Below are 45,091 nucleotides of genomic sequence, written 5' to 3'. Positions count from 1 at the left end.
CCGAGCACGTCGACGCGCTGCCGCAACGCCTGGCCGAGATGAGGCTGTTGCGGGTGCAGTAGCTTCGCACGCCCACGCGGGGCGGCGTTGCACTCTGAGCTTCTGAAATCCAATGTGCTCAAAGACTTCTACGACCTGTGGCCAGAGCGGTTCAGCGACAAGACCAACGGTGTCACGCCGCGGCGTTTTTTGGCGGTGGCCAACCCGGACCTCAGGGGACCGTCGCAGAGTACTGCGATGACATCTGCTCAGCCGCGACGAAACTGCGCTCCCGAGTAGCCAATCCACGGGCTGTAGTCGGCGATCAGCGGCTCCTGTGGCGGCCGCTGCTCGGCGGGCACATGTTGCAGATTGACCCGGATCCGATACCAGATGGAGCTTGGACCGCGCATTCCATCGACCAGGATGTCGGCGGGCTGCAGCCGCTCGGCGGCTTCGGGATGGCGACTGCGCCAGGTGTCGAGCGCCGCCATCGCCTCTTCCTTGGTCTTCGTACGGGCGATTTCGATCAGCGGCATCTTGGATTGACGGCGCCCGTCGCCTCCTTCCCGTGCGCCCTTCGGCGCCTTCTCCGCGGGACCGAGCCGCTCGGCCAACTCCAGCAGCTCGTCGAGCTTTCCGGCGCTGTCATCCATGCCCGCCCACGGGTCGCCGATCTCGGCGAACCGCTGCGGCACCGTCGTCAACGTGAACTGCTCCGGACGGCACTGCGCCACTTCGTCCCAGTGCAGCGGCGTCGACACACGCGCATCGGCGGTCGCACGAACCGAATACGCCGACGCGACGGTGCGATCCTTGGCGTTCTGGTTGAAGTCGACGAATACGCCCTGGCGTTCTTCCTTCCACCACCGCGCGGTCGCCAATTCCGGTGCGCGGCGCTCGACCTCGCGCGCGACCGACTCAGCGGCCAGCCGCACTTGCTTGAACGGCCAGCGCGGCTGGATGCGCGCATAAACATGAAACCCGCGCGATCCGGACGTCTTCGGCCAGCCGGTCAGGCCGTGGTCGGCGAGCACATCGCGGGCCACCAGCGCGACGTCGAGGATCTGCTGCCACGGCACGCCGGGCATCGGGTCGAGGTCGATGCGTAGTTCGTCGGGGTGGTCGAGATCCTCCGCCCGCACCGCGTGCGGGTTGAGGTCGATGCAGCCGAGGTTGTTTACCCACGCCAGCCCCGCCGCGTCGCGAATCACGGCCTCCTTGGCCGACGTCCCGGAGGCGTACCGCAGCTCGGCCACCTCGATCCAGTCAGGTCGCTTTTCCGGTGCCCGCTTCTGGAAGATCGCCTCCTCCGAGAGGCCCTTGACGAAGCGTTTCAGGATCATCGGCCGGCCCGCGACACCGCGCAGCGCGCCCTCGGCAACCGAGAGGTAATAACGAATCAGGTCGAGTTTCGTGTGGCCGTCGTCGGGGAAAACGACCTTGTCGGGATGGGTGATCCTGACCTCGCGGCCGTCCACATCCAGCGACAGAGGAGAGGCCATATCGCCATCCTAAGAACTTATCCGCAGTGAGACCCTCGTCACATAAGGTAGTAATATGCCCTCCCTTCCCTTTGCTGAGATTGCATCGCAGGTCACCTCCATGGCGCGGCAGTACGCCGATCGCGGATCATCCGAGTTCCACTATCTGCGCAAGCTGGTCGAGTCGGGCGCACTGAAGTTGGAGGCACCCCACAATGTCGCGGCGATGGCGGCCGACCTGGTGAAGTGGGGCGAATTCGGCTTCCTGCCCGCCGTCAACGCACGCCGAACACCGCATCGTACCGCGATCATCGACGACGAGGGCACGTTTACCTTCCGCGAGCTCGACGACGCGGCGAACGCGGTGGCGAACTGCCTAATCGAGCTGGGCGTCCGCGGTGGTGACGGCGTCGCGATCCTGGCCCGCAACCATCGCTGGTTCTGCATCGCGCACTATGCCTGCGCGCGCGCGGGAGCCCGGGTGATCTTGCTCAACACCGAGTTTTCCCCGCGTCAGATCGCCGAGGTCGCCGACCGCGAGGGCGCCCGGCTGCTGATCTACGACGACGAATACAGCGACGGGGTAAAGCAGGCGAACTTCGAGCTCGGCCGACTGCGGGCGTTGGGCATCAACCCGGACACCGACAAGGAATCCGGCAGCGGCGACGACACGCTGGCCGACGTCATCAAGCGCAGCAGCAAGGAGCCGGCGCCCAAGCCGTCGAAGCATTCCTCGATCGTGATTCTCACCAGCGGCACCACCGGTACGCCAAAGGGTGCCACCCGTAAGACGCCGCCCAGCCTGCAACCCATCGGCGGGATCTTGTCGGCGGTGCCGTTCCGTTCCGGTGAGGTCACCTCCCTGCCGGCGCCGATGTTCCACGCGCTCGGCTTCCTGCACGCGACGGTCGCGATGGCTTTGGGCTCCACGCTGGTGCTGCACCGCAAATTCCGACCGCCGGTGATACTGGAGGACATCGAAAAGCACCGTGTCACAGCGCTTATCGTGGTACCGGTCATGCTGTCTCGAATACTCGACGCGCTCGAGCAGATAGACCGGCCGCCGGATCTGTCGTCGCTGCGGATCGTGTTCGTCTCCGGGTCGAATCTGGGCCCGGATTTGGCCAGCCGCGCGCTCAAGACGCTCGGACCGGTTGTCTACAACATGTACGGCTCAACGGAAATCGCGTTGGCGACGATCGCGCGCCCGGAAGACCTGGAGAAGAATGCGGCGACGGTCGGCCCCGTGGTCAAGGGCGTGAAGGTCAAGATCCTCGACGAGCATGCAAAGGAAGTGCCCCAGGGCGAAGTCGGCCGCATCTTCGTTGGCAACGCCTTCCCGTTCGAGGGCTACACCGGCGGAGGCGGCAAGCAGATCATCGACGGCCTGCTGTCATCCGGCGACGTCGGGTACTTCGACGATGACGGATTGCTCTACGTCAGCGGTCGCGACGACGAGATGATCGTCTCCGGCGGGGAGAACGTCTTTCCCGCCGAGGTCGAAGACCTGATCAACGAACACCCCGACGTCGTCGAAGTCGCCGCATTGGGCGTCGACGACCAGGAGTGGGGCGCTCGTCTGCGCGCATTCGTCGTGAAGCAGAAGGAATCCAACCTCGACGAGGATGCGGTGAAGAAATACGTGAAGGAGCACCTCGCCCGCTACAAGGTCCCGCGCGAGGTCGTCTTCCTCGACGAGCTTCCGCGCAATCCGACCGGCAAGATCCTCAAGCGCGAACTGCGCAAGATGGACGTCTAACCCAAGCCCCTTGCGCCGCAAAAAGTCTACGGATCGCGCGGCAGGCCCAGTAGCCGCTCGGCGATGATGTTGAGTTGCACCTCCGAGGTGCCGCCGTAGATCGTCGTTGCCCGGCTGGCAAGCAGCTTCTCGGCCCAAAGCCCTTGCAGGTGTTCGGGATCGCCGATCGCGCCGTCGGTGCCGAATGACGCCACGGCGAACTCGGCGTAACCCTGCGCGGTGCGCATCGACAGCAGCTTCGAAACCGCAGCCGAGGGCATCGGGTCGTAACCGGCGAGCGTCAACAGCGTGGACCGCATGTTGAGCACCTTGACCGCGTGGCCCTCGGCGATCAGTCGCCCGGCCCGGTTCTGCGCGACCTGGTCGAACTGGCCGTCACGGACGAACTCGACGAGCTGGTCGAGCGTTGCGAGGAACGGGGGCTCACCGCTGCCGATCGAAACCCGTTCGTAAGTCAGCGTGTTGCGGCTGACCTCCCATCCGCGATTGACCTCGCCCAGCACCAGGTCATCAGGCACAAATACGTCGTCGATGAAGACCGTGTTGAACATCGCGCCGCCGGTCAGCTCGCGCAGCGGTCGGACCTCGACGCCCTCGCTGTTCATGTCGAGCAGGAAGTACGTGATGCCATTATGTTTCGGGGCGCTCGGGTCCGTTCTCGCCAGCAGCGCGCCCCACTGCGAGAACTGCGCGGCGGTGGTCCAGATCTTCTGGCCGGTGATCCGCCAGCCACCGTCGACCTTCGTCGCCTTGGTGGTCAGGCTCGCCAGGTCCGAGCCGGCGCCCGGCTCGGAAAACAACTGGCACCAAATCATTTCGCCGCGGAAGGTTGGCGGCAGGAAGCGCTCCTTCTGCTCCATGGTGCCGTACGCGACGATCGACGGCACCAGCCACGCCGCAATACCCAGCTGTGGCCGCCTGACCCGGCCAGAGGTGAACTCCTGCTGGATGATGATCTGCTCGACGGGGCTCGAGCCACGACCCCACGGCCGCGGCAGGTGTGGTGCCACCCAGCCGCCTTCCGCGATCGCCGCAACGCGCTCTTCACGCGGAATCGCTTTCAGCGCAGCAACCTCCGCGCGGATCTCGTCGCGCAGCTTTTTGGTCTCCGGGTCCAGGTCAATGTCGAGTTTACGTAGCCCCTTGGTCGCGGTGTCGAGCACGGACTGCGGATAGTCCGCCGCGCGGCCGAACGCGGCATTAATGCCCAGCGCCCGCCGGTAGTACACGTTGGTGTCGTGTTCCCAAGTGAAGCCGATGCCCCCGTGCACCTGGATGCAGTCCTGCGCGCACCGCTGCGCCGCAGCCGGCGCCAGCGTTGCGGCGACGGCCGCGGCGAACTCGGCATTGATATCCGCCGTTCCCCAACCCTTTTCCAGCGCATCGTCGACTGCGCGGGCAGCGTCCCACACCGCGGCGGTGGCCCGTTCGGTGTCGGCGGCCATCTCGGCGCACTTGTGCTTGATGCCCTGGAATTGCCCGATCGGCCGGCCGAACTGCTCGCGAATCTTCGCGTACGCCGACGCGGTGTCGGTGGCCCACCGCGCGACACCGACGGCCTCCGCCGAGAGCAGCGTTGACACCAGCGCCCGGGCCGACGTGACGCCCAGATTGCTCAGCACCCGCTCGGTGCCGACCTCGACGGCGTTTGCGCGGACGTGGGCGACCGGCCGCAGCGGGTCGACGCTCGTCACCGGCTCGATCTCGAGCTGGTCGGCCTCGAGCACCACCCATTCGGTCCCGCTGGTCTCCGGATCCAGCCCGGCCACCGGCAGCACCAGCACCGAAGCCTGCGCGGCCGAGGGCACCGAGCGCGCCTCGCCACGGACGACCAGGGTGCCGTCCTGCCGGGTGGCCGTCAGCGACGATTCCAGCGCAAACGCGGCGATCGTCGCGCCCGACGCCAGGTCGCCCAGCAGCTTGGCCTGGGGGTCATGTGCGGCGATGAGCGCGCTGGCGATCACCGATGGGACGAACGGGCCGGGCACCGCGCCGCGGCCGAATTCGGCGACGACGATCGCCAGCTCGAGGATGCCGAAACCCTGGCCGCCAACCGATTCGGCCAGGTGTACGCCCTGCAAGCCCTGTTCGGCGGCGGCCCGCCAGTACGGCGGGGGAATCTCGATCGGGGTTTCCAGCGCCTGATGTAGCACCTCCGACGGCGCTACCCGCTCGACCAGGGCGTGCACAGAATCGGCCAGGTCGGTGTGCTCGGGAGTGATCGCGATCGGCATGACGTTGCCCTTCCCTCAAATAACCGGTCGGTTGGCTACGAGGTTACCCGTTGGTCAGGTTTGCCCATGCGGGGCCGTCATCGTCGGCGCCATCGTCCGCCGGTCCGATCGAGGCGGTCGGCATTCACCACGTTTCCCGGTTCGCGCCCGTCCCGCAGCCGCTCGCAATTGTCGACGGCCTCGGCGAGATAGCGGCGCATGGTGTCGACGGTGTACCAGGTCACGTGCGGCGTGAGCACGACATTGTCGAGGGCCAGCACGGGGTTGTCGGTCCGCACCGGCTCCACCGCGAAGACGTCCAGCCCCGCGGCGGCCAGCCGCCGGTCGCGAAGCGCATCGACAAGCGCGGCCTCGTCGATGATCGGCCCGCGCGACGTGTTGACCAGCACCGCTTCGGGTTTCATCGCGGCGAGCGCGGCGGCGTCGAGCAGATTCGACGTGGCGTCCGTCAGCGGCAGGTGCAGCGACACGATGTCACTGGCGGCCAGCAGCTCGGCCAGCGACCGCCAGCGCGGTGTGCCGTCGTCGGCGGTGCTGGTGTGTAGCACCGTCGCGCCCATCGCGGCGACGATGGTCTCGACGCGCTGCGCAACGTTGCCGTAACCGACCAGCCCCACCGTGCAGCCGCCGATGTCGCGCACGGTTTCGCCGAGCGACGGGTCGGCCGGCCACCCCCTGCCCCGGCGGGTGGCGTGGTCGAGCTCGACCACCCGCCGCAGCGCGGCCAGCATCAGCAGCACGGTGCCCTCCGCGACCGACGGCGCATTGGCACCCGGCATGTTGGCCACCGCGATGCCCAGCGCCGTCGCGGCCTCGACGTCAATCGTGTTGACCCCAGCGCCGAGCTTGTGCACCAGCCTCAGCCGCGGCGCCTTTTCCAGGTCGGACGCCGACAACGGCCGCAGCACATGCCAGATCACCTCGGCCTCCGGCAGCTCCCGGTAGAAGGTGTCGTCATCATCTTCGGCGCAATACCGGATATCGAGCCAATCAGTCTGCGGTGCAACGTAATCCAGCACCTTCGGGGTGGCGACGAAGTGGGCCAGAACTCTTAGCGCCACCGCTTCGCGATCCACTTGGCGATCGTATCGGCCTGCTCGCTGCGCGCTCCGGGTGTGGTGAAGTAGTGGTCGGTGTTGATCGACGTCTGTGACTTGTCGTCGCTGGTCACGGCGTCGAAGATGCGTTGGGCGTCGCTGGGGAAGACGCCGGTGTCGGCCTCGGCGTTGATGACCAGCGCCGGACAGCTGACCCGGGCCAGGTGCGGTTCGGCGCGGGTTTGGGCGTGGCGCAGGCTCCACATGCCCAGCCAATTTCGCAGCGTGCAGGCGGCGGCGATGCCGTGCGGCGACCGGTTGGCCTTCGCCGGGACACCCATGTAACACGTGTTCGGCGGGCGCTTGGTGGGCTCGAGGTTCGGGTCGACCATCCGCGGATCGGCCCAGGTTCGCATCACCGAGAACGGCCGGTCGGAGAAGCCGGCCGCGCGCACCCGCTTCATCTCGGTCTCCGCCCAGTCGGTGATCGCGTTATTGCGCGCGATCTGTGCCGAGCGGTAGCGCTTGACGAATTCCGACGGGTACGGCGGGCCGTTGCGCTCGTCGAACAGGTCGAGTTCCGGATCGGTGGGCACCGGGTCGTTCTCGTCGATGACCGACGCGTCCATCCACGCGGTCAGCACGTCCGGACGCCCGGGATGCGCGGCGCTGGCCACGTAGCCGTCGGCGGGCAGCAACTCGTTAAGGCCGGCGGCCGGCCGCATGCCGGGCAGCGGGACGACATTGGGTTCGACCGCTTGTGACTGGTATGCCGCCATCAGGGATCCGCCACCGGAGTTACCGAGCAGCACAACGGTTTCCACGCCCTGGATTTCGCGCAACCAGCGCACCCCGACGCCGATGTCGACGAGCGCGTGGTCGAGCAGAAAGCTGCTTTCAAAGCCGCGGAACCGGGTGTTCCAGCCGAGGAAGCCGATGCCACGCGTGGCCAGGTAATCGGCGAGGTAGTGCTCGGAGAAGTCGATCTGATAGTGGGTGGCGATGATCGCCACCTTCGGCTTGCGCCCGACGCCGCGGTAATAGAGCCCCTGGCACGGGTGACCTCCGGCGCCGGCGCGCCGGGCCGTCGACGACGGCAGCCCGACGAACTCGCGGATGACTCCCGGCGTGGTGTTCATCTCAGGCGGCCTTCCTGCAATAGATCGCTCGATAGAAGATATTCGCCAGCGTGGTTATGCATGCCTGATCGTCGACATCCGGATTGTCGCCACCCAGCTGCGCGTAGCAAAACTGGTTGAGCATCGACACGATCGCCACCGCAATCAGGTGCGGATCATCGTCGGCGCAGTAACCCTCGGCCTGCGCCCGCCGCACCATCTTCGTGATGAACGAGATCGGGATCGCACAGATGTCTGACCAGTATTCGGCGAAGTCGGCGTTCACCATGGCCAGCTGCGACACACCGATCATCTCGGCGAGCCGGTGCCGATAGGTGTGCCAGTGCGCGGCGGCCGACTCATATACCCGTTCCCGATTGGTAAGCCCGTGTCGGGTCACCGATTTCGCGCGTTCATTCGCCTCATTGCGAAACCGCAGGGCCCATTCGCGGACCATCGCCTCCTTGGAGTCGTAGTAGTTGTAGAACGACGCCGTCGAGCGGTTCGCCTCCGCGGCGATGTCAGCGATCGTGGTCGCCAGAATGCCCTTGCGGGCTATCACCGTGCGGGCGGCCGCGTCGATAGCGGCCTGGGTCTGGCGGCCGCGCGCGGTCGGCAACGGGTCGCGGTGGCCCATCGAGTTGGGCTGTGCCGACACAGTGCTCCTGCGGGTTCGAGCGGCTCATTGATCCGAATCTGAACCTGATGTTAGATTCAGATCTGGTCGTTGGCCAGCGGTTCCAGGAGATGACGATGATCAAACCCCGCAACACCAATAACGAATTCCAACTCAGCGGGATCAATCACGTTGCGCTGGTCTGCTCCGACATGGCCCGCACCGTCGATTTCTACAGCAACGTGCTCGGGATGCCGTTGATCAAGGCGTTGGACCTGCCCGATGGGACCGGTCAGCACTTCTTCTTCGACGCCGGCAACGGCGACTGCGTCGCGTTCTTCTGGTTCCGCGACGCGCCCGATGCGGTGCCGGGCATCTCGTCGCCGGCCCAGCTTCCGGGCATCGGCGACATCACCAGCGCGGTGAGCTCGATGAATCATGTGTCCTTCCATGTGCCGGCCGAGAAGTTCGATGAGTACCGGCGCCGGCTCAAGGACAAGGGGGTGCGTGTCGGCCCGGTGCTCAACCACGACGAGAGCGAGACGCAGGTCGCGCGCGAGCTGCATCCCGGCGTGTACGTGCGCTCCTTCTACTTCCATGACCCCGACGGCATCACCCTTGAATTTGCCTGCTGGACCAAGGAATTCACCGACGCCGATACGAAGGTGGCGCCGAAGACCGCGGCCGACCGCCGCCCGCCGGTGGTGGCCGAAACCTAACCGCCGACGATGAACAAGAGCGTGGTGTCGGACGCGCAGATCGCCGCGATGTCGGCGGCCGAGCGCCGCGATCTGATTCATCGCCTGGAACGGCCCATCGGCGAGCTGGTGCCGGCGCCCACATTCAGCAGAATTCACCGAACGCGGCTGACGCTGATGATCGGCGCAACAATCAGCTTGATCCCGTGGATCGTCTACCTTGCCTTGACGCTTCCGGAGAAGTACGTCGCCAATAATTGGCCCGCGACCTGGGTGGGCTTCGACAGCTTGCTGGTGCTGTTCATGGCCACTACCGCATTGCTCGGCTTTCTGCGCCGGCAGCTGCTGATCCTCGCCGCGTTCACCACCGGCGTATTGCTGATTTGCGACGCCTGGTTCGATGTCATGACGGCCGGGCCCGACGACAGGTGGGTTTCGGTCCTGACCGCTGTGCTCGGGGAGCTGCCGCTGGCAATCCTGCTGATCAGTGGCGCGCTGCGAATTCTGCGCCTGACCGCGACGCGGCTGTGGTTTCTGGATCCGGGGATGCCGCTATGGCAGGTGCCGCTGCTGCCGTGAGCCGCTACGTCTTTGTCGCCTCGACGAAATAGCCGCGCGGTACCCCGGGCACATCGAGCGGGACGGCGGGATGCGGCCACCGATTCCACCGACGACCTGGCTCGGCCGCATCGGTCACCACGGCGGTCCAACCCAGAGGTTCGATGAGTGCGGCCGGTGTGTCCGTCGCGAAAAGCCAAGGCGCCCCGAGTTGATCCATGAATTGCAGGGTCGGCCGCAGGAACGGCGCGGCCCTCAGTGTCTCGCCGACGACGTCGTAGAGCAGCCCGGAACCCGGCGTCGACAGCGAGTCGATGCGGGCGAACAGTATCTCGACGGCCGACGCATCGAGGTACTGGAGCAGTCCCTCGACCAGCCACACTGTTTTGGCCGTGGTCGTAAAACCCTGGGATTGCAACACCTTCGGCCAGTCGTTGGCCAGGTCAATGCCGATCGTCACCCGCCGGCATCGAGGTCGCTCGCCGGCCAACAGCTCGTCCTTGACCGCTATCACATTGGCCTGGTCGACCTCATACACCGTCGTGTCGGCGTGCCATGGCAGTCGATACGCACGCGCATCCATGCCCGCCGCGAGGATCACGAACTGCCTCGCGCCGTCGGCCTGGGCCCGCAACAGCGCCTCGTCCCAGAACCGCGTACGGACGACGATCTGTGCGGAGGGCGTCCCGGTCGCGGCCACGGCTTCCGCGAGCAGCCTCCGGCCCTCCTCGCCGGCCAGTCGTTCCGCGAACGGGTCGGTGAAGAGCCGGTCGTCGCGTTGGGTTTCCTCGGCGCGCATGGCCGCCACGAGCCGTCCGGTGCTCGCTACCGCCCGCTTGGTGTTGTCCATACCGCAATCATGCGCACTCGGCCGCAGCGGCGTTAACTCCGATACAGCGCCGGATCGCCCAGCTCGTTGAGGATGGCTGCCAACTGGTCGACGAGCTCTTCGGGGGTCAGGCTCACTACACCGGCCAGCCAGGCGCTGATTGCCTGCGCCATTCCGCCGACCACGAAGTGCCCGGTGGCCCTGATCCGGTCGTTCTCCTCGAGATTCAGGGTGGTGCCGACGTACTGGCCGGACAGCATCGCGAACACCGCCCCCGACTCCGCCCGCCGGCGCAGCAAGACGGCGTTGGCCACATCCGGACTGAACAGCAGCCGGCCGATTCGTGGATCGCCCGAAATCGTCCGCACGATGTTGGCCACGCCGGCGCGTGTCTGCTCGTCCGGCGGCGCCGCCGCCATCGCGGCCTGCGTGGTAGTCGCGATCTCGGCACTCACCGCGTCGAAGACTGCGGCCACGAATTCGTCCTTGTCCGAAAAGCTTTCGTAAAAATACCGCGCAGCCACACCCGCACGCGCGCAGATACCGCGAACCGTGAGCGCGGCCGGGTCCGAACTGAGGATGTCCAGGCCCGCGTCGAGCAGTCGCCGGCGCCGCTGCGCCAACCGGTCGGCCGGCTGAACGCCGCGGTAGGGCCGCACACTCATGCCACCATCTTGACAGCACGGGCCGCCGCCGCGAGAATCAGGAAACATACGTTCGCAGAATTGGGCAATCACGCGAAACGGGGATGGGAGGGCCGATGACCGTCACCGGGCCGGTCCGGAGCGTCGAGCGATCGGTCGGCAAGTCGGATGCCGCGGTCGCCTTGCCGAGGCGGTCGTTCTTCGGCTCCCGCAAGCCAGGACTGTCCGCAGGGTTGATCGGCATGGCGCTGTTGGCGGGCCCCGCAAACGTGATCATGCAGCTGGCGCGGCCCGGTGTCGGATACGGCGTCATCGAGAGCAGAGTGGAAAGCGGACGGATCGATCTACACCCGATCAAGCGGGCACGTACGACCTTCACCTATCTGGCGGTTGCCACCATGGGCACTGACGAGCAGAAGGCGGCCTTTCGCCGTGCCGTGAACCAGGCGCACGCGCAGGTGTATTCGACGCCGGATAGCCCGGTGTCCTACAACGCGTTCGATCCCGAACTGCAGCTGTGGGTCGCTGCGTGCCTCTACAAGGGCGCGGTCGACGTGTATCGCATGTTTGTCGGGGAGATGGACGAGGAACTGGCGGACCAGCACTATCGGCAGGGCATGACGCTGGGTACGACGCTGCAGGTGCCTCCGGAGATTTGGCCGGCGAACCGCGCCGCATTCGACAAGTATTGGCAGGCATCCCTTCAGCGCGTGCGCATTGACGACACGGTGCGGGCCTACTTGTATCCGATTGCGGCCGCCAGGCCCGCGTTTCCGGTGCCCCGGCTCATGCGCAAGCCGTTGGAGAGCTTTTCCATCCTGATCACGACCGGCTTTCTGCCGCAACGCTTTCGCGACGAGATGAGGTTACCCTGGACTGCGCGGCGGCAAAAGCTGTTTGACCGCGTGATCGCGGTGCTACGGGTGGTCACGATGCTCTCGCCGCGGCCGCTGCGGGAATTTCCGTTCAACGTGCTGCTGCGCGACCTGGACTGGCGGATCAGGACCGGACGGCCGTTGGTGTAGCGACCCGGAAGACCTCCGTTCGCGCGTAACCTCGGTCGCGTGCGTAGCGAGAATGACACCTGGGACATCACCACAAGCGTCGGATCGACCGCGTTGTTTGTCGCCGCGGCGCGCGCGCTGGAGGCACAAAAGCCCGAGCCGCTGGCCGTGGACCCGTACGCGGACGTGTTCTGCAGAGCCGTCGGCGGCGAATGGGCCGACCTGCTCGACGGCAAGGCCCCTGACCACCGGCTGAAGACCGAATTCGGCGAACACTTCGTCGACTATCTGGGCGCGCGCACCAAGTACTTCGATGAGTACTTCGGTGCAGCTTCCGAAGACGGTGTGCGGCAGGTGGTCATCCTGGCCGCCGGGCTGGATTCGCGCGCCTACCGGCTCCCGTGGCCGGACGGCACCGTGATCTACGAACTCGATCGACCGCAGATACTGGAATTCAAGCGCAAGGTGCTCGCCAGTCACGGCGACACTCCGAAAGCAGAGCGTCGCGAAATCGCCGTCGACCTACGCGAGGATTGGCCAGAAGCACTGGCAGACAGAGGGTTCGATGCTTTAGAGCCGTCGGCATGGATAGCGGAGGGGTTGCTGATTTACTTACCGTCCGCCGCGCAGCACAAGCTTTTCGGCGGTATCCACTCGCTGGCCGCCTCCGGCAGCCATCTCGCCCTCGAGGAGGGGGCGCCCTTGGACGCTGACGAATTCCGGGCCAGGGTTGAGGCAGCACGCGCCGATGACGACGGCCGAGGCGAATGGTTCCAGCTCGTCTACAACGAACAGCACGCACCAGCCGCACAGTGGTTCCGCGAGCGCGGCTGGACGACGTCCGCCACACCGCTGACCGAGCACCTGCGTTCGCTGGGGCGTCCTCTGCCCGGGCCAGAGTCCGAATCGGCCACGATGGTGGACAGGATCTGTCTCGTCAATGCGAGACGCGGCTGATGCGTAACGACGATAGCTGGGACGTCACGACGAGCGTCGGAGCTACCGCGTTGTTCGTGGCTGCGGCGCGCGCGTTGGAATCGCAGAAGCCGCAACCCGTGGCCGTGGATCCGTACGCGGCCGATCTCTGCCGGGCGGCTGGCGGGTTATGGGCAGATCTGATCGACGGTAAGTCGCCCGACCACCGCCTGCACACACCGTTCGGTCAGCTCTTCCAGAGCTTTCAAGGCGCTCGGACCAAGTTCTTTGATGAGTTTTTTGCCTCCGCCCTCGGCGCCGGCGTGCGCCAAGCGGTCATCCTCGCCGCCGGGCTCGACTCGCGCGGCTATCGGCTACCGTGGCCGGCCGGCACAGTCGTTTTCGAATTGGATCAGCCGAAAGTGTTGGAATTCAAACGCACGGTACTCGTGGATCATGGCCACGCGCCGACCGCGGAGCTCAGGGACGTCGGCATCGACCTGCGCGATGACTGGCCGCAGGCGTTAGCCGACAATGGCTTTGACACTGCCACGCCGTCAGCGTGGATCGCCGAGGGCCTGCTGATGTATCTGCCGGCGATGACTCGGGATCAGCTGTTCACCGCGATCAACGGCCTGGCCGGCCGCGGCAGTCAAGTTGCGCTCGAGCAGCTTGCTCCAGCGGACCCAGACCTGGTCGAGGCGGCGCGCAATCGCGAGCTGGAAACCCAGGACCCGCACCCGTTCTGGTCACTGGTCTACAACGAGCAACACAGCGATCCTGTGGAGTGGTTTCGGAAGCACGACTGGGACGTGGTTGCCGTCACGCTGCATGACTATCTCGGTTCCTTGGGCGTGGCGGTGCCCCCGCCGAAATCCCAAGGACGCCACTTGATCAGTACCATCAGCCTGATCACCGCAAACCGCAGTTAGCGGATCCAGTCCGCCGCGAGCAGCTCGACCGCCAACATGACCTCGATCTTCCTGCACCCTAGGACCATTGCGGCCCTGACACGCAGGACTACCCGTCCAACATGAATTTGCGCAGGAACCGCGACATTCGCCGCAGATAGTCCGGCTGGCTGACGTGCAAGATGTGGTTGCCCGGAAACCAGTGCAGGTCGCAGCGATCCCAGTGACGCCACAGCAGCTCGGCCTGCTCGGGCGGCGCGAGCCGGTCACCGAGCCCGGTGATGATGAGCCGGCGTTCCTTCGGAATCAGCGGCTCATAGTTCAACGGCGAGTGGTACGCAGATGCGGCGGAAAACTCCTCCCGGCCGATGCCCGCGATTCGGCGGCCGACACCGAACAACTTGTTCGCCGGGAACCAGGTTTCCATCTCCGCCTCGACCGACACCACAGGCACATTCGCTATGACGGCCGCCAACCGGCGCTCGACCGCGGCGATCAGCGACGTGGTGTATCCGCCGAGTGAGATGCCCGTGAGAGCAATCCTCTCGACGCCGGTGTACTCCAGATAGTCGACGATCGAACGGAAGTCGTGCACGGCTTGGGCCATGGCCTCGGCGAACCCGGTCAACCCGTGCGAAAAGTAGCCGTATCCGCTGAACGGTGAGTACTTTTCGGCACGTCGGCCGTGGAACGGCAGCATGTAAAGCAGCACATCGTAGCCCGACCGGTAGAACCACGGCAGCGACATCCACAGCCCGTTGAGCAGATACGGCGACCCCATGAAGCCGTGTATCAGACACAGCGTCGGATGCGGTCCGTCGTCGTGGCGCCAATGCTGCGCGCACACAACGTTGTTGCGCGACAGGCGGCGCCAAGAGTGCCGCATCGCCGGGTTGACGGGCTCGAAGCTGCTGGCGAATTTGATGTTGTGGACGTGGCCGTTGGCCATCCATTCGGCCACCGGGTTGGCCGGCCGGGAGTAAATGCGTGGGGCGGACTTCGGCGCCGGAAACGATTTGATCGGATCGTGCCCCGCGGCCAGTTCGGCGTAGAACGCCAGGTTTTCGCGTTCGCGCGTGGTTGCCGAGCCACGGATCATCTCCGCGGCGATCGGCGGCAGCATCGCAGCCCCGACTATTGAGGCGACGAAGGTGCGCAGCCCGATGTCGGCCATCGCCGAGGCGTCGACGATGAACCGCTGGCGTGCGGTCAACTCGCTGCGGTCCGGCAGGCCGCGGGCATCGGCGTCGGCACCAGGAACATTCGGAACTGGTACCGGCGGATCGACGGGGTCAGCGCTTGACGTCATTGTCGGCTGGCCTTTCTCTGCCAGTTGTAACCGCCCGATGGGGGCGCCGAACGGATGCTAGCTCAGCCTCTCGGTCCGGGCGCCGCTGGCGCGAGTGAGCCGCAGGCCCGCATCGCGCTGTCCCAGGTGGCTTGATCGACGCCGGGCGGGGCCTGCGCCGTTCCGCCGGGCGGGGCCTGCGGCGTTCCGCCGGGCCCCGGCGGCTGCGCGACGCCCGACGGCGGACCAACCGGGCTGTGCGGCGGGTCCGGGATACCGTGGGCACGCATGCAGTCGCCGAATGCACCGTGTGAGGTTTGCGGCGTGCTCGTGGTCGACGCCGGACCGCTCGACGATCCAGCGCATGCGGTCAGCGTCGCGAGCGACGCGACGGCGGCCAGCGCCGCCAGCGGTGCCCCGCCGGGTAGGCCCAATGTGCTCTCCTGCTCAGCTCAGGCGGTAGACGGTCGTTTCGCCGACGGTCGTGGCGGTGTAGTTGTGTGCCACCCAGTCCGCGATCTGTTGCGCGTTCGAGGAGCGCGGCGGGCCCGGTGGCCTGCCGTGGCCGTCACCGGCCGCCACGTAGTAGCCGATCTTGCCTGCATGAACGTAGTCGACGAACTGCTGCAGGGTCGGCACCGGGTCGCCGCTGCTGAAGCCGCCGATGGCCATCACCGATGTGCCGGACGCAATTTCCAGCGTGGAGGCCGTTTGCGCACCGTTCGTCGCCGCCGACCACGTGGTGTTGGTGGCCGCAAGCAACTCGGCCAGTTGCGCGTTGTCCTGCTGCCTGTCGAAGCCGGAGCCTCCGCCGGGCGGGCCGCCCATCGCGTGTGCGTCGGCGGTGTTTACCGCGGCCGGGATACCGCCGTGATGCGGCGTGGCCGCGGTGGCGATCGCGAATGCCGCCGTACCCGCCGAGCCGGCGACGATGCCCGCGGCAATGGCCGTGGTGACCGCGCGTTCCCATCCCACCGCGCCGGCCGCGATCAGCACCAGCGCCGCCGCGAGCGCGACGCCCGTCATCAGCCAGTGCAGCCATTCCGGGCCGAAGTGCGCGCGATGCAGCAGCACCAGCGACCACACCGCGGCCAGCGCAATCATCACCGCGATTGCGACCCGCCCGTCCCAGTCTCGGCGCCGCCGCCATGCCCACACCGTGGCCAGCCCGGTCAACGCGGCGACGGCCGGCGCCAGCGCGACCGTGTAGTACGGGTGCACGACGCCGCTCATGTAGCTGAACACCACCGCGGTGACGATCAGCCATCCGCCCCACAGCACCAGCGCGGCCCGCTCCCCGCGGCTGAGCCTGCCTCGAGCGGCGAGGTAGCTGCCGAACACGATCGCGAATAGTGCGACCGGTAGCAGCCAGGAGATCTCGTAGCCCATTTCCGAACCGAACAGCCGATGCCAGCCGGTGGGGCCGCCGAAAGCCGAACCGGCGGCGCCGTTGCCGGGGCCGAACCCGCCGCGGGGACCGCCCGGTGGGGCGCCGTAGCCGCCAGGCACCGGCGCAGGTCCGTGTTGACCGCCCGGGTCTGGTCCGCCGCCGCGGTGGCCGAAGATCCGGCCCAAGCCGTTGTAGCCAAGCGCCAGGTTGAGCACCGAATTGTCGGTCGATCCGCCAACGTAGGGCCGTGCGGTGGACGGGGTGAGCTGCACCGCCAGCACCCACCATCCGGCCGACACCACCAACGCCACCGCAGCCGTCGCGAGATGAGCGACGCGCCTCAGCCAGCCGGTGTTCGCGAACAGCAGGTATGTCACGGCGAACGCCGGGAGCACCAGCAGGCCCTGCAGCATCTTGGTCAAGAAAGCAAAGCCCAGCGCGACGCCGACCAGCGCCAACCACCGCCACGATGCGGCCTGGACCGCCCGCGTGGCGCAATACGCGCCAATAGTCATCAGCATCACGAGCAGCGCGTCGGGGTTGTTGAACCGGAACATCAGTGCGGCCGCCGGGGTGAGCGCCAGCACCGCCCCGGCCGCCAGCCCGGCCACCGCGCCGAGGGTGCGATCCGGAATCGCCCGGCGCACCGTCGCGTACAGCACCGCGACGGTCGCGACGCCCATCAGAGCCTGCGGCGCCAACACCGCCCAGCTGTTCATGCCGAACAGCCGCACGGACAGCCCGGTCACCCACAGCGACGCGGCCGGCTTGTCGACGGTGATGAAGTTCTGCGCGTCGAACGATCCGAAGAACCACGCCGACCAGCTTTGCGAGCCGGCCTGCGCGGCCGCCGCGTAGAAGGTGTTGCCGTATCCGCTTGCCGACAGGTTCCACAGGTACAGCACTGCGGTGGCGGCCAGCAGGCCGGCCAGCGCCAACCGCGGCCAGCGGTCGCGCGGCGCGGTCGGTGTCGCCTCGGTCGGGGCGGCCTTGCGGCTGTGGACAAGCGCGGTCATGGGTGTCACGGTGCCTGCTCATCCTGACGTCGGGGCTGGATGCCCGCTGCGAACTCCCTGTGAGCGTCGGTGACGTCGATACGCTGGGCCGATGCGATGGGATCCCGCTCAATACGGCCGGTTCGCCAACGAACGCAACCGCGCATTCCTTGACTTGACCGCGCGGATCGAGACCAGCGCGCCGAAACACGTCGTCGACGTCGGCTGCGGGCCGGGGAATCTGACCGGGCTGTTGGCGCAGCGGTGGCCGCACGCCACCGTCGAGGGCATCGACTCATCACCGGAAATGATCGCCGCCTCGACCAAAGTGCCGGGCGTCAAATTCTCGATGGGCGATGCCGCCGACTGGCGGCCCGGCGGCGACGTCGACGTGATCGTCAGCAATGCTGCGCTGCAATGGGTCCCGCGGCATCAGCAGCTAATGGCGCAGTGGGCGTCCGCGCTGCCGAGCGGCGGGTGGCTCGCGGTGCAGGTGCCGGGCAACTTCAACTCGCCGTCGCACACCCTGCTGCGGTCGCTCGCCGACGAGCAGCGCTGGGCCCCGGAACTGCGAAACGTGGTGCACCACGGCGACGCGGTCGGCACACCGGAGTCGTATGCACAGGTGCTGCTGAACGCCGGCATGGTGGCCGATGTCTGGGAGACGACGTATCTCCACGTGCTGCACGGCGACGACCCGGTGCTGGAATGGATGCGCGGCACCGGGCTACGCCCGCTGCTGGCGGCGCTGTCGCCGCACGACGCCGATGAATTCTGCGCGCAGTTCGCCGCACGGCTGCGCGAGGCGTACCCGCGCGGACCGCACGGCACGGTGTTTGCGTTCCGCCGGGTCTTCGCGGTCGGTCATCAGCCCTCCACCCCGAACAGCTGAGCGGCATTGCGGTACAGCACGTTCCGCAGCCATTCGTCGCCAAGGTCGAGATCGATCAGGGCGCGTAACGCGTCGGCGTACGGGTAGGGGATGTTCGGGAAGTCGCTGCCGAACAAGATGCGCTGCCCGAGCTGATGCAGCCGACGCAGCTGTCCGGGCGGAAACGGCATGGTGTCGTGCGTGAAGGGGGTGAACGCCATCGTGGTGTCCAGCCGGACGTTCGCGAACTCCAGGCAGACGTCTAGGAAGTCGGCATATTCCGGCATGCCCATGTGCGCGACGATGAGCCGCAGGCCGGGGTAGCGCCGCAGCAGTCGCCGGACCGGATCAGGCCCGGTGTGGCTGCCCGGTACCGGGCCCGAGCCACAATGGATGACGACCGGCACGCCGGCGGCTTCGATCATCCCCCACACCGCGTCGAGCAGCGGATCGTTCGGATCATAGTCGCCCACTTGGATATGCGCCTTGAACACCCGTGTTCCGGCGTGGCGCGGGCGAACTCGTCGGCCCATTGATTCAGCCAGGCGGCCATGTCCGGTTTGTGCGGATAGACAAGCGACGTGAACCGCCGCACTCCGAACTCCCTGAGGGTGTCAACGCGGCGGCTTTCACTGATCCGGTAGCTGACCGGCCAGGTGCGGCCGAGCAGCGGTCCCGCGGAATCGAAATAGGCCCACACCTTGTCCATCACCCGCTTCGGCATGAAATGCGTGTGGACATCGATGATTCCGGGCAGTCCGAGCTCGGTCCAGACGCGCCGGACCGCCTCCGCATCTGCCGTCATGTCGTCAGACCGTGGCCGATCGGCGCGCGAACGGCGGAGCGTGCTCGGGCCGGACTCCGACGCCGACCAGGTAAGCCGGCACGACGGAGAGCCACGGTGCACGTTCGACCAAGCCCAGCACAGCCATCGGTGGGCGGGCGCTCTCGCCGCGCAGGATCGGCGCAAGCAGCTGGCGGTGCAGGAACCGTTGCAGCGTCTGCGTCACCAGGGTGGGCAAGATGCGGCGCCGGCGAACCGCGGCCAAGTCGCGAGTCGTCACACTGTGCCGCCGCAGCGGTTCGGCCAACAGCGTCGCGGCGGCGACAGCGTCCTGCACCGCCACGTTGATGCCGACTCCGCCCACCGGCGACATGGCATGGGCGGCGTCACCGATGCACAGCATGCCATCGGTGTGCCAGCGGCGCAGCCGATTCACCCGCACGTCGAGGTGCTTGACGTCGTCCAGTGACTTCAGCGAATCGACCGACCCGGCCGCCTCGGGCAGCAGCTCGGCGACGTCACGGCGGAACGCCTCCAGGCCCCGGGCCCGCAGCTGCCCGTCGGTGCCCTTCGGTCCGAGGTAGGCGATCTGGAAGTAATCCTGGCGCGGGATGACGACGATGGCCTTCCCCTGCGCGGTGCGCGGGAGCAGGGCGAATTCCGCCCCGCGGGCGTGCGGCAGCCGGAACCACCACACGTCGAAATCCACCGGGTATTCCCGCGTCTCGAACCCGGACTCGCGACGGGCCAGCGACCACCGACCGTCGCAGGCCACGGTCAGCTCGGCTCGCAGTTCGCCCGGCCCGCCCGGGCTCTGGAACCGCACACCTGTGACCTTGCCGTCCTCGCGCAGCAGCCCCGTGACTTCGTGGCGCATGCGCAGCGCGAACGTGGGCTCCGACTCGCCGGCTGCGGCGATGAGATTCAACAGGTCCCACTGCGGCACCATCGCGATGTACGGGTGAGGCTGGTGCAGACGCCGGAAGTCGACCACGGTGACCGGGCGTCCCGGGCGGACCTCGAACGTCGCCTGCTCGACCTTGCTGTGCGGCAGGGCCTCGAAGCGCTGCCACAATCCGAGCTCGTCGAGAAGCCGCATCGTCGTGGGATGTACTGTGTCGCCACGGAAGTCACGCAGAAAGTCGGCGTGCTTCTCCAGCACCGTGACTTCTACACCGGCTCGAGCCAGCAGCAGCCCGAGCACCATCCCGGCCGGGCCGCCGCCGATGATCACGCACGTCGTGGCGTCGGCCATTTTAGTCTCGCGGGCTGCGGTCGTTGAGCACCGCGATCACCCGCGCGACCAGTTCGTCGATGTCTGTCCCGGTTGTGTCGAGCACAAGATCAGGATTCTCCGGCGGTTCATAAGGCGCGTCAACACCGGTCAGCCCCTTCATTTCGCCACGCCGGGCCCGCGCGTACAGTCCTTTCGGATCGCGCTTCTCGCATTCGGTCAGCGCCGTCGCGACGTAGACCTCGATGAACGGCAGCTTGGCGGCGTCGTTGAGGGTGCGCGCGATCTCACGGTCGGACCGCAGCGGCGACACCAGCGACGCCAGCGCGACCACCCCGGCATCGGCCAGTAACCGGGTCAGATGGCCGACGCGGCGGATGTTTTCGGCCCGGTCGCCGGGGGAGAAGCCAAGATCGTCCGACAGCCCGTGACGCAGGTTGTCGCCGTCGAGCAGGTAGGCCACCCGGCCGGATTCAACGAGTGCCCGCTCCACCGCAACCGCGATCGTCGACTTGCCGGATGCCGGCAGCCCGGTGAACCATATGGTGGCCCCGGGTTGGCCGGTGGCCCGCCATCGGTAGGCCCGGTCCAGCGACGAGGGATGCCAACGGATGTCGGTGCGGGTGTGCGCGCCCGGTTTGAGTTCCCGTGGCTCCAGAATCGTTCCGGCGCCGACGGTGTCGTTGGTGGCCTCGTCGATCAGGATGAACGCGCCGCTGTCGCGGTTGTCGGCATACGCGTCGGCGGCCAGCACCGAGCTCGTTCGCAGCGTGACGGTGCCGATGTCGTTGAGCGCCAACTCGACCGGTCCGTCCAGCTCGTCGAGCGTCTCGGGGTCGAGCCTGGTGTGCATCTCCTGCACGGTCGCTCGAACCGTCGTCGTGGCCTGTTTGAGCGCGAGCCGATCCCCGGCGCGTAGCGGCCGGTCGGCAAACCAGCACACCGTCGCGTCGAGTTCGCGCGCCAGCACCGGCAGCACCGCATCGTCGGCGCCGCTGACCAACACATCGCCCCGGCCGATGTCGATGTCGTCGGCGAGCTCGATCGAAACCGACAGCGGCACAACAGCAACCGTGCGACCCTCGTCCAGGGTGTCCACAGCGGTGACTGTTGAGCGGGTGCCCGCCGGCAGCGACATCACCGGGTCTCCGACGGAAAGCGTTCCGGACGACAGCCTGCCCGTGTAGCGTCGGCGCCGGTTGTCGGCCGGCCGCGATACCCACTGAATCGGCAGCCGCAGCCGTGACGCCTCGGCGTGCGGGGCCGCCAACTCCACGCTTTCCAGATACTCCAGCAGCGTCGGTCCGTTGTACCAGGGTGTGCGATCGGAGCGGTGTACGACGTTGTCGCCGTGCACCGCTGCGATCGGGATCACGGTCAGGTCAGGCACGCCACCCAGCCGCGCGGCCATCTGCCGGAGTTGATCCTCGACTTCGGTGAACCGGACCTGGTCGAAGTCGATAAGGTCGATCTTGTTGACCGTCGCGACAAAGTGCTTGATGCCGAGCAACTTTGCAATGCGCGCATGCCGGCGGGTTTGCCGCAGCACGCCGGCACGGGCGTCGACGAGCATGATTGCGACGTGGGCGTTGGACGCACCGGTGAACATGTTGCGCGTGTAGCGCTCGTGTCCCGGCGTGTCCGCCAGGATGTAGCTGCGGGTGTCGGTGGAAAAGAACCGGTACGCGACATCGATCGTGATGCCCTGCTCCCGCTCGGCCCGCAGCCCGTCGGACAGCGCGGCGAGGTCCGCGACGCCATGTTCGTCGGTGACCGATTCGAGGTGGTCGAGCGGCAGGCTGTCGGTGTCGTGCAGCAGCCTGCCGATCAGTGTGCTCTTGCCGTCGTCCACCGAACCAGCCGTGGCGATCCGCAGCAGCTGGCGTGTCACCGCCGCCGGCGGCGGCGCTTTCGGGGCGGCCTTCGGCGCGGCCATCAAAAGTACCCCTCGCGCTTGCGGTCCTCCATCGCCGCAGCCGACGTGCGGTCGTCGGCGCGGGTCTCCCCGCGCTCCGAAACAGTGGCAGCGGAGATTTCGCGGATGACGCGGGTGATGTCGGTGGCCCTGGACCTCACCGCACCGGTGATGGTCAGATCACCTACCGTTCGGTAGCGCACCCATTCCACCGCTGACGCCTCCGCGCCTTCGGGTTTGGCGTATTCGGACACGGCGAGCAGGATGCCGTCGCGTTCGAACACCTCGCGCTCGTGCGCGTAGTAGATCGACGGCAGCTCCAGATTCTCCAGCTGGATGTAGCGCCAGATGTCCAACTCGGTCCAGTTGCTCAACGGAAAAACCCGGACCTGCTCGCCCTTCTTGATCCGCCCGTTGTACAACGACCACGGCTCGGGCCGCTGCGCGCGGGGGTCCCACTGGCCGAATTCGTCGCGAAAGCTCAGGATGCGCTCCTTGGCGCGGGCGCGTTCCTCGTCCCGCCGGGCCCCGCCGAATGCGGCGTCGAAGCCGCCCGCGTCCAAAGCGTCGAGCAGAGTTCGGGTCTGTTGCCGGTTGCGCGAGGCGCCCGGGCCCGGATCGGGTATCCGGCCGCGGTCGATCGACTCCTGCACCGACGCCACGATCAACTTGTGGCCGCGGCCGGTGACCCTGCGGTCGCGGAACTCGATGACCTCGGGGAAGTTGTGCCCGGTGTCGACGTGCATCACCGGGAACGGCAGCGGCGATGGCCGAAAAGCCTTCTCCGCCAAGCGCAACAGAACGATGGAATCCTTGCCCGCCGAGAACAGCAGCACCGGGCGCGCGAGCTCGGCCACTACTTCACGGATGATGTATACCGACTCGGCTTCCAGCAGCCGCAGTTCGTCGACGCGTCGCGCGTCGACGGCGGGTGCCAAGGCGGTCATGTCGGCAGTCCCGCCTTCTTCGCGTCCGCGCGATAGCGTTCCACCCACTCGTCGGAGCGCTGGTCGGCCTGGCGCTCCACGGCGGGCGCCGGCGCCAGCCCCGGGTCGAGGCCGAGTGCCTCGAGCACGGTGCCGACGACCTCGGTCAGGTTGCGCCACAGCACCGGGTATGCCACTTCTATCGGGTCGATGTTCTCCTCGTCAAACCAAGTGCGCCAACCCTTTTCCTGGTCACGCAGCATCGTGATGATGTGGGCGATGGCACCGGCGTGATACTCGGCGCGCGCGTCGCGTCTGGGATCCGAGCGTCCCCGCCATACTTGGGTCTGCACGGCCCGCCAGAACGAGACCGCCTGCGACACCACGTCGGGGCGGTAGACGTGCACCAGCACAGGGTGGGAGCCGAGCACGTCCCGGATTGCCGCGAGCAGGCCGTCGCCGGAGCGGTCCGGCAGATTCTTGGCGCGGTTCATCAAAAGCGACGTCTGGTTCCACATCAGCTTGCCGCCCCACACGCCGTTCGGTGTCCGGCCCACCGTGCGGACGTAGTCGCGCCAGACCTCCGCGGGCGCGAGATCGGGGGTGCCGGGGTCGAGCGGGTCGAGGAGACGCAGGATCGATTCGTCCTCCACGCCGGCGAACCATTCGCGGGGTTGTGGCGCCCGGCTGGTGCGAGGCAGATATTGAAAGAATTCCTGGGGTTCACCCGCCACACCGGTCGCACGCAGGGACTCCACCAGCAGCGTGCTGCCGCTTCGCTGCGAGGCAAGTACCAGGTAGGACGACGGTCTATCGGCCACGGGGAAAGCCTAACGGGGAAAGCTCTTTCATCGCGAATAAGCCAATCAATTCACGCTGAACCGAACTATTGCAGCGACGTGGTTTGATCCTCGATCCCGCGGTCGGCGGCGATCGCGGACCGCGACGTCGGTATCCGGCCGTGAATCAGCGCATACGTTTCGGTGTAGCGGTCGGAAATGCGGGCTCCGGCGAATTCCGACGGGACCACATCGCCGGTCTTTTGCCGCCAGTCGTTCAGCAGGACCGCGAGGTCCTTGGCGATCGTGAGAAGTCGCTCGCTGCCTTCATCGGCGAGCAGGTTATGCGTTTCGGTCGGGTCCTCGAGCAGGTCATAGAGTTCACGCTCGGGTCGGGGGGCGCGGACAAGTGGTGAAACCACTCGCCCGGACGGGCTTCTTTGAATATCCCATGGCAAATCCAATAGCGGTCTGCGCGCGTAATTCTCGATGTAGCTGTATTCCTTGGTGCGGATCGCCCGAATCGGATCGAACGAATCGTGATAGGTCTTCGAGGTGTAAACGTGCTCACGAATCGTCGACGTTTCCATCGGCGGCGACAGCAGGTTCCTGGCGTGCGACATGCCTTCGATGTCGGGCGGCTCGTCGACGCCGAGCAGGCCGAGCAGCGTCGGGACCAGGTCCACCCCGCTGAACAGCTCGTCGTACACCCTCGGCGCAATGTTCAACGCCCGCGGCGGCCGCACGATCATCGCGATGCCGGTGCCGGCGTCGTAAAGGGTCGACTTTGCACGCGGGAAGGCGGGCCCGTGGTCGGTGAAGAACACCACCCACGTGGTGTCGTCCAGGCCGGTTTCGGCCAGCGTGTCCAGCAATTCGCCGACGGCTTCGTCCGCTACCGCGATCGAGCCGTAGAACTCGGCCAGGTCGGCGCGAATCTCGGCGGTGTCCGGCAGGTAATCCGGAATCTCCACCGCGGTGACGTCGGCGGGCTCGTATCGCTCGTGCGGATATGGCCGGTGCGTCTCGAAGAACCCCGCCGTCAGGAAAAACGGCTCATCCGCCGACACGGCGCGGCGGCGCAGCCAGTCCTTCGACTCGGCCACCACGTATTCGCAGTACGAGTTGGCCACGTCGTATTCGTCGAATCCCAGCCTCGAGGGATACGACGTTTCGTGTTGCATACCGAAAAGCACAGAGTGCCAACCTGATGCGGAGAGTATTTGCGGTAGCGTGCGCACCCCGGCGCGATACTCCCAGCCGTGGTGCGCCAGGCCGACCAGGCCATTGCTGTGCGGATAGCGGCCGGTGAACAGCGACCCGCGCGACGGGGAGCACAGCGGGGCAGTGGCGTGCGCGCGGGTGAACAGGATGCCCTCGGCCGCCAGCCGGTCCAGTCGCGGGCTGGACACTCCCGGGTGGCCGTACACGCTGAGGCAGCGGCCCAGGTCGTGCCAGTGCACCAGCAGCACGTTGTCGCGTCGCCTCGGCATGGCCTACCTCCTTTCGCCGCCCATCGGGCTAACACCGTTGCTAAACGCAGCCGCGCCGGCAATTGTTTCAATCACCCTGGTGATTAGGGCTTGGCCCGCACGCCGAGGACGTGGAACGCGATCATCGTCCCGCGATCGGCACCCGGATCGAATTTTGCAAGGTGTCGATGAAAGCGTCCGCACTCTTACTCTGGACAAAGGTCGCTACTGCGTCATAGAGCGCCTGTTGGAAGTTCGACGGCATCAGCTCGCCATGCGTGATCGACAGCAAGATCTTGTCGTGCCACAGCGCCGCCGAGGCCCGGCGCTGATACGGCGGTAACGATGACACGTCGACGTCATTGCGGACCGGTACCGATCCCTTGACCTTGTTGAACTCGAGCTGGACCTTCGGATCGGCGACGATCTCGAGAAACTTGTTGGCGTTTACCCCGTCTTTGGCCGCGGATGACACCACAAAGGTGTCGACGATCGCCAGATAAGCTCCCTCGGTGCCGGGATACGGCACGTAGCCGAAGTCGCGTCCTTCGGCGGCGCCGTCGGCAATCAGCTCCCCATAGACCGAGTCGTTCATGGACAGGAAGGCGCAATCACCGGTTGCCAACTTCTTCACCGCTTGGTCCCACGTCAGACCGCCCGCACTCGGATCTGCTTGTGACACAATCTGTCCGAGCCGCGACAGTGCCTCCTTAACCTGTGAGCCCCGCCAGTCGAACGAGTCGTCGCCGATCTTGGCCCATCCGTCGGCGCCGATCACCCCCAGCAGTGTGTTTTCGAAAAGCTCTGTGGCCGTGAACCTGTCCTTGCTGCCGAGGCACAGCGGTGTCTTTCCGTGTGTCGCCACCCTGGCGAGGTCGTCGGCGAAGGTCTGCCAGGTGTAGCCTGGGCCGGGAACCGCGACGCCCGCGTCACCAAGCACGTGCTGGTTGAACCACAGGTTGTTTCCTCGGTGTGAGCCCGTCGGTACTCCCCACTGCCTGTCCTTGTAGGTTGCCGCGTTGAGCAGTATCGGCGGCAGCCTGGAGCCCAGGCTTTCTCGCTGGTAGACGGCGGTTACATCTTCGATGCGGCCCGCGTCGACCCATGCGCGAAGCGAACTTCCGAGGAACGTCTGCCACACATCCGGAGGATCCCCGGCCCGCAGGCGTGCGGCCAGTGCTACTTGGACATTGCTTCCGCCTCCACCGGCGATGGCACCGTCGATCACATTGACCTTCGGGTTCTCCGCCCGGAAAACATTGAGCAGTACCTCGAATGCCGGATGTTCGGAAGGCGACACCCACCACGAAACAACCTCGAGGCGATCAGTTTGGTCTTTGAAGTTCGACGACTGGCCGCCACCGCATGCGGCGAGGGCCAATGCCAGCATGACGATTCCGAATCGCTTCATGCTCGTTCTCCATTCGACTGCGGTGTCGCCCTCAGATCGAAGACGGCGTAGCTCGTCACGATTGCAAAGCAGGCGGCGGGCACGACAAACGAGATGGCAGGAGTGGTGGCGTCGAGGAGACGGCCCTGAACCAGTGGCATGATGGCCCCGCCCACGATTGCCATCACCAATCCGGCAGCACCGAATTTCGTCGCCGGCCCCAGCCCTTTGAGGGCGACGCCGTAAATCGTGGGGAACATCAGTGACAAGCAGAAGGAGAGCGCGACGACCGCGGCCACTCCGGCGACATTGGGTGAAAACATCGCGAAAATGCACAAGCCGACCGCAAGCGCCCCGAGAGCACTCATCACCGCCGTTGCGCGGAGTCGTCCGATGACCCAGGTCATGATGAACCGCGAGATGAGGAACACCAGCAGGCTGACCTGCAGCAGGTAGCCGCCCAACTTGAGCGAGCCATTCAGCGCCTGTTGTGAGTACTGGATCAGATAGGTCCAGGTGCACACCTGGGCGGCGACATTGAAGAACTGTGCCACCACACCGAAGACGTAGTGCTTGTTCGACAGCAGAATCCTCACTGGCGATTGGCCTTCGAGGTCGGCCGACGGATATTCCTCGACGATCGGAGGTGCCTTCTTGAACGCGAGCATGAGTCCGATCGCAATGAGCACAAACCCAAGACCGAGATACGGACCCATCACCGCGCCGAGCTGGCCGGCGCGGATCGTGTGAACCTCGGCGGGTGACAGAGCCGCAATGTTCACCGGCTCGTCCAGCTTGGGCAGGATGAGTGTGGCTGCCAACAACACACCGATGTTCGTCCCTAGCGGGTTGAACGCCTGCGCAAAGTTGAGTCGCCGCGTTGCCGTCTCTTCCGGGCCCAGAGACAAGACGAACGGATTGGCGGACGTCTCCAGTATCGAGCAGCCGGCGGCGATCGCGAACAACGCAACCAGGAACGCTTCGTAGGTCATGATCTTGCTCGCCGGATAAAACCCGATAGCGCCTGCCGCGGCAAGAAAGAGTCCCGATAGCAGACCGGCCTTATAGCCGAATCGCTGATTGATGAAAGCGGCGGGAAGCGCCAGCAAGAAGTACGCGCCGAAGTATGCCAACTGAACCAGCGACGCCTGGAACGTGTTCATGTCGAAGATGCGTTTGAAACCGGCCACCATCGGAGTCGTCAGGTCGGCTGCCACGCCCCAAGCCGTGAAGCAGCAGACCAGCAGGAAGAAGAGCAACCACATGCCCTTGCCCACGAGCGGACGTTTGGACTCCTCCGGCGCTTCCGGGGATTGTTCGGCGTGCTCGGTCGTGGCCATACCCGGCGCCTCTTTCAGAGAGAATGGAGTCGTGTACACCTGACTGTGATCTGGGCCACACTACTCAGCTCAACCGAGCGATGTATCAAAATCACGCAGCCAGGAAATGCCGACTGAGCAGCGGTTCTTTACTCCACGCCGAGGCGGTTTGCCGCGCGATCGCGGGTGGTGCGGTCAGGCAGGTCGGCACCGGGTCGTGCCACCGTGAGGGCCGCGGACAGCGCGGCGACGTCGAGCACTCGATGCAATGCGTCGGAGCTGATGGCCTGCAAGACATCTCGGTTGTCAGCGCCCAGCAGATCGCGACTCCACAGTGCGTCGATCAGCCCGGCCATGAACGCATCGCCGGCGCCGACCGTATCGACGACGTCGGCGGGATGCGCAGGGATGCGGACGGTGCCGCTTCTGCTGACCGCAAACGCACCGTGCCGGCCCTGTGTGATCGCGACGATCGCTGGGCCCATCGCCAGCCAGCGCGCCACCACCTCTTCGGGTTGGCTGCCGGGTTCGAGCCACCGCAGATCCTCGTCGCTCGCCTTGACGACATCGGCGCGGGCCACCACCGATTCGATGCGGGCCCGCGTGGCATTGGGGTCGTCGATCAACGGCGGCCGCACATTGGGGTCGAAGGTGATGGTGGTGCGCGGGGAGTAGTCGTCGATCATCGCTGCCACGTCGACGCAACCCGGCTCGAGCACGGTGGCGATCGACCCGGTGTGCATGACGAGCGGGGCGTTGTTGGCCGGTGCAGGCAGCGGCGGCAACCGCCATTCGATGTCGAACAGGTAACTGGCCGAGCCGGTGTCGTCCAGCGTGGCCAGCGCGGTGGCGGTCCGGGCGGCGGCGACGCTGCCTTCGGCCAGCCGCGCACCGGACGCCTGCACGTGCCGGGCGATGCGGTGCCCGCGCTCGTCGTCGCCGATCCAGGTCAGAAAGTCGACCTGGCGACCGAGCCGGGCCAGCCCGACCGCCACGTTGAGCGGGCTGCCGCCGACGTGTTCGCCGACGGTCTGGCCATTGCGCATCACGACGTCGATCAACGCTTCACCGACGACGAGGGCGGTATCGGTCATCGGGCTCCCTCCGTAAGGTCGCGAACTTCGGCATAACGCCGTCGGACCAACGGCGCGGGTTCCGCCGCGTATTGGTCGGTGGGCGTCGGTTTCCATTCGGGCGGACCGGCCGACCCGCTGATCGCCCACGCCGCCTGTCGGGCCGCACCAAGCGCGACGTATTCGCCGGGGCTCGGTGCCAACACCGGAACACCCAGCACCGTCGGGGCCAGTTCACGCAGCGCCTTCGACCTGGCGCCGCCGCCGATCAACAGCACTCGCCGCGCCACCACCCCGAGAGCGGTCAGGTAATCGATGCCATCGGCGAGCGCACACAGCAGCCCCTCGATCGCCGCGCGGGCGAAGTTGGCCGCCGTCGAGTTCGACACCCGCAGACCATGCACGGCGCCGGTTGCGTCGGGACGGTTCGGCGTTCGCTCGCCTTCCAGGTACGGCACCAGCACCACACCTTCGCTGCCCGCCGGCGCAGACAGCGCCAGCTCGGAAAGCCCGTCGTGGTTTACCCGCAACAGGGCCGCCGCCGCGTCGAGCACCCGTGCCGCGTTGAGCGTGCACACCAACGGAAGATAACGCCCGGTCCCGTCGGCGAACCCGGCAACGAAGCCGGCGTCGTCGTGGGCGGGTCGGTCCGTGATCGCGGACACCACCCCCGATGTGCCGACCGAGACGATCACGTCGCCCGGTTCGGCCCCCAGGCCGAGTGCCGCCGCGGCATTGTCACCGAGCCCGGCGCCGAAAATCGGCGTCGTGCCGGCGTTGGCGCACTCCGCGGGTCCGAGCACTCTCGGAAGCATCGGGTTGCGGCCGTGCATGGCCAGCTCCAGCAGATCCGTTCGGTACGCGTTGCGCGCGGCGTCGTAGTAACCGGTGCCGCTCGCGTCGCTGCGGTCGGTGCTCAGCGCGCCGATATCGGATTGGCCGCGGAGTCGCCAGCCGAGCCAGTCGTGTGGCAGACAGACCGCGGCGGTGCGGTCGGCGTTCGCCGGCTCACTGTCGGCCAGCCACCTCAATTTCGAGACCGTGATCGCGGCCAGCGGCACCACACCGACCGCGCCCGCCCACGCTTGCGGACCGCCGAGTTCGGCAACCAACGCCGACGCGGCATCGGCCGAGCGGATGTCATTCCACAGCAGCGCCGGCCGCACCACCTGGCCGGCCTCGTCGAGGCAGACCATGCCGTGCTGCTGTGCGCCGACCGCAACCGCAGCGACGTCGTCGAGGCCGCCGGCCGCCTCCACAGCCGCCGACGTAGCGGATTCCCATGCGGCAGGGTCGATCTCGGTGCCGTCAGGATGCGGGGAACGACCCGCGCGCACGACGTCGCCGGTGTCGGCGTCGCATACCAGCACCTTGCAGGACTGGGTGGACGAGTCGATTCCCGCGACCAGTGTCATGGGCGTGCGTCCTGTTTCACGAGGGCCTCCACCGTGGCATGGGCGCCGTTGCGGTGCAGAGACTCCAGGGCCCACGCGTACGCGTCCACGAACCGGGGCTGGTCGACCAGATCACCGAATACCGAATGGTTCTCCAGAAAGGCGGTGGGATTCTGCCGTTGCGAGCGCGCGATGGGTATCAGGGAGTCGGCCAGCCGATCGACCACCTCGATCGGCTCGCCGTTCTCGTCGACAGCCTCCGCGTAACGGGCCCAGCTGGCGACGGTTGCGGCCGCCAGCCGCACCGGGCCGCCCGCGCGGAGATTGTCGCGCACCACCGGCAGCAGCCACTTGGGGATCCGGTCCGACGACTCGGCGCACAGCCGTGCCACCGTGTCGCGGACATGCGCGTTGCCGAACCGCTCCAGCAAAGCGTCCTTGAATTCTTCCAGTCCCCGAATCCGTTCCAGCGTCGGCATGGCCTCCGAATCCCAGTACTGGCTGAGGAATTCGGCGATGACGGGATCATGCGCGGCCTCGTGCACGAGGCGGTAGCCGGACAGATACGCGAAATAGCACAGGGCTTGATGCCCGGCGTTGAGCAGCCGCAGCTTCATCGCCTCATACGGCGCGACGTCGTCGACCAGCTGCACTCCGGCCTTGTCCAACGGTGGCCGTCCGTCGGCGAAGTCATCCTCGAGCACCCACATCGCGAACGGCTCGGCCACCACCGGCCACGCGTCGCGGACACCGAACTCCGACTCGAGTTGCTCGATCACTTCCGGCGTCGTCGCCGGCGTGATCCGGTCGACCATCGAGTTCGGGAACCTGGTGTTGTCCCGCATCCACCCCGCCACGGCGGGATCGAAGAGCTCGGCGTACGACGTGAATGCCCGGCGCGCGACCTCGCCGTTGCTCTCGATGTTGTCGCACGACACGATGGTGGGCGAGTTGATGCCGCGATCGCGGCGACGGGCCAGCGCCGCGGTCACCAGCCCGAAAACCGTTGCGGGGGGCGCCTGGCCGCTCAGGTCACACTTGACGGCGGGGTTGTCGGCGTCGAACTCACCGTTGTCGTCGCGGATGTTGTAGCCGCCTTCGGTGATGGTGAGGGAGATGATGCGGATCGCGGGGTCGGCGAGCAATTCGATGACCGCCTCGGGATCATCCGGGGCGTAGCGGTAGTCGACGATGGAGCCGATCACCCGCGGCTCACGGCTTCCGTCCGGGTGGGCCAGGATCAACGTGTACAGCCCGTTCTGTCCGCTCAGCGCCTCCTTCATGCGCTTATCGGCAGGTAGCACACCGATCCCGCAGATGCCCCATTCGTCGGCCACGCCGTCGTTCATCAGCCGGTCGAGATACATGGCCTGATGGGCCCGGTGAAAGCCGCCAACACCGAAATGAGCGATGCCCGCCTTGATGTTGTCGCGGTCGTAGCTCGGTGCATCAATCGGCAAGTCGCGCAACGTCTCTCGATTGAGCATCATGTCTTGTCCACCTCGACGACGGCCTTGATGCTACCGGGAGCACGGTCGGACTCCAGCGCTTCGGCCGCCTTCTCCAGCGGGAACCGCGCGGTCACCATGCCGTCCAGGTCGACGCGGCCGGATTCGACGAGTGCGATCGCCGCCGGCCAGGTGTTCGCGTATCGGAACACGCCCGTGAGCACCAGCTCCCGGTTCTGAATGAGCTGGATCGGAAGCTCCATGGCCGGCGAACCGGAACCAACGAGCACGACCCGGCCGCCGGCCCGCACCGCGGTCATGCCGGTGCTCACCGCCGCCGGTGCGCCAGAAGCGTCGATGAACGCATCGACATACAGATCGGCCACGTCGTCGACGCGCGGATCCAACGTGCTGGTCGCGCCGAACCGGGTCACGATCTCCCGACGGGTCTGGTCCGGCTCGGTGACGATGACCTCGGTTGCGCCGTACGCGCCGGCCACCTGGGTCACCATCACCCCGATCGGTCCCGCGCCCGCTACCAGCAACCGGGAACCGCCGGTCACCCCGGCCTTGCGGACCGCCGCGATGCCGACCGACAGCGGTTCACACAGCGCGGCGGCATCGTCGGACACCGACGCGGGGACGGGGTGAGCGAACGCGGCGCCGATCGTCACGTACTCGCAGAACGCCCCGTCGACCGGAGGTGTGGCGTAGAACCGCATCTGCGGCGACAGGTTGTAGCGACCGCTGCGGGTCTCGTCGCTGTTTGGGTCCGGTCGCTGCGGTTCGATCGAGACCCGTTGACCCACACGGCTTTCGGGCACATCGTCGCCGACCGCGGTGATCACGCCGCTGGCCTCGTGTCCGAGGATCAGCGGCGCCTCGACGACGAATTCCCCGATGCGGCCTTCTCGGTAATAGTGCGCGTCGGAGCCGCACACCCCGACCACCCCCACCCGGATCAACACATCGCCGGGCGCTGGGCTTGGCACTGGGCGCTCTTGCATTTCGATCCGACCGGGTTCGACGAGGACGGCGGCCCGCATCGAGGACGGTGTTGTCTGGGTCACATTTCCATGGTAGCGTGATGAGCATCTCCACGCACCCCTGATCATCTGCTCACAGCCCGGGAGGCACGGGGAGGACAAGGAGTAGCAGCAATGGCCGGATCGGCGGTGAACGGAAGCGCGGTGGACACCCCGGCTTCGGTGGCGCCGGGGTACCGGCCGGCGCCGGAGGATCTGCGGCTGGCGCTCCGCGCGGCCACGCTGTATTACCTGGACGGCCTGACCCAGGCCCAGGTCGCGGCGCGGCTCGGCGTATCGCGGCCGACCGCCGGCCGACTGGTCGCGCGGGCCAAGGCCAACGGCCTCGTCCGCATCGAGGTGGTGGTGCCCGACGACCAACGCGACACCCTGCACGCCGACGAGGAGGAAGCGCTTGAGCGCAGGTTCGGGCTCACCGAGGCCGTCGTCGTCGGCGACAGCGTGGATGCCGCCGGCCCCCTTGACGACCCGGCGAGCTGGACCGCGGTCGGCCGGGCCGGCGCTAAACTGCTGACCCGCCGCATCAACGAGACCGACACTCTCGGATTCACCTGGGGTCCGGAAACCGTCGCGCTGGCCCGCGCGCTGCCCACCGGTGTTGCTACCTGTCGCGCGATCGTTCAACTCGACGGCGCGATGAGCACCGGTCACTACCAGACCGGAACCGAGTACGTGCTCGGCCGGTGCGCCGAGCAGCTGCAGGCCCGCGCGATCCGGCTGCTGGCGCCGCTGTACGCCGACACGGCAACCGTGTCATCTCTGAAGACCGACTCGATGATCTCGGTCGCGCTCGGGGCCGGCCGCACGGCCGGCGCAATGATGTTCGGCGTCGGCCCGGTATCGACGTCGACCACGCTGTTCGAGGGCAGCTTTCTGGACACCGCGATGCTGGACAAGCTGGCCGCGCTGGGCGCCGTCGGCGAGGTCGGCGGCCGGTTCTTCGCCGCCGACGGCAACATCCTCGACACCGAACTTGGTGACCGCACGGTCTCCGTGCCGCTCGAGGACGTCCGCGGCTGCCCGAAATCTATTCTGCTGACCGGCGGGGCCAACAAGCGCGAGGCCGCGCTCGGCGCACTGCGCGGCGGGTTCGCCCGTTTTCTCGTCTGCGATATCGACTGCGCCCGTTGGCTTCTCAGCCAGGAATGAGGTCTAAGTGAAACTACGAGATCCGATCAGCACCACGCTGGCAATAGCGTCGACGCTGTGCCTCGCGTTGGCTGGTTGCGCCGGAGCCGGCGCGATCGGCGCCGGCGGCAACACCGTCACGATCGCGATGGTTTCCAACTCGCAGATGACCGACGCGAGGAAACTCTCCGGCGAGTTCGAGGCCAAGAACCCGGGCACCAAGCTGCGTTTCATCGTGCTGTCCGAGAACCAGTCACGTGCCAAGATCACCGCCTCGACAGCGATGGGCGGCGGTGAGTTCGACGTGGTGATGATCAGCAACTTCGAAACGCCGCAATGGGCGAGGGACGGCTGGCTGGTGAACCTGTCTGACTACGCGCGCAAGACGCCGGGATACGACGAGAACGACTTCATCCCGTCGCTGCGCGAATCGCTCTCATACAACGGGAACATGTACTCGGTGCCGTTCTATGGCGAGTCGTCTTTTTTGATGTACCGCAAGGATCTGTTCGAACAGGCCGGCATCGCGATGTCCGCGAGACCCACTTGGCAGGAGGTCGCCGACGCGGCCGCCAGGCTTGACACCCCTGACCGGCCCGGCATCTGCCTGCGCGGCAAGCCCGGCTGGGGCGAAGTGCTCGCTCCGGTTGACACCGTGATCAACACGTTCGGCGGCCGCTGGTTCGACGAGAGGTGGAACGCTCAGCTCACCAGCCCGGAGGTGAAAAACGCGGTGACGTTCTACGTTGACCTCGTCCGCAAGCACGGTGAGCCCGGCGCTGCGACAAGCGGATTCCAAGAGTGCGCCAATCAGATGGGCCAGGGCCGGGTGGCCATGTGGTACGACGCCACCTCGGCCGTCTCGGTGCTGGAGGATCCCAAGGAATTCCCGGCGGTGGCAGGCAAGATCGGGTACGCGCCGGCACCGATGGCGGTGAAGGACAATTCCGGCTGGCTCTACACCTGGGCGCTGGGCATCCCGAAGGGCGCCAAGAACCCCGACGGCGCGTGGAAGTTCATTTCCTGGATGACCGGCAGGCAGTACATTCGCACGGTCGGCGAGAAGCTCGGCTGGGAGCGGGTGCCGCCCGGCAGCCGGCTCTCGACCTACGAGATACCCGAGTACAAGCAGGCGTCGGCCGCCTACGGGCCGCTGACTCTGCAGTCGATTGAGAACGCGACCCCGAATAAGCCCACGGTACAGCCGGTTCCGTATACCGGCGTGCAGTTCATCGCGATTCCCGAATTCCAGGATTTGGGCACGCGGGTGAGCCAACAGATCAGCGCGGCGATCGCCGGACAGAAGTCGGTGGACGACGCGCTCGCCCAGTCGCAGCAATACGCCGCGGTCGTCGGCAAGACATATCAGGAGAAGTGATGGCCACTGTAACGGCCGATACCGCGGCCGATGCCAGCGTCGCCGAACGGGTCCGTCGAGTCCGAGAGGCGCACGACAGCAATGTGTCTCGCGCCGAAGCGTGGCGGCGCCGCGGACCGCTGCTGCCGGCGCTGATCTTCATGATCGTGGTGACGCAGATTCCGTTCGTGTTCACGCTCTATTATTCAACGCTGTCGTGGAACCTCGTGCGCCCGGGCTCACGGCGATTCGTCGGCCTGCAGAACTACTTCGATGTGGTGCGGGACAGCCAGTTTTGGACCGTCGCGATCAACACCGTCGTGCTGATCGTCGGCGTGGTGCTGATCTCGGCGTTCTTCGGGCTGCTACTGGCGCTGCTGTTGGATCGGGCCTTCCTCGGGCGCGGCGTCGTCCGGACACTGCTGATCACACCGTTCCTCGTGACACCGGTTGCCGGAGCGCTGATCTGGAAGACCTCGATGCTGGATCCGGTCTTCGGCATCGTCAACTGGCTGCTCTCGCCGTTCGGTGTGCACCACGTGGACTGGGTCAGCCAGTTCCCGTTGGTTTCGGTCATGCTCGAGTTGATCTGGCAGTGGACGCCGTTCATGATGCTGCTGATCCTGGCCGGCCTGCAGTCGATGCCACGCGACATCCTGGAAGCGGGACGCGTCGACGGGGCGGGCGCGTTTTCACTGTTCCGTGAGTTGACGCTGCCGCATCTGCGCCGGTTCATCGAACTGGGCGTCGTGCTCGGCGCGATCTACTTGGTAAACACATTCGACGCGATTTACATGATGACTCAAGGCGGTCCGGGCATCGCGAGCGCCAACCTGCCGTTCTACATCTACCAGCGTGCGTTCCTCGGGTTCGACATGGGCCAGGCCGCCGCAATGGGCGTGGTGGTGGTGATCGGCACCATCATCATCGCGACGTTCGCGCTGCGACTGATCTTCAAATCGTTCACGGGCAAGGAGGAGGCGGCCTGATGAGCACAACCACACCCGCCGCGGCGACAACCACGGCCCCACCCTCGGCGAAGGCGCCGACCGAACGCCGCCTTCACCGGCACCGCAAGTGGACACCGTGGGGCATCGTGGCGTGGATCGCCGGCCTCGGCTTCTTCTTCCCGGTGTTCTGGATGGTGTTGACCGCGTTCAAGCAGGAGAGCGACGCCGCGACCGATCCACCGAAGCTGTTCTTCGTGCCAACGCTGGATCAGTTCAAGGCGGTGTTCGGCCAGGGCGTGGGCCCGAGCCTGGCCAATTCGGCCTTCGCGACCGGGCTTTCGACGATCCTCGTGCTGTTGTTGGGCATACCGGCGGCGTTCGCACTGTCGTTGCGGCCAGTGAAGGGGACGCGGGACGCGATGTTCTTTTTCCTCAGCACCAAGATGTTGCCGATCGTGGCTGCGATCCTGCCGCTGTACGTGATCGTGTCCAACATCGGTCTGCTGGACAACATCTGGGCCCTGGTGATCCTCTACACCTCGATGAACCTGCCGATCGCCGTATGGATGATGCGGTCCTTTTTCCTCGAAGTCCCCGGCGAACTGCTTGAGGCCGCGAGCCTGGACGGCGCCAGCACATGGCGGTCGGTTCGCGAGGTGATTCTGCCGATCGTGTCGCCCGGAATCGCGGCGACGGCGTTGATCTGCGTGATCTTCGCGTGGAACGAGTTCTTCTTCGCGGTGAACCTCACCGCGGTTCAGGCCCAGACCATGCCGGTGTTCCTCGTCGGGTTCATCGCCGGTGAGGGTTTGTACTGGGCGAAGCTCTCCGCGGCCGCGACGCTGGCCGCGCTGCCGGTGATCCTGTGCGGCTGGCTAGCGCAAAACAAGCTGGTGCGCGGACTGTCGTTCGGCGCAATCAAGTAATCCCGAAGACCCCGAAAGACCCGGACAAAGGAGCGAAACCGATGGCCGCGATTACCTATCGAAACGCCTCGTGCCTCTATGCCAATGCCGACACGCTGGCGGTCGACTCACTCAACCTGGAGATCGAGGACGGCGAGTTCGTCGTCCTGGTCGGACCGTCCGGCTCGGGCAAGAGCACCGCACTGCGGATGCTCGCCGGCCTCGAGGACATCGACGAGGGCACCATCGAGATCGGCGGCAAGGACATGGGCGGTGTGCCGCCGAAGGATCGCGACATCGCGATGGTGTTCCAGAACTATGCGCTGTACCCGAACAAGACGGTCGCCGAGAACATGGGTTTCGCGCTGAAAATGCAGGGGGTGTCCGCCGACGAGCGCCGCCGCAAGGTCCAGGAAGCCGCCAAGCTGCTGGACCTGAGCGAATTCCTCGACCGCAAGCCCGCCAAGCTGTCCGGCGGTCAACGGCAGCGAGTTGCCATGGGGCGGGCCATCGTTCGCGAACCACAGGTGTTTTGCATGGACGAGCCGCTGTCGAACCTCGACGCAAAATTGCGGGTGCAGACACGTACCCAGATCGCCGCGTTGCAGCGCCGGCTGGGCACCACCACGGTCTATGTCACCCACGATCAGGTGGAGGCGATGACGATGGGCGACCGGGTGGCAGTGCTGAAGAAAGGACAGCTACAGCAATTCGCCACGCCGGCAGAGCTTTACGACCAGCCAGTCAACGTATTCGTCGCAGGCTTCATCGGCTCGCCGTCGATGAACATCTTGACCGCGCCGATTGTGGCCGAGGGTGTGCAGATCGGCGACTCGGTGCTCGAGCTCGAGCGCGACCAGATGACGCTGCTGCATGACGCGAAGCTGGAGGACGTCACGGTCGGCGTCCGGCCAGAGCACCTGGAGGTCTCCGATTCGGGTGACATCGAGGCCATCGTCGACCTGGTGGAGGATCTGGGCGGCGAGTCCTACATCTACACCCACGCCAAACCCGGCATCGAGCTGGTGGCCCGCTGCCCCGGTCGGGTCCCGGCCAAGCTTGCCGACACCGTGCGGCTGCGGAAACGAGCGGACGGCATCGTACATCTGTTCGATCCAAGGAATGGCGAGCGGCTCGGCAAGTAGTCTTAAAAACAGATGAGAAGTTTCCAATAGTGTGCCGAATCAGGCCGTCTTCTCTTGGCATCCGATGCTTGTCCGCGATACCGTTCGGCGAGGTTGAGCTACCAGCCTGGAACAAGGCGCCGCGAGCGCGCAGGCGAAATCGCGGCGAAAATCCGGCGAGATCCCTTTGACGGCTAGGTTCTTCATGACTGTTGTTCACAACACAAACACGTTTCGTTTTCTGTTAACTCCCGACTTCGTGGTGCCGTGTGGCCACGCGCAGCTGACCGCGCGTGCCCATCCTGGGGCGACTGTGGTCACCGTGAGCGGTGAGATTGATGCGACGAACGCCCACTGCATAGGCGATTACCTCAGCCGCTACGTGTCTTGTGGATTCCCGTTGGTGGTCGACATGACCGAGGTCGAGTTTCTCGGTGTGCAGGGCCTGCAGGCGCTGTTTGCGCTTGGCGCAGACTGCGCGAAGCTTCATCTGGATTGGGCGCTGGCCGCCAGCCATGCGGTGAGCCGGATTCTGCGAGTCGGCGATCACGCGGGCGACTTACCTGCCGTGAATTCGCTGAATGAGGCGCTGCGGCGGGTAAAAGCACCGCGGGAGCACCGGCTGTTGCCAACGGGTTAGCGTTGCCGGCGGCCATCACACCGGCCCCGCGGCGGAGTGTCGAGCGGGGCCCGCTGGTTTCGCCGTGGGTGCGCCGGGGTGGCCCGGCCGTGTTGGCGGCGGCATTGCTGCTGTATCTGCTGATGTATCTACGCTGGCCGGCGTTCTTCTTCCAACCGGATGTGCTGGTGTACCGGTTCGGTGCGCAGCGGGTTCTCGACGGGGCTGACCCGTATTCGATCGGTTTGACCGGCAACCCGCGCGAATTGTTGTTCATCTACTCACCATTCGCCGCGCTCTGCTTCGTGCCGTTGACGCTCCTGGATCAGGTCTCCGTCGAGGTCGCGTCGTTGTCGGCGATGTTTGCACTTGCGTCGTACGCGGTTTGGCGGATGCTGAAGGCCTCGGGGGCCGCACCGGGTTTGTGGAGCCTGACCGCACTGCTGGTGGGTGTCTCGGCGTGGCTTGAACCGGTCCGCTTGTCGGTCCAACTCGGCCAGATCAACGTGGCCATTCTGGCGATCGTCGTCGCCGACCTATTGAGTCCCAAGCACTGTAAGTGGGCGGGCGTCGGCATTGGCCTGGTCGCTGGCATCAAGCTGACCCCGGCGCTGTTCATCTTGTATCTGCTGGTCATTGGGCGTCTGCGCGCGGCCGTGCTGGCCACCGGCACGCTTGTCGGCACCGTGCTCATCGGGTTCGCCGTTTTGCCGAGCGCCTCCAGGTATTACTGGTTCAGCAACGCCTTCGGAGACATCAACCGAATTTCCCGTGATCCCTTCGCCAACACGAGTGTGCGCGGTCTGGTGCTGCGGCTGCACTGGCCACTCGTGCTGGCCACAGTGCTGGCGGTGGTGCTTGTGTCGGTGTCGTTGGTGCTGGCCGCCATTGCGTATCGCAGGGGCCACGCCGTCCTCGCGATAGCCGTGGTCGGGATGGCGTCGGCTGCCGCATCGCCGTTCAGCTGGAGTCACCACTGGGTGTGGTTCGTACCGCTGATCGTTCACCTCGGATACCGCGCATATGTTCTCGGCCGCGCCCGGTCGGCATTGGCCATGTGGATGCTTTGCGCCGTGTTGGCGTCCTGGTTCATCTCGTTCGCGGGCCCGAGTCCCAGCGCCGGCGTACTATCGCTGCCCGCCGGCGGCGTGTGGAAGGATCTCCTTCCGGGCATCTATGTGTTCGCGTTCCTGGCCGTGCTGGTCTGCACCGGGGTGTGGTTGTGGCGACTGCCGGTGGGACCGATTACCGCACCGCAGTCGCGGAACGCGTTCTCCGACATACCCACAGCGGTCTAGCCCACCACCGTCTGCCATCGTGGCTGGATGACGCGGCGGCCAACTGTGCTCTCGGTATCGGCGGTGCTTGCCGTCGTGATCTACGCCGGCCTGTGGGCCGGCTATCGCTTGCAATGGCACTGGTTGCACACCGTCGACGCCGGGGCGATCGATCACCTGCTGGCGTACGGCCTTGCCCATCCCGCCTGGGTGCACTTCTGGAATGTCTTCTGTATAGTCTTCGGACCCAATGGATTCCGAGTATTGGGTGCGGTCGCCGTGGGGTACGCGGCATGGCAGCGCCACGTACGCATGGTGGTGTTCGTACTTGTCTGCATCGGAGCGTCCGGCTTCATCAGCAGCGCGGCCAAGGCATTGGCTCACCGGCCCCGGCCGGCCGATGAGCTGGCCACTGCCGAGTTGACCTCGTTTCCGTCCGGTCATGCGATCGCGGTGATGACCGGCGTACTTGCGCTGCTAACCGTGACGGCCGGTGTGGGCGGCCCCAAATCGCGCCCCGCGGCGATGGCGCTCGGGACGCTCGTAGTGATCGGGATCGGCTTTGGTCGCGTCGCGCTGGTGGTGCACTATCCATCCGACGTGGTGGCCGGCTGGGCGCTCGGCTACTTGTGGTTCCTGGTGTGCTTCGTGCTGGTGCGACCGTTGTCTAAGGCATCGGCCGAAACACCGGCAGCACCCGATAGCGGACGCTGAAGCTGGCCGACTCGTGAGCGCGGCCCACCTCGCCGTCGCGGGAGATCACGGTCGGCCCGTCCAGCGACGTGAAGCTGAACTCCGGCACCTGGCGTTCGTGGTAAAGCGGGCTGCGCTGCAGCCGGCCGAGCATCAGCGCGGTCAAGATGCGCAGCTTGTGGAACATGCGGCCGGTTTCCAGAATGCGCACATCGATGAGGCCATCGTCCATGCGGGTGCGCCGGGACGGGGCGAAACCCGACGGTAGATACGTGGAATTGCCGAGGAAGAACAACGACGTCTGCACCGTCTTGTTGTCGTAGCGGATGCGCACCGGATCGTCGTGTCGCAGGCTGTGCAGCAGGGCGTAGACACTCGCCAGCGGCTTGGAGATCTTGTGTTCGAGCCGTTCCCGGGTCTGCACGAAATTTGGATAGGCACCGATGCTTGCGGTATTGATGACCGTCTGGTCGTCGTTGAAGCGCACCAGGTCGACGCATGCGACGCTGCCCGTCTGAATCGCGCGGATGGTCGTCGCCGCCGTATCACAGCCAATATCCTTGGCGAAATGGTTGAACGTGCCGGTCGGGACCACGGCCAACGGGCGACCGGCTTCGACCGCGACAGCGGCCGCACATGACACCGACCCGTCGCCACCGCCGATCGCGAGCACCTCGGCGCGTTCGGCGGCGGACCGCAAGGTCTTCTCCAAGTCCTCGCCCGGTTTCAGCTGGATGATCTCCGCCTTCGGCAGCTTGTCGCGAACATCGTCGATGATCTTGACGCTGCCCTTGCCTGCTGCCGGATTAACGACGAGGACCACGCCCGCACCGTCCGGGCGCGGCGGCGTTTCGACACGGAGCGGATCTGCTGCCGGCAGAACAGATTTCACGATGGGCGGCACCAGCCGAGCGCCGAGGACGGCCACACCGGCACCGATGCCGAACCCCGCGAAGACGTCGCCGGGATAGTGTGCGCCCGTTGCGACCCGAGACAGGCCGACCAAGCCGGCGACCAGGGCGAGCAGGAAACCCAGCTGTGCGTTCTCCAGCCCGACGCCGACCGCGAACGCGGCCGCACTGGCGGCATGCCCGGAGGGCAGGGAATTCGAGGACGGTCTGCGCCTCGTGCGGCGGGCGGTGGGCACCAGCAGGAAGCTGGGCCGCGTCCGGCGTCGCAACCGCTTGGCCACCTGATTGGTGATCAGACTTGTCACAGCCAGGCTGCCGACGCCGCGGACAGCGCCGCGCTGGGCAGACGAATTGCCGGACGCGATGAGGCCCGCGGCGACGGCGAACCACAGCCTGGAATGGTCGGCGGCACGCGTCAGCCGCGGCATCGTCATATCGAGCAACTCGCTCGGGGAATTGGCGATCGCCTCGAACACGGCCGCATCAAGCGTGCCGAGTCCCTCGGTGATCTGCCTGAGGCCGCGGTTGCGGCGCGTCACCCGCAAGTCCATCCGTCCCAATTATCCGCAACGGCGCGGGACCAAACCTCTTGGCTCCCACTCTTCTTCCACCTTCTCGGTGAACGGCACCGGAAGGTCGGGCTGTCAATTAGTCACCGATTTGAGTCACAACCTTTACGCAACGTCGACACGCCGGGTCGACGATGGATCGGTGCGCCGATTGCTGGGTCTGCTGGTGGCGGGCGCGATCGCGGTCGCGACCGCGCCGGCCGTGCCGGCCGCGGGCGCACCATGGTTTGCGCGCCAGGTCGGCAACGCGACGCAGGTGATCTCCGTCATCGGGGACGGCGGGTCGTCGGCGAAGATGGACGTCTATCAGCGCACGGGCGCAGGCTGGCAGCCGATCGGCGTTGGTATTCCTGCCCATGTCGGCTCGGCGGGCATGACCCCGCAGGCCAAGGACGGCTATCCGGCGACGCCGATGGGCGTCTTCTCGCTGGACTCTGTCTTCGGCACGGCGCCGTCGCCCGGTGGTGGCCTGCCATACGTGCAGGTCGGACCGGATCACTGGTGGGACGGCGACATGAAAAGCCCCACCTTCAACACGATGCAGGTGTGCAAGAAGGAGCAATGCCGGTTCGACACGGATGCAAGCGAAAACCTCGACATCCCTGAGTACGTGCACTCGGTGGTGATGGGCGTCAATAAGGCTCGCACCCCCGGCAACGGTGCGGCGTTCTTTCTGCACGCGACCGACGGCGGCCCGACCGCAGGCTGCGTGGCAATAGACGATCCCACCCTGGTCAAGATCATCCAGTGGATGCGACCCGGCGCGCTGATCGCAATCGCCCAATAGGTCAGATGTGCAGGGCCCGGCCCGGACTGAGTTTGAAGTTCAGCGTCTCCAACGACATCGTGGCCTCGTATGTGCGGTCGTAGCTGGTCGCGCTGATCTTCCAGCCATCGCCGGTGCGCCGATAGCGGTCATGGTAGAAGGCCGCGCCGATGAGCATGAAGTTGTAGTCGGGCACGATCACCCGATCCTGCAGATACCAGGTCGCGGCGGCTACGTCGCCGTCGACGCTGATCTCCGGATGGGTGACGCGGTGCTCGGTGATGACCCCGGGTCCCATTGCCGATTTCATGAAGTCCACCAGTTCGCCGCGGCCGGTGAAGTGGAGTTCCTTGCCGAGAGAAGCCCCGTAGTCGCCGGCGATGTCCTCGGTCAAGGTGTCGGCGAACGCGTCCCAGTCCCTGGTGTCGAGCGCGCGCAAATACCGGTACTTCACCTGTTTGATGGCTTCGATGTCACCCATCATGTCATTGCAACACAGTTGTCCATATCCCGTCGTCCTGGTTGGGCTAAAGCCCTTTGTGGGCCCGCGACCAGCACGTACAGTAAAAACATGAGGAGCATCACGGAACAGTGGATCGAGGGCTGCGAGATCCAGCGGATCATGTTCCGCGACGGTCTCGTGTTGAACTTCGACGAATACAACGAGTTGGTCATCTCGGTGCCGCTGCTGTTGACGCTGCCGCCGGCGGGTTCGTTCCCGGTCGAAGTGGTCCGGATCGACCCGCACGCGGTACGGGATGAGGAGCGTGCGCTTTTCGACATGTCCGGCGCGACGTGCACCTATGCCGCGTGGGACCACGACGGCGACCTACACCTTGAACTCTCCGACGGCCACAAGATCGATGTGCCGCACAGCGACCGCTCCACGTCGTGGGAGTTGTACGGCAAGTACCACGGGTTCGCCGCCTGCCTGCCGCACGGCAAGGTACACGTGATCCGGCATGACATTCCGGACGCGTAGCCGAATCGCGCGTCGCCATCCCAACGCGGCGGCTTAGTCGAAGTCGGGACCGATCGACGTGTCCGCCGGCTCCCCGGGCCGGTGGTTGGGCGCGGCGGTGAGCCGCAGCCACATGGCCGGCTGGTAGTAATCGGACCAGGTGCCCGGCGTCGCATAGTGGACGGCAAGCACACCTCCCGTCAGAAACTCATACATGTCGCCGTCGCCGCAGTCCTTGGGCTCCTTCGCGTCGGCGGTCCACACCTTGAAAGCCATATCGGGAGTATTGACGCTAAGTCACTCGCAGCGTTCGCAATTGGGGCCAGACGATATCCCAGGACTCGAGTCTTCCGGTCAGCAGCCATGCACCGAGGCCTTCGCTGACGTCGCCGACTTTGCGCACGCCGAAAGTATGGGCGCAGCCGGGCGGGATCGGCGCCGACATACAGAACTGTGTCTTGTATGTCAGTCGGAGGTGAGAAGTACCCGTAGCTGCGGGTGCTGCTGTAGGCGTCGGGCAGGTTGTACCGCGCCGAGAACCCGTCGATGTAGGCCGCGACGATGTAAGACTCGCCGAAGACGTCGGCGCCGAAATGAGCGCTCCAACCGCGGCACCCGCGCGCGTATCCAGCGGACCAACAGCCAGATGAGCACCAACCACTGCACTGGTTCCAGCGTGTACGGCGTAAGCCAGTGTCCCGCAAGGGATGTCCAGACGCCG

The 45,091-nt window shown here is 66.2% G+C and carries 41 protein-coding genes and 2 pseudogenes; 18 read left to right on the top strand and 25 right to left on the bottom strand.

Annotation, left to right across the window (positions count from 1 at the left end; all coding sequences use genetic code 11):
- Window positions 1-81: 81 nt before the first annotated feature.
- Window positions 82-216, top strand: a pseudogene (locus VE759_RS22955) (glycogen/starch/alpha-glucan phosphorylase); the annotation flags it as partial.
- A gap of 32 nt (window positions 217-248) precedes the next feature.
- On the opposite strand, the gene ligD reads toward VE759_RS22955, so the two are convergent.
- The gene (ligD, locus tag VE759_RS19540) at window positions 249-1,484 is read right to left on the bottom strand and encodes a non-homologous end-joining DNA ligase (RefSeq protein ID WP_324935490.1); all 1,236 of its coding nucleotides are present in this window, start codon (window positions 1,482-1,484) and stop codon (window positions 249-251) included.
- A 55-nt stretch (window positions 1,485-1,539) separates the two neighbouring features.
- Between ligD and fadD2 the strand changes: the two genes are divergently transcribed.
- Complete coding sequence (fadD2, locus tag VE759_RS19535; RefSeq protein WP_324935489.1) at window positions 1,540-3,222, top strand: long-chain-fatty-acid--CoA ligase FadD2; 1,683 nt, start codon at window positions 1,540-1,542, stop codon at window positions 3,220-3,222.
- A gap of 26 nt (window positions 3,223-3,248) precedes the next feature.
- Here fadD2 and VE759_RS19530 read toward each other — a convergent pair whose 3' ends face one another.
- From VE759_RS19530 to VE759_RS19515, 4 genes are all read right to left on the bottom strand, one after another.
- A complete protein-coding gene (locus tag VE759_RS19530) occupies window positions 3,249-5,456 on the bottom strand; it encodes an acyl-CoA dehydrogenase (protein ID WP_324935487.1) in 2,208 nt (735 codons plus the stop codon).
- A gap of 77 nt (window positions 5,457-5,533) precedes the next feature.
- Complete coding sequence (locus tag VE759_RS19525) at window positions 5,534-6,532, bottom strand: 2-hydroxyacid dehydrogenase (RefSeq protein WP_324935486.1); 999 nt, start codon at window positions 6,530-6,532, stop codon at window positions 5,534-5,536.
- The gene (locus tag VE759_RS19520) at window positions 6,508-7,632 is read right to left on the bottom strand and encodes an alpha/beta hydrolase (protein ID WP_324935485.1); all 1,125 of its coding nucleotides are present in this window, start codon (window positions 7,630-7,632) and stop codon (window positions 6,508-6,510) included. Before VE759_RS19520 ends, VE759_RS19525 begins: the two co-directional genes overlap by 25 nt.
- Window position 7,633: 1 nt before the next feature.
- Window positions 7,634-8,248, bottom strand: a complete 615-nt coding sequence (locus tag VE759_RS19515; RefSeq protein ID WP_324935500.1) for a TetR/AcrR family transcriptional regulator — start codon at window positions 8,246-8,248, stop codon at window positions 7,634-7,636.
- Between the two features lie 116 nt (window positions 8,249-8,364).
- Between VE759_RS19515 and VE759_RS19510 the strand changes: the two genes are divergently transcribed.
- Together VE759_RS19510 and VE759_RS19505 are read left to right on the top strand one after the other, a co-directional pair.
- The gene (locus VE759_RS19510; protein ID WP_324935498.1) at window positions 8,365-8,946 is read left to right on the top strand and encodes a VOC family protein; all 582 of its coding nucleotides are present in this window, start codon (window positions 8,365-8,367) and stop codon (window positions 8,944-8,946) included.
- 9 nt (window positions 8,947-8,955) lie between these two features.
- Window positions 8,956-9,504, top strand: coding sequence for a hypothetical protein (locus VE759_RS19505; RefSeq protein WP_324935484.1), 549 nt, complete (start codon window positions 8,956-8,958; stop codon window positions 9,502-9,504).
- Between the two features lie 4 nt (window positions 9,505-9,508).
- On the opposite strand, the gene VE759_RS19500 is transcribed toward VE759_RS19505, so the two are convergent.
- Entirely contained in the window at window positions 9,509-10,333 is an 825-nt protein-coding gene (locus VE759_RS19500) for an SAM-dependent methyltransferase (RefSeq protein ID WP_324935482.1), read from the bottom strand.
- A gap of 32 nt (window positions 10,334-10,365) precedes the next feature.
- Window positions 10,366-10,977 (bottom strand): TetR/AcrR family transcriptional regulator, encoded by a 612-nt coding sequence (locus VE759_RS19495; RefSeq protein ID WP_324935481.1) that lies wholly within the window; start codon window positions 10,975-10,977, stop codon window positions 10,366-10,368.
- A 95-nt stretch (window positions 10,978-11,072) separates the two neighbouring features.
- On the opposite strand from VE759_RS19495, the gene VE759_RS19490 reads away from it, so the two are divergent.
- From VE759_RS19490 to VE759_RS19480, 3 genes are read left to right on the top strand one after another with little or no spacing between them, the layout of a single operon-like run.
- Window positions 11,073-11,981 (top strand): oxygenase MpaB family protein, encoded by a 909-nt coding sequence (locus VE759_RS19490; RefSeq protein WP_324935479.1) that lies wholly within the window; start codon window positions 11,073-11,075, stop codon window positions 11,979-11,981.
- Window positions 11,982-12,020: 39 nt separating this feature from the next.
- Window positions 12,021-12,917, top strand: coding sequence for a class I SAM-dependent methyltransferase (locus VE759_RS19485; protein ID WP_324935477.1), 897 nt, complete (start codon window positions 12,021-12,023; stop codon window positions 12,915-12,917).
- On the top strand, window positions 12,917-13,807 hold the full coding sequence (locus VE759_RS19480; RefSeq protein WP_324935475.1) for a class I SAM-dependent methyltransferase: 891 nt from the start codon (window positions 12,917-12,919) through the stop codon (window positions 13,805-13,807). Before VE759_RS19485 ends, VE759_RS19480 begins: the two co-directional genes overlap by 1 nt.
- Window positions 13,808-13,895: 88 nt before the next feature.
- On the opposite strand, the gene VE759_RS19475 is transcribed toward VE759_RS19480, so the two are convergent.
- From VE759_RS19475 to VE759_RS19465, 3 genes are all read right to left on the bottom strand, one after another.
- Window positions 13,896-15,095 (bottom strand): alpha/beta hydrolase family protein, encoded by a 1,200-nt coding sequence (locus VE759_RS19475; protein ID WP_324935473.1) that lies wholly within the window; start codon window positions 15,093-15,095, stop codon window positions 13,896-13,898.
- A gap of 62 nt (window positions 15,096-15,157) precedes the next feature.
- Window positions 15,158-15,508: a hypothetical protein gene (locus VE759_RS19470; RefSeq protein WP_324935472.1), complete on the bottom strand. Its 351-nt coding sequence runs from the start codon at window positions 15,506-15,508 to the stop codon at window positions 15,158-15,160.
- Between the two features lie 13 nt (window positions 15,509-15,521).
- Window positions 15,522-17,480, bottom strand: a complete 1,959-nt coding sequence (locus VE759_RS19465) for an ArnT family glycosyltransferase (RefSeq protein ID WP_324935471.1) — start codon at window positions 17,478-17,480, stop codon at window positions 15,522-15,524.
- Window positions 17,481-17,571: 91 nt separating this feature from the next.
- Between VE759_RS19465 and VE759_RS19460 the strand changes: the two genes are divergently transcribed.
- Complete coding sequence (locus VE759_RS19460; protein ID WP_324935470.1) at window positions 17,572-18,351, top strand: trans-aconitate 2-methyltransferase; 780 nt, start codon at window positions 17,572-17,574, stop codon at window positions 18,349-18,351.
- Here the strand turns inward: VE759_RS19460 and VE759_RS19455 are convergent.
- The 12 genes and pseudogenes from VE759_RS19455 to VE759_RS19400 all read right to left on the bottom strand — a co-directional run bounded on the left by VE759_RS19455 (window position 18,327) and on the right by VE759_RS19400 (window position 33,110).
- Window positions 18,327-19,135, bottom strand: a pseudogene (locus VE759_RS19455) (amidohydrolase family protein). The gene VE759_RS19460 and the pseudogene VE759_RS19455 sit on opposite strands and share 25 nt — an antisense overlap.
- A gap of 4 nt (window positions 19,136-19,139) precedes the next feature.
- Window positions 19,140-20,369 carry an FAD-dependent oxidoreductase gene (locus tag VE759_RS19450; protein ID WP_324935468.1) on the bottom strand — a complete coding sequence of 410 codons (1,230 nt, stop codon included), beginning with the start codon at window positions 20,367-20,369 and terminating at the stop codon, window positions 19,140-19,142.
- Between the two features lies 1 nt (window position 20,370).
- The gene (gene cysC, locus VE759_RS19445; protein WP_324935466.1) at window positions 20,371-22,284 is read right to left on the bottom strand and encodes an adenylyl-sulfate kinase; all 1,914 of its coding nucleotides are present in this window, start codon (window positions 22,282-22,284) and stop codon (window positions 20,371-20,373) included.
- Window positions 22,284-23,210: a sulfate adenylyltransferase subunit CysD gene (cysD, locus tag VE759_RS19440; RefSeq protein ID WP_324935464.1), complete on the bottom strand. Its 927-nt coding sequence runs from the start codon at window positions 23,208-23,210 to the stop codon at window positions 22,284-22,286. The genes cysC and cysD overlap by 1 nt, the downstream gene beginning before the upstream one ends.
- Entirely contained in the window at window positions 23,207-24,010 is an 804-nt protein-coding gene (gene stf0 / locus VE759_RS19435; protein ID WP_324935461.1) for a trehalose 2-sulfotransferase, read from the bottom strand. Before stf0 ends, cysD begins: the two co-directional genes overlap by 4 nt.
- Window positions 24,011-24,075: 65 nt before the next feature.
- Window positions 24,076-25,461, bottom strand: a complete 1,386-nt coding sequence (locus VE759_RS19430) for a sulfatase (protein WP_324935459.1) — start codon at window positions 25,459-25,461, stop codon at window positions 24,076-24,078.
- Window positions 25,462-25,582: 121 nt separating this feature from the next.
- Window positions 25,583-26,851, bottom strand: coding sequence for an ABC transporter substrate-binding protein (locus VE759_RS19425; protein ID WP_324935457.1), 1,269 nt, complete (start codon window positions 26,849-26,851; stop codon window positions 25,583-25,585).
- Complete coding sequence (gene fucP / locus VE759_RS19420) at window positions 26,848-28,170, bottom strand: L-fucose:H+ symporter permease (protein ID WP_324935455.1); 1,323 nt, start codon at window positions 28,168-28,170, stop codon at window positions 26,848-26,850. Before fucP ends, VE759_RS19425 begins: the two co-directional genes overlap by 4 nt.
- Window positions 28,171-28,298: 128 nt before the next feature.
- Window positions 28,299-29,243 (bottom strand): carbohydrate kinase, encoded by a 945-nt coding sequence (locus VE759_RS19415; RefSeq protein WP_324935453.1) that lies wholly within the window; start codon window positions 29,241-29,243, stop codon window positions 28,299-28,301.
- Entirely contained in the window at window positions 29,240-30,637 is a 1,398-nt protein-coding gene (xylB, locus tag VE759_RS19410; protein WP_324935451.1) for a xylulokinase, read from the bottom strand. The genes VE759_RS19415 and xylB overlap by 4 nt, the downstream gene beginning before the upstream one ends.
- Window positions 30,634-32,106: a mannitol dehydrogenase family protein gene (locus tag VE759_RS19405; RefSeq protein WP_324935449.1), complete on the bottom strand. Its 1,473-nt coding sequence runs from the start codon at window positions 32,104-32,106 to the stop codon at window positions 30,634-30,636. Before VE759_RS19405 ends, xylB begins: the two co-directional genes overlap by 4 nt.
- On the bottom strand, window positions 32,103-33,110 hold the full coding sequence (locus VE759_RS19400; RefSeq protein ID WP_324935496.1) for an NAD(P)-dependent alcohol dehydrogenase: 1,008 nt from the start codon (window positions 33,108-33,110) through the stop codon (window positions 32,103-32,105). Before VE759_RS19400 ends, VE759_RS19405 begins: the two co-directional genes overlap by 4 nt.
- A gap of 114 nt (window positions 33,111-33,224) precedes the next feature.
- Between VE759_RS19400 and VE759_RS19395 the strand changes: the two genes are divergently transcribed.
- The 8 genes from VE759_RS19395 to VE759_RS19360 all read left to right on the top strand — a co-directional run bounded on the left by VE759_RS19395 (window position 33,225) and on the right by VE759_RS19360 (window position 41,184).
- On the top strand, window positions 33,225-34,259 hold the full coding sequence (locus tag VE759_RS19395) for a sugar-binding transcriptional regulator (RefSeq protein ID WP_324935447.1): 1,035 nt from the start codon (window positions 33,225-33,227) through the stop codon (window positions 34,257-34,259).
- Between the two features lie 25 nt (window positions 34,260-34,284).
- On the top strand, window positions 34,285-35,616 hold the full coding sequence (locus tag VE759_RS19390) for a sugar ABC transporter substrate-binding protein (protein ID WP_324935494.1): 1,332 nt from the start codon (window positions 34,285-34,287) through the stop codon (window positions 35,614-35,616).
- Window positions 35,616-36,584 carry a sugar ABC transporter permease gene (locus tag VE759_RS19385; protein WP_324935445.1) on the top strand — a complete coding sequence of 323 codons (969 nt, stop codon included), beginning with the start codon at window positions 35,616-35,618 and terminating at the stop codon, window positions 36,582-36,584. Before VE759_RS19390 ends, VE759_RS19385 begins: the two co-directional genes overlap by 1 nt.
- On the top strand, window positions 36,584-37,471 hold the full coding sequence (locus VE759_RS19380; RefSeq protein WP_324935443.1) for a carbohydrate ABC transporter permease: 888 nt from the start codon (window positions 36,584-36,586) through the stop codon (window positions 37,469-37,471). Before VE759_RS19385 ends, VE759_RS19380 begins: the two co-directional genes overlap by 1 nt.
- A 41-nt stretch (window positions 37,472-37,512) precedes the next feature.
- Window positions 37,513-38,595 carry a sn-glycerol-3-phosphate ABC transporter ATP-binding protein UgpC gene (locus tag VE759_RS19375; protein WP_324935441.1) on the top strand — a complete coding sequence of 361 codons (1,083 nt, stop codon included), beginning with the start codon at window positions 37,513-37,515 and terminating at the stop codon, window positions 38,593-38,595.
- 184 nt (window positions 38,596-38,779) lie between these two features.
- On the top strand, window positions 38,780-39,214 hold the full coding sequence (locus VE759_RS19370; RefSeq protein WP_324935439.1) for an STAS domain-containing protein: 435 nt from the start codon (window positions 38,780-38,782) through the stop codon (window positions 39,212-39,214).
- Window positions 39,215-39,303: 89 nt separating this feature from the next.
- Window positions 39,304-40,491, top strand: a complete 1,188-nt coding sequence (locus VE759_RS19365; protein ID WP_324935437.1) for a glycosyltransferase 87 family protein — start codon at window positions 39,304-39,306, stop codon at window positions 40,489-40,491.
- 27 nt (window positions 40,492-40,518) lie between these two features.
- Window positions 40,519-41,184, top strand: coding sequence for a phosphatase PAP2 family protein (locus VE759_RS19360; RefSeq protein ID WP_324935435.1), 666 nt, complete (start codon window positions 40,519-40,521; stop codon window positions 41,182-41,184).
- Here VE759_RS19360 and VE759_RS19355 read toward each other — a convergent pair.
- Window positions 41,138-42,625 (bottom strand): bifunctional phosphatase PAP2/diacylglycerol kinase family protein, encoded by a 1,488-nt coding sequence (locus tag VE759_RS19355; protein ID WP_324935433.1) that lies wholly within the window; start codon window positions 42,623-42,625, stop codon window positions 41,138-41,140. The genes VE759_RS19360 and VE759_RS19355 overlap by 47 nt on opposite strands.
- Before the next feature lie 160 nt (window positions 42,626-42,785).
- Here VE759_RS19355 and VE759_RS19350 point away from each other — a divergent pair, with 160 nt between their 5' ends.
- Complete coding sequence (locus VE759_RS19350; RefSeq protein ID WP_414687956.1) at window positions 42,786-43,430, top strand: L,D-transpeptidase family protein; 645 nt, start codon at window positions 42,786-42,788, stop codon at window positions 43,428-43,430.
- A gap of 1 nt (window position 43,431) precedes the next feature.
- On the opposite strand, the gene VE759_RS19345 is transcribed toward VE759_RS19350, so the two are convergent.
- A complete protein-coding gene (locus VE759_RS19345; RefSeq protein ID WP_414687957.1) occupies window positions 43,432-43,908 on the bottom strand; it encodes a nuclear transport factor 2 family protein in 477 nt (158 codons plus the stop codon).
- Window positions 43,909-43,980: 72 nt separating this feature from the next.
- Between VE759_RS19345 and VE759_RS19340 the strand changes: the two genes are divergently transcribed.
- Entirely contained in the window at window positions 43,981-44,391 is a 411-nt protein-coding gene (locus VE759_RS19340; protein ID WP_324935429.1) for a DUF6188 family protein, read from the top strand.
- 33 nt (window positions 44,392-44,424) lie between these two features.
- Here the strand turns inward: VE759_RS19340 and VE759_RS19335 are convergent, their stop codons facing one another.
- On the bottom strand, window positions 44,425-44,646 hold the full coding sequence (locus VE759_RS19335) for a hypothetical protein (RefSeq protein ID WP_324935427.1): 222 nt from the start codon (window positions 44,644-44,646) through the stop codon (window positions 44,425-44,427).
- Window positions 44,647-45,091 lie beyond the last annotated feature (445 nt).

Origin of the sequence: Mycobacterium sp. (genome assembly GCF_035640695.1) — a bacterium.
Lineage (GTDB): Bacteria > Actinomycetota > Actinomycetes > Mycobacteriales > Mycobacteriaceae > Mycobacterium.
The sequence above is the reverse complement of the archived record's forward strand: the minus strand, read 5'-3'. Positions and strand labels throughout refer to the sequence as shown.

Excerpts from the sequence above, each read along its gene's own strand:
- ligD (WP_324935490.1), bottom strand. The coding sequence starts at position 1,484 with ATGGCCTCTCCTCTGTCGCTGGATGTGGACGGCCGCGAGGTCAGGATC.
- fadD2 (WP_324935489.1), top strand. The coding sequence starts at position 1,540 with ATGCCCTCCCTTCCCTTTGCTGAGATTGCATCGCAGGTCACCTCCATG.
- VE759_RS19530 (WP_324935487.1), bottom strand. The coding sequence starts at position 5,456 with ATGCCGATCGCGATCACTCCCGAGCACACCGACCTGGCCGATTCTGTG.
- VE759_RS19520 (WP_324935485.1), bottom strand. The coding sequence starts at position 7,632 with ATGAACACCACGCCGGGAGTCATCCGCGAGTTCGTCGGGCTGCCGTCG.
- VE759_RS19515 (WP_324935500.1), bottom strand. The coding sequence starts at position 8,248 with ATGGGCCACCGCGACCCGTTGCCGACCGCGCGCGGCCGCCAGACCCAG.
- VE759_RS19510 (WP_324935498.1), top strand. The coding sequence starts at position 8,365 with ATGATCAAACCCCGCAACACCAATAACGAATTCCAACTCAGCGGGATC.
- VE759_RS19505 (WP_324935484.1), top strand. The coding sequence starts at position 8,956 with ATGAACAAGAGCGTGGTGTCGGACGCGCAGATCGCCGCGATGTCGGCG.
- VE759_RS19500 (WP_324935482.1), bottom strand. The coding sequence starts at position 10,333 with ATGGACAACACCAAGCGGGCGGTAGCGAGCACCGGACGGCTCGTGGCG.
- VE759_RS19495 (WP_324935481.1), bottom strand. The coding sequence starts at position 10,977 with ATGAGTGTGCGGCCCTACCGCGGCGTTCAGCCGGCCGACCGGTTGGCG.
- VE759_RS19490 (WP_324935479.1), top strand. The coding sequence starts at position 11,073 with ATGACCGTCACCGGGCCGGTCCGGAGCGTCGAGCGATCGGTCGGCAAG.
- VE759_RS19480 (WP_324935475.1), top strand. The coding sequence starts at position 12,917 with ATGCGTAACGACGATAGCTGGGACGTCACGACGAGCGTCGGAGCTACC.
- VE759_RS19475 (WP_324935473.1), bottom strand. The coding sequence starts at position 15,095 with ATGACGTCAAGCGCTGACCCCGTCGATCCGCCGGTACCAGTTCCGAAT.
- VE759_RS19465 (WP_324935471.1), bottom strand. The coding sequence starts at position 17,480 with ATGACCGCGCTTGTCCACAGCCGCAAGGCCGCCCCGACCGAGGCGACA.
- VE759_RS19460 (WP_324935470.1), top strand. The coding sequence starts at position 17,572 with ATGCGATGGGATCCCGCTCAATACGGCCGGTTCGCCAACGAACGCAAC.
- VE759_RS19450 (WP_324935468.1), bottom strand. The coding sequence starts at position 20,369 with ATGGCCGACGCCACGACGTGCGTGATCATCGGCGGCGGCCCGGCCGGG.
- cysC (WP_324935466.1), bottom strand. The coding sequence starts at position 22,284 with ATGGCCGCGCCGAAGGCCGCCCCGAAAGCGCCGCCGCCGGCGGCGGTG.
- cysD (WP_324935464.1), bottom strand. The coding sequence starts at position 23,210 with ATGACCGCCTTGGCACCCGCCGTCGACGCGCGACGCGTCGACGAACTG.
- VE759_RS19430 (WP_324935459.1), bottom strand. The coding sequence starts at position 25,461 with ATGCCGAGGCGACGCGACAACGTGCTGCTGGTGCACTGGCACGACCTG.
- VE759_RS19425 (WP_324935457.1), bottom strand. The coding sequence starts at position 26,851 with ATGAAGCGATTCGGAATCGTCATGCTGGCATTGGCCCTCGCCGCATGC.
- fucP (WP_324935455.1), bottom strand. The coding sequence starts at position 28,170 with ATGGCCACGACCGAGCACGCCGAACAATCCCCGGAAGCGCCGGAGGAG.
- VE759_RS19415 (WP_324935453.1), bottom strand. The coding sequence starts at position 29,243 with ATGACCGATACCGCCCTCGTCGTCGGTGAAGCGTTGATCGACGTCGTG.
- xylB (WP_324935451.1), bottom strand. The coding sequence starts at position 30,637 with ATGACACTGGTCGCGGGAATCGACTCGTCCACCCAGTCCTGCAAGGTG.
- VE759_RS19405 (WP_324935449.1), bottom strand. The coding sequence starts at position 32,106 with ATGATGCTCAATCGAGAGACGTTGCGCGACTTGCCGATTGATGCACCG.
- VE759_RS19400 (WP_324935496.1), bottom strand. The coding sequence starts at position 33,110 with ATGCGGGCCGCCGTCCTCGTCGAACCCGGTCGGATCGAAATGCAAGAG.
- VE759_RS19395 (WP_324935447.1), top strand. The coding sequence starts at position 33,225 with ATGGCCGGATCGGCGGTGAACGGAAGCGCGGTGGACACCCCGGCTTCG.
- VE759_RS19385 (WP_324935445.1), top strand. The coding sequence starts at position 35,616 with ATGGCCACTGTAACGGCCGATACCGCGGCCGATGCCAGCGTCGCCGAA.
- VE759_RS19380 (WP_324935443.1), top strand. The coding sequence starts at position 36,584 with ATGAGCACAACCACACCCGCCGCGGCGACAACCACGGCCCCACCCTCG.
- VE759_RS19375 (WP_324935441.1), top strand. The coding sequence starts at position 37,513 with ATGGCCGCGATTACCTATCGAAACGCCTCGTGCCTCTATGCCAATGCC.
- VE759_RS19370 (WP_324935439.1), top strand. The coding sequence starts at position 38,780 with ATGACTGTTGTTCACAACACAAACACGTTTCGTTTTCTGTTAACTCCC.
- VE759_RS19360 (WP_324935435.1), top strand. The coding sequence starts at position 40,519 with ATGACGCGGCGGCCAACTGTGCTCTCGGTATCGGCGGTGCTTGCCGTC.
- VE759_RS19355 (WP_324935433.1), bottom strand. The coding sequence starts at position 42,625 with ATGGACTTGCGGGTGACGCGCCGCAACCGCGGCCTCAGGCAGATCACC.
- VE759_RS19340 (WP_324935429.1), top strand. The coding sequence starts at position 43,981 with ATGAGGAGCATCACGGAACAGTGGATCGAGGGCTGCGAGATCCAGCGG.
- VE759_RS19335 (WP_324935427.1), bottom strand. The coding sequence starts at position 44,646 with ATGGCTTTCAAGGTGTGGACCGCCGACGCGAAGGAGCCCAAGGACTGC.